Source organism: Paraburkholderia kururiensis, from assembly GCF_034424375.1.
Classification (GTDB): domain Bacteria; phylum Pseudomonadota; class Gammaproteobacteria; order Burkholderiales; family Burkholderiaceae; genus Paraburkholderia; species Paraburkholderia kururiensis_A.
The window spans coordinates 4009715-4067385 of record NZ_CP139965.1 but is presented as its reverse complement, the minus strand read 5'-3'; the positions used below and the strand labels follow the sequence as shown (position 1 = coordinate 4067385).

Below are 57671 nucleotides of genomic sequence, written 5' to 3'. Positions count from 1 at the left end.
TCCCACATCGGGCTACAAATAATCATTTAAGCCAAACGTTGGCGAAGATCATGATGAGATCGTTGGGACTGGTCCACTACAAAGTTCAGGAAACTGAGTTCTTCCGCTCTCTCGTTCGAGCGATAGCTTGCGGTCCCAAAAAGGTTATTCGGGCTGATCGTGCGCGAAGCGGACACGGGCATCATCCAAGATAGATTTGCTGGGGCCTTGCACCCTTTCGTTGGATGCGATGGGCTTGCCAAACACCGCGTCAAATCCCCACTCAGCGCAATTGCGAAACTCCGTCGTGCTGTCGCGTAGGGGCAGCACGACGACCACCCATCGATAGTTCTGATATGGCGCGACGTAGCAATCGATTCCTCCGTTCCCCGGTTTCCTGTCGAGCTTAAGGCACCGGGTCCACGTTCCCTGTTTCTTTTTGTCCTTCGTCTTCACGTACCGAGTGTTGTCCAAATGGCTCTGGACGCGCTCGCGGACAAGATCGGCCTGCCCCCGATAGATAACGGGTAAACCTTCGATCCGGAGGCGGCAGCCGTCCCGTTTTTCCAGATTTGGCTCGAAGTCAGAGGCAATCATGTACATCCCCCTGCTCCGCCAGATAGTGTCGAAGCTATCGGCCGAGTCAATCTCGACAAATTCGTAGCCTGAGGTGTCAGCTTTCGGTGGGTGTTCCGTGAACAGGCGTTCGAACCCAAGGATCGACTTGAGCTGGATATCGCTGAGCACGAGGTCGTAGTCGTCAAACAGTTTCTTTGTGTATTGGCGAAAAGTCATTTCTTTTGTTCAGTGTACATGTGGACTGGATTCACCGCTGATTCTCGGAATCATACTCTACGTCTAACCATTCGTTCTTGTTATCCGAAAACGTCATGTGGGGAGCATCTATTTTTGCTGCGGCACCGGTAAGAGTGAAAAATTTTGACCGACGAATCGGTATCCGCCTTGGCGGACACCAGGGTAGGCGCGAGGTCCGGAAAGAGACTGCAGAGCTGGGAGAGGTACAAGGGGCGCGTGGTTGTTAAGCGTGCGTGATACGATCGACAGGCAAAGAGACGCACAGGCCCTGACCATGCCCCAACTAAACCGCTGGTTCGACATTCCAAACCTCCGCACGCCGTTCCTTGCGATCAATCTCAGCAACCCGAAGCCGGAAAGCAGGGAGACGAACGACAAGTTGTTTCCCAAGAGACAGACCGGTCACTGGCCTGTCACAAAGGCCGTTTTGGCGCATGGCATTGAAGGGCAGACGATCGTGCTGTTCTATTCTGACAAAGGCACAGCAACCATCTACGTGGGCACCTGCATTTCCAAATGCAAGACAGGGCAGACCAAGGACCGAAAGCCTCGCTATACCTTCACAGTGGCGCGGCCTTGGAAAGATGAGGGACACGCGGAGGTTTCATTCTCCAGGTTCTTCGAAGGCTTTCGGATGAGTGCCAACCCAACGGTGGTATGGGCAGATATGAACGGCTATGCGTCACCCACAGGCGAGGAGTTCTACCGAGAGGAGAATGATTCTCGGGAGGGTGAAGGTGGGGGATATAACGTCTTGGGGATATCCTCGCAGCGCATTGGCCACGGTGTCTTTGTTCAGCGCGTGGTCGACGTTTGGGGAAGACGATGTGCCCTCACCAACATAGAAACGCCGCGATTGGTCCAAGCGTGCCACATTGTCCCGTGGAGCGAAGCTACGCCGGAGGAGCGTACGAGCGCTCATAACGGCCTTATGTTATGCGCCCACCTTCACGCTCTATTCGACTCTCATCTGATTAGCTTCGATGCGGACGGACATCTGCTTCTCGCTGATGGTATCGATGCTAGTGTGCGCGCATTGACGCTGGCAGGAGGTCAAGTGCGGCTGCGTGAGATTCCCTCGGCGCGGCAGATCGAATTCTTACGGCGCCACCACGAAACCGCACATAAGGCCGGCCGTCGACTTGTTCGTGTATAGGTTAGGAGAGGGCAGATGGCGTTCACGACGGGGCACGTGCATGCAATCATGGCCTTAGGCGGCCAAAACCCTAGTCAGCATTGGGCGACGTTCGACGTGTCCATGGCCCAAGCGCACAAAGGACAGGCGACGCGCTTTATTACGACAATCTGGAATTATCATAGCGTCAAAAACGAGCAAAATAAGCGCGTACCGACGGTGGTGGCGATCTGCAAAGACGTATCGAGCGGCAGCTTTTGGTGTTGCATGAGTAGGCCGACACCCAGCACGACGCGCACAATATGGGTGACGCACTGGAACCGGCCCGAGCTTGCGTGCGGCAACCGCATACCCGTTATCGGCGTTTTGAAAGACGTTTATACGGGACGTTGTTCGTTGGAGCACGTGTTCGAAGTCGGCCGTATGCTGTTTTCCGCGAGCGGCGATGCACTCTGGATGGAACTCATCCCGACGAGGGAGTCGCCGCAGCAAACGCGGCCGATCGATATTCGTGCCCTGGTAGTCGATGACGAATCCGTCCGTTTCCTGTTTAACGTCGAAGCGGACCTGCAGCAGGCCGTCCAGCAATCCAGCCGGCTTTCTCGGGCAGAGCGCCTGGAGCGTTTGACGGCGGCACCAAGATTTCCTGCTCGGTTATCCTCGTCAACCTGATCCCCGTACGAGCCGCTTACTCAGATGTAGTAAGCCGTCCGCATGGTCCCCTCAAGCTATCGGTCTATTGGCGGACTACTGCGCTCGTCGATATCGCTGCACGGCCGGCGCGCAGCGTCCACGACCGGGTTCCCCTTATTTCCAGCGTCCACGACCGGATTCCCCTTATTTCCCCTTGAATCATCGGCAAGCGCAACGGAATCGCGAAATCAAGCATCCCTTTGATTTCATGAGGTTTATTTGAGTCAGGCTGTGCAAGCCTGCCCGCAGCAGTCCCCTTTTATCACTGTTCCTTATTTGCCGTGGTCTGCCGTCGTCGGTTGCGATGGAATTCGGATCGGCGGTCAACATCAGCCGCCATTTCCAACATCGCTAGGAGCATTGATGAACATGCGACATCTCACATCTTCGCTTTCGAAGGACGCGTCCCACGCAGACGGAGTCGACCCGACGCCAGCGCGGACCAAGCGGCAACCCGTAAGGCATTGGGTCGGGCCGACGTTGAACGTGATGACCGGAGAGGTCATCCATCCTGGCCAGTCACGTCCGCGCGCTCTCGTGCCGCAGTTCGGCGACAGACAGGCCGAAGGTGGCAAATCCGGGGTTGATCACTCAGCCGAGGCTCCGGCAACCTGCCCACCGAGCGCGTCGGCGGTGGAAACCTCGCCCAGCGAGAAGGAACCACGCAAGCGTCGCTACGGCACGCCGAAGGCCGAGCCGGCACTGACGCCGCTAGAAGACCGCCGCTGGCTCACGATCAAGCAAACCGCACAACGCTATCCGTATTCGGAGGGTGCCATACGGCATCTTGTCTTTCAGGCCGAGCAGTATGCGAAGCACCCCAAAAGCGGGCTTAAATCCAACGGGTTCCTGGCGTGCGTTGTTCGCCCCCACGGCACGCGTCGCGTATTGATTGACGCGGCGCAATTCGAGCATTGGCTGCAAGGTCAATAACGCGATCGGCCCGACAGCTGACTAGGTGCATGGCGATCCAGTCCATGCTCATTACTAACGTTTTGAGACCGCGACCTGTCAATCCAAGTGGCAGGTCGACGGTTCGCAAGAACTGACATACAGGATTAAGCATGGCGCGCGACGAAAAGAAACTGATTCAGTCGCAGAAAGCAGTTCAGTCTCAAAAAAACGCACAGAAAAATCGGGTGACTGGACAACTGCGTCTTTTCTCTGACGACCCACGTGTTCCATTTTCGTTCCATCACGATGCCGCCGCAGCTTGGCAAGGAGGGGCGGCGATCTTTGTCGTTGCAGGAACGCAATATCGACTGAAGCCGATTCCGACGATGCCAGAGCCAGCTCTTGTGCGCGTCATGAAGATTATGGTTCAACTGCATCACGAACGCGACTCGTGGCGCCCGAGGTTACAGAGAGTAGGCAGTGCAGCCGAGCACACGCTGAAAGACGGCACTCAGTGCGTCATCGCTTTGTGGGAGGCGACCGAAAACCCTTTTGTCGGCGTCGCAAGCCAGGAGGGGGTGCTGCACTTTCACTTCCCGCCTCCTGACCGATGGGCGGATATTGGCCTCGACTGGCTCCTCGCCGAACGTTGCGGTTGCGGGCGCTTCAACTGCGATCCCGCGCCGTTCCGACGGCTTCCTTGCCCCGAGGCTGATTGGTGAACCGCGGTCGACACGTACGTGGATGCGGTTAAAGCAACCACGTGCGATTTACCAAAATACACTTACTTTTTGCAGCCATGATTGACTTACTTAGCGTCAAAGGCCCACTCGGGCCACCTCAAGACCATCACGGAAAGCGCCTTGCGCATGTTGATGTCCATCGACTTTCCTGCCAGAAAACTAAAGCAGTTACCACGTTCATCCGGTGCCCGCTCACCGGCGTGCAGATGGAAGTCCGATACTGGATAGAGCAGGTCGGAGGAATCCCGATCGCGATGGTGTCGGTAAAGATCCCGCTTGCTTCAGCGACTATCGGCCAAAACTATGCACATGCGGGCCTAGGCGATATTCGTCTTGAAATGCGCTGTGCGGCCCTGCTTGTGAAGATTGCCTTGACTGCCTGTGGTTTCTCAGAGGGCGAGATCAGTCATTTCATTAAGCGCACTAGTACCGAACTGCTGGAATTGACGTGGCACATCGAGACGAAGAGCCGCAACGCTCAGGTGAATCTGATGAGGCGCACCCGAGAGGCATTCGATGGGCTGCGTTCGGTCAGTAGTCGCCACGATATTTCTGTTCGCCACGTAGAGTCCCGTCAGAAAGACAATGCCCGCAGCCTGCTCGTTACGCTGAAGAGCGGCGACGAATTCCGTCAGTATCAGAAGTACGACCAGGTTTTGGCAAAAACGAACAAGGGGAAAAGCAAGTATGCGGTTGTGTCGTCTATGCGACCGCGTGCGAAGGAACTCCTCGATACGATCGATACCCACGTTCGCAACGAGATTATCCTCGGCCGCGATACGCTGGAGAAGCTCAAGCTATCCCATCCGAACGCGTGGACCCCGGAATCGTTGCGCGGCGCTATCGACTGGTTCTGGCATAACGCGAGCCTGAACGTCGAGGGTTCTTTCGATCGTGCTTCGCTCGGAGAGGCGGCACGAAAGACGTTGGTTCGATATGAAGCTGGAGAAGCTGTCGAACTGTCGTTGTCTGACGTGACTTTCACGCGCCACCGCCGAAAAATCCTCGCTGCGGGCGGCCCAGATATCGACCCTCGCGCTGCGGGCCTCATGGGGAAGCTAAAGTCAGTGGGGCGTCAACTCGCGTATGACAAACGCTGGCGGGTTCCGGCCGAGTTTCGGAACCTGGTGCTTTGCGATGCCACCGCACCAGCAATCATTGAGGAACTGAAGTGGGGACTCGAATACGTCCGCAATGGCGTGCTGCCGGATATTGCTGATCAGGCGGCCCGGGATACGTGGGTGGCCCGCTGGCATAAGTTCGTCCAAAGCGAGCGGTTGTGGGACCGGCAGTTCGGTATCCAGGCAATTGATGGGTAGCGACCGTGATCTCGTCGAGGGATTGTTGGCCGATGCCGCGAAATCAGATCAATGAGTCGTCGCCGACAAGATCGATCGGTGCTGCGCCGATCAGGAATGTGTACTGGTGCATGGCAAGGTCGATGCCGGTTCGCAGCGCTTTCTTGAGTTTCTCGGACTCTGGCGCAGGCTGTTTAGGGCACGCTTTCCATCCGCTCTCTCCCCAAATGGTTTTGTGATACGGATCGGTCTGGTCATAGATTGCGTTCGCAATGCGGTCCGCACCTGTCGGCGAGTTGGCGCGTTTGGGGAGCCCAAGTTGCAATTCAAGCATGCAGAGTGCACGCTTTAACCAGAATTCTTGATGGTTCGTTGTGCCGGCTCTTTGCCGTATTGGATTTGCAAGTCGCTTCGACGATCCAAGTCGCTGCTGAATGGCCTGTAGTTGTTTTTCGACTGCCTTGAACTGTTGGGGCAGAGAATAAGCAACGTCAATCAATGCAACGTGCCAGTTCTGCCACGCGCTCGCTGGGTCACGAGCCAACGCGGAGAGGTCCGTCCGTATTGCACTAAACGGAATTGCTGCGGGTCGATCCGGCCGGAATGGAAGCACCTGCGGTTCAGGATCGGTGGACGCATAGTTTGCGAGAGGCTGCGAAGACACCCGACACATCAATTCCTGATAGTGCAGTGCAGCCTTCTGATTCGCGCGCAGCTGCGGTTTGATGTGACCATCGAGACTAACCGCGAATGCCATCTCGGATTCACGCACAAACCCGGTAAATAGGAATGGCGTGATAGTTGGTACGTCGACGCGAATGAGTGTGCCGTCCTTGTAAAGTACTTCAAATGCACGCTTCCGCGGAAGATTTTCGATCCTGCCAAAACTGACTACCTGCTCACCTCGATCATTGTAGCTTTCGATCCGCCCGTACACGACGGGAGGTTCAACGAACTTTGCGTTGCCCGCGTATCCGACAGAAATTTTCTTAAGCGTTGGGCCGGCTTTCCAAACGCTATCGCGCCCCGCGAAAAAAAATGGTTTGCCGACCGAGAAAATCGGCTCAGTGAGGTTAAAAAACCATGACTGCTCTTCGTCCAACTTGGGAAGGTCCTGCGAGGATGGATCGAACCAGTCGCCAATGCCATAGAGACGCACACTGTCGAAATCCCGCACTCGAAGCCTTCTTGGGTCGATATCGGGATTAGCGTCGAGAAACTCTTTGAGGGTGAGAGGGGCAGCATGCGGCCACTTGCACTGAGGCCCTAGAACTTTGCCGTTCAAGCTGAAATACCGGACATCTAATTCTTTGGCTCTCTCAAACCATTCACTACCCGGCCGTCCATTGCGAAGGTGTCTTCGGAGTGTTGTCAGTAGGCCTGGTTGACTTTGAAGCAGCTCGTAGTCACGGCGGTAGCCGGGGTTGAGGCGAAGGAATTTCCACGCCCAGTCGTCACCAGTCATCTTCAGTTGTGTTCTATCAAGGGCAAACGGGTATTTGCCTTGGTCGAGCGGAACGCTCAGAAGGGAACCTAGTTGATTAGTCATGGCAGATGTTCCAGTGTTACGTCGGGTCCGGCGTCGCTTGGTCGTCCTTCGAACTATCCGAACCGCCGAGGCGGGCGGCGTTTACGCGTGCGAGCACGCTAGCAATGTGATCTTTGCCGAAGTGAGCGTACCGCTTCACCATGTTCAATGTTCTGTGACCGAGGATTTCCGCGATTTCCGGCGCGGTAGCACCGCCCATCGCGAGATAGCTGGCTGTCGTATGCCTCAGGTCGTGAAACCGAAAATCTTCAATGCCTGCATGTCGACGTGCACTGTCCCACGCAGGATGGATGTTTATTGGCTGGTCGGGCACTCTGTCGCTCGGAAAGAGCAATGCGTCCGGGTCGGCGCGGCCCGTATGCTTATCCGCGTGTATAGCGTTCAGACGTTCGACTTCCTGTAGCGCTACGCCAGTCAGTGGTACGCCGCGCCGCTCACCATTCTTGGTCCGGTTAAGCAGGATTAGCCCGTAGCTGCCCTTCTGCTTTGGTAGGGAGATGTCGCGCCAGCGCAGACTGAGGATTTCGCTGCGCCGCATGCCGGTCGAGATCGCGGTAACAACGATGACATAGAGATAGCGGTTGGCGGATCGAGCCGCGGCAGCGAGGAGCCGATCACGCTCATCGTCGCTCAAATGGCGCACGCGTTCGTTGTTGACGCGCGGCTTGGCGACCTTGGACATCGGCGACGTTTCGAGCCATTGCCACTCCTTCACCGCTACGCTCAGCACGTGCGAAAATGTCGCGAGGGAGCGAACGACCGTGGCGGCGGCGCGGAGCCCGCCGCTGGGAGTCGGGATACTGGCGAACTCGTCGCGGCAGGTGCCGATTAACGCTGGCGTTAGCTCGGCAAGGCTGTACGCGCCGAGCCGTGACGACCACCAGTCAAGAACTCGGCCTTGATCCGCTTCGCGTTGCGGCTTGCGCGTAAGCAGGATCTCCTTGCGATACCTGTCGATCATCTCGCGCACGGTATGGCGCTCGGCTTCGACACGCTGTATGTAGCGTCCCGCGCGCAAATCGGCTTCCACCTGTGCGGCCCATTGCTTGGCGAGGGTCTTACTGTCGAAGGTTCGGGTCTGCGGAGGAAAGCCTTTCAGCCGAATCTGCACGTGGTATGACTTGTTCCCCTGCGCATCCTTGCGTTCACGGATCGTTGCCATGTGTTCTTACCTCGCCGTCGTCGGGTTGTGAGCGATGCGGCGAGCGGGATCGGTTATCGCTGATTGTGGTGGCTCTTTATACCAGTTGTGCCATGCGTGTGCCAAACCGCCAAAAAAGCGCTCGAATATTCGGGTAAAATACTGATTTTTATGCATTTTGTTGTGCATAGTGGATTTCATTGTAAATGAGCGCTTCTTCCGGCACTTTCGGCTCTGCCAGCGTTGAAAACGCGTCCCGTGCGTCGGCGGCGCGCGTCGTGCTCGTGACGGGCGCGGCGCAGCGTGTGGGCCGCACGCTGGCGCTCGGCTTTGCGGAGAAAGGCTGGGACGTGGGCGTCCACTACGGCACGTCGCGCGACGAGGCCGCCGAAGTGGTCGAGCAGATTCGCAAACTGGGTCGCCGGGCCGTGGCGCTGCACGCGGACCTCGCCGTCGAGGCGCAGGTCGCGGAGCTGGTGCCCGCGTGCACCGCGGCGCTGGGTCGCCCGGTTTGCGTGGTGAACAATGCGTCGCGCTTCGACGAAGACACCGCGCGCAACGTCGGCTACGAGAGTCTGCTCAAGCACACGGCGATCAATCTGGGTGCGCCGCTCGTGCTGGCGCGTACGCTGTACGAGGCTACGCCCGAGGCTGCCGTTGCCGACGAGCGCTTGCGCACCGTGGTCATCAACGTGCTGGACCAGAAGCTGTACAACATGAATCCGGACTACCTCTCGTACACGCTGACGAAGGCCGCGCTCGAAAACGCCACGGTGGCGCTTGCGCAGGCTCTGGCGCCGAAGGTGCGCGTGGTGGGGCTCGCGCCGGGGCTCACTTTGCCCTCGGCATGGCAGACGCCGGAAGCGTTTGCCGCCGCGCATCGCGTGACGCCGCTTGGCCGTGCCTCGCGCCCCGAAGATCTCGTGGCGGCGGCGCTGTATCTGGCCGACGCGCGCGCCGTGACGGGCACGACACTTCTCGTGGACGGCGGCCAGCACCTGGTGCCGCTGCCGCGCGACGTGATGTTTCTGACGCCGGGCGCCTGACGAACCGCCGCGCCCGGACCGAGTTGAACTGAAGACTGAACCGCCGAAGCAGAGCCGCACGCCGATGTGCCCCTCCGCCACGCCCGCCTGAACTGGAACGACCATGCTAGCCGCCTCCGCCGCCTTTGCGCATCCGAAACTCGCCGCGTGCCGCAGGCTTTTCCTGCGCAATTACGAGGTGTACATCAACATCGGTGTGCACGACTTCGAAAAACGTGGCGAACAGCGCGTCGTGATCAATATCGACCTGTTCGTGCCGTTCGCGCTTTCCACGCCGAAGGAAGACAAGCTGCGCGAGGTCGTGGATTACGACTTCATGCGCGCGACCGTGGCGAAGCGCGTCTCCCAGGGGCACATCCATTTGCAGGAGACGCTGTGCGACGACCTCGCGCGCGCGATGCTCGAGCATCCGCATGTGCTGGCGGCGCGCGTGTCGACCGAAAAGCCCGACGTTTATCCGGACTGCGATGCCGTGGGCGTCGAAGTCTTTCGCATCAAAGAGGACTGATTCATGAACGCTCCCGAGATTGCCGGCCCTGTAGCCGCCGCCACGCCGGCGGATGCCGTCGCGTTGCCGAGCGGGGAAGATGGCCAGGAAGCCGGCCGTCGCGCCCTCACGCGCCGCGAGCAGAAAGAAGCGTACGAGAACAACAAGCTCTTCAAGCGGCTCGCGCGCCTCGTGGGCCAGGCCATTGGCGACTACAACATGATCGAGGACGGCGACAAGGTGATGGTCTGCCTGTCGGGCGGCAAAGACAGCTACGCGCTGCTCGACGTGCTGCTGCGCCTGCGCGAGCGCGCGCCTATCGACTTCGACATTGTGGCCGTGAACCTGGACCAGAAGCAGCCGGGCTTCCCCGAGCACGTGCTGCCCGAGTACCTCACGCAACGCGGTGTGCCGTTCCATATCGAGAACCAGGACACGTACAGCATCGTCAAGCGGCTCGTGCCCGAGGGCAAGACCACGTGCTCACTGTGCTCGCGGCTGCGTCGCGGCATTCTGTACCGCGTGGCCGGTGAACTGGGCGCGACGAAGATCGCGCTGGGCCACCATCGCGACGACATCCTGCAAACGCTGCTGCTGAATCTGTTCTACGGCGGCAAGCTGAAGGGCATGCCGCCCAAGCTGCAGTCCGACGACGGCAAGAACGTCGTGATCCGTCCGCTCGCCTACGTGAAGGAAACGGATCTCGAAAAGTACGCCGAGCTGCGCGAGTTTCCGATCATTCCGTGCAACCTCTGCGGTAGCCAGCCGAACCTGAAGCGCGCCGAAATGAAGGCGCTGATTCGCGAGTGGGACAAGCGCTTCCCGGGCCGCGTCGACAACATGTTCAATGCGCTCGCGAACGTCGTGCCGTCGCACCTGATGGACACGAAGCTGTTCCCGTTCGCCGGATTGCGCGCCACGGGCCAGGCCGACCCGCAAGGCGACATCGCCTTCGACGACGATCCGTGCGCGACCACGGGCGGCGACGACACGCTCGCGAACGGCGCGACGAAGCCCATTTCGATCGTGCAGTTCGACGACCTTTGAGCGGACGGGGCGCGGCCGCGACGCGCTGTGACCCGCGCGGCCACGGGCTTCGGCAAGCTCGGCGCGGGCGCCGCGCCGGCAAATCGGTACATATGCCCATGCTAGAATGCCCGGCTTCCAATCCCGTCTTCTCGCCGACGCCATGAATATCGTCATTTTGGCGGCAGGCACCGGCAAGCGCATGCGGTCCGCGCTGCCCAAGGTGCTTCATCCTCTGGCCGGCCGGCCGCTTCTCTCACACGTCATCGATACTGCCCGCACGCTCGATCCCGCGCGGCTCGTGGTGGTGATCGGCCATGGCGCCGAGGCCGTTCGCAGCGCCGTTGCCGCGCCGGACGTGCAGTTCGCCGTGCAGGAGCAGCAGCTGGGCACCGGGCACGCCGTGCAACAGGCGCTGCCGCTGCTCGACCCCGCGCATCCCACGCTCGTGCTTTACGGCGACGTGCCGCTCACGCGGGCCAGCACGCTGCGGCGCCTCACCGACGCCGCGGGCCAGAACGGCTACGGCGTGCTGACCGTGACGCTCGACGACCCCACCGGGTACGGGCGCATCGTGCGCGATTCCGATGGCGAGGTGCTGCGCATCGTGGAGCAGAAAGACGCGTCGGAAGAGCAACGCCGCATTCGCGAAATCAACACCGGCATCATCGTGACGCCGACGGCGCCGCTTGCCGGCTGGCTCGCGTCGCTCAAGAACGACAACGTGCAGGGCGAGTTCTACCTCACCGACGTGGTGGAGCTTGCCATCGAGGCGGGGCTCGACATCGTCACCACGCAGCCCGACGAGGAGTGGGAAACGCTGGGCGTGAACAGCAAGCAGCAGCTGGCGGAACTGGAGCGCATTCACCAGCGCAACGTGGCCGACACGCTGCTCGTTGAAGGCGTGACGCTGGCCGACCCCGCGCGTATCGACGTGCGCGGCACGCTGGAATGCGGGCGCGACGTATCGATCGACGTGAACTGCGTGTTCGAAGGACGCGTGACGCTCGCGGACAACGTCTCCATCGGCCCGAACTGCGTGATTCGCAATGCGACGATCGGCGCAGGTACGCGCGTGGACGCGTTCACGCATATCGAAGGCGCGCAGGTGGGCGCGCAGGTGGTGCTGGGTCCGTATGCGCGGCTGCGTCCGGGCGCGGCGCTCGCCGACGAGGCGCACGTGGGCAACTTCGTCGAAGTGAAGAACGCGGCCATCGGTTACGGCTCCAAGGCGAATCACCTCGCCTATATCGGCGACGCCGACGTGGGCGCGCGCGTGAATATCGGCGCGGGCACCATCACCTGCAATTACGACGGTGCGAACAAGCACCGCACCATCATCGAAGACGATGTGTTCGTGGGCTCGGACACGCAGCTCGTGGCGCCCGTGCGCATCGGGCGCGGCGTGACCATCGCGGCGGGCACGACCGTCTGGAAGGACGCCGAAGCCGGCGCCCTCGTGCTGAACGACAAGACGCAAACGGCGAAGTCCGGCTACGTGCGTCCCGTCAAGAAGAAGACCTGAAGCTACGGCGAAGGCGGTTGCGCAACGCGAGGGCATGACCACCGCGCGGCTGTCTTCGAATTCAACCTGCAAGGACCGGAATAAGGACCGAAATCCATGTGCGGCATTGTCGGCGCGGTTGCGCAACGTAACATCGTCCCCGTACTGATTGAAGGACTGCGTCGCCTCGAATATCGCGGCTACGATTCGTGCGGCGTGGCCGTGGTGTCGAGCGAAGGGCCGCGCCGCGCGCGCAGCGTCGCGCGTGTGGCCGACCTCGACGAGCAGGTGCGCGAGACGCACCTCGATGGCGTAACGGGCATCGCGCACACGCGCTGGGCCACGCACGGCGCGCCTGTCACCGACAACGCGCACCCCATCTTCTCGCGTGACGAACTCGCGCTCGTGCACAACGGCATCATCGAAAACTACGAGACGTTGCGCGAGACGCTGCGCGGCAAGGGCTACGAATTCGTTTCGCAGACAGACACCGAAGTCATCGCGCACCTGATCCACAGCCTCTATCGCGGCGACCTGTTCGTCGCGGTGCGCGAGGCCGTGCAGCAACTGCACGGCGCCTATGCGATTGCGGTTCTACACAAGGCCCAGCCGCATACGGTGGTGGGCGCGCGCGCAGGTTCGCCGCTCGTGGTGGGCGTGGGTGAGCACGAAAACTTCCTCGCCTCCGACGCGCTCGCGCTGGTCGGCAGCACCGACCGCTTCATGTTCCTCGAAGAAGGCGACGTGTGCGAAATCACGCTGGAAGGCGTGCGCATCGCAGACCGCGACGGCAACGAGGCAAAGCGCGACGTGCGCCAGGTGCAGGCGTACGGCGGCGCAGTTGAACTCGGTCCGTATCGGCATTTCATGCAGAAGGAAATCTTCGAGCAGCCGCGCGCGATTGCCGACACCATTCCGGCCGGCGAAACGTTCGACGCCGCGTTGTTCGGCGACGCCGCCGGCAAAGCGTTCGCGGGTATCGACAGCGTGTTGATTCTGGCGTGCGGCACGAGCTACTACTCGGGACTCACGGCGAAGTACTGGCTCGAGTCTGTGGCCAAGATTCCGACGCAGGTGGAAATTGCGAGCGAGTACCGCTATCGCGAGTCGGTGCCGAATCCGCGCTCGCTCGTCGTGGTGATTTCTCAGTCGGGCGAAACCGCGGACACGTTGGCCGCGCTCAAGCATGCGCAGTCGCTGGGCCACGAGCACACGCTCGCCATCTGCAACGTGGCGACAAGCGCGATGGTGCGGCTCACCGAACTCGCTTTCCTGACGCACGCAGGCCGCGAGATCGGCGTGGCATCGACGAAGGCGTTCACCACGCAACTGGTGGCGCTCTTCATTCTGGCGGTGACGCTCGGCAAGCTGCGCGGCTACGTATCGGCAGCCGACGAGCAGAACTACGTGAAGCTGCTGCGCCACCTGCCCGCCGCGCTCAACAGCGTGCTGGCGCTGGAACCGCAGATCATCGCGTGGTCGGAAGAGTTCTCGCGCAAAGAGAACGCGCTGTTCCTGGGCCGAGGACTGCATTACCCCATCGCGCTGGAAGGCGCGCTGAAGCTCAAGGAAATCTCGTACATTCATGCCGAAGCGTACCCGGCAGGCGAACTGAAGCACGGACCGCTCGCGCTCGTGACGGAGGCGATGCCGGTGGTGACGGTGGCGCCGAACGACGCGCTGCTGGAGAAGCTGAAGTCGAACATCCAGGAAGTACGCGCGCGCGGCGGCCAACTCTACGTGTTCGCGGATGCGGACACGCGCATCGTCAACGACGAAGGCATTCATGTCATTCGGATGCCTGAACACTACGGACTACTGTCGCCGATCCTGCACGTCGTGCCGCTTCAATTGCTCGCGTATCACACGGCGTGTGCGCGGGGCACGGATGTGGACAAGCCGCGGAATCTGGCTAAATCCGTGACTGTGGAGTGAGTGTGGAGCGGCGCGAACTGCGTAGATGTTCGCGCCGGCCGCCGATCGTTAGCTCGAAAGCGTTCCGCTGGTCTGCGATGCAACGAGGCGCGGCAGCGGTTCGCAGTTGCATTGGCACAGGTCGCCTTCCAGCGCGACCACTTTCCCTCCCACCGACATCGTATGAGGCGAACCATCGGTGACGATGGTGCCGTCGGCATTGCACGTGCGGCAATGCACCGGCGCGCCGAGATACGCCAGTGGCCGACCATCGAACGATGATTCCGCAATGCCGTCGAGCACGATTCCGTTGTGGTCTGTCGTGTCGTCTTTCAGGATGAATTTTCTGGGCATGGGGGGCGTCCGTTTAGGCGTTTGAAGTCGGGCGATCAGGCCACTGTGGCGACCGTCGGCTGGGCGTTACTGCAGGCGGCTTCGATATAGGGGCGGCCAGATCGGTTCGCGGCTTGTCAGTTGCGCGATGTAGTGCAGTATCGCCATGACGAACAATGGGCCGCTTAATACGAGTGTGAAGAGACGCGCGCTGTAACCAATGCCGCCGATGTTGTTCAGCCCGAAAAACCACGCGCTAAGAGAGGCGCAGGGATGGCCCTTGAGGCAGATATGGCCGAATAGAGGGAATCGAGGCCGCGCCCCCTGTTGCGAATAGGCTCTATCGCAGACTTCGAGCACCGTATCGTTCATGGAAAAAACGGTGTGAGCATCGGTGATATCTGTCGCGACGGGCCTATGCACGTCGATCCGCCGAGACCTTTCCCTTTCCGTTAGAGGGCGCTTCAGGCTTACCCATGTGAGGTAGTCGTATGCCATGCATGGCGTCTTTCAGCGTTAGTGGATTACGTTGTCGCCGCGACGGTGTCTCCTGCCGCTTTCACCAAACGCCAGGTGACCCAATGAACTCGACGCTCGCCTGAACCTGGCGAAGGAGCAAGAACATCGGGCATCACCTGTCCCCTCGCTACTTCGATTGACTTTACGTCGAATCCTTTCGCTTCCCACGTGCCCGATACAGGGCAGACGTCCCCGGTTCGTACCTCGAGTCCCTTAACTGATTGGGTCGCAGTCGCGGAGTCGATGTGCATGGGTTCAAGGAAGTATTCCGATTCGTCAGGAATCACGCCATCGTTGTAGCGGGTGTCTTCCCACAGCAGGCGCCAATGGGTGGTTGTGCGCATCGTACGAGAGTCGACTTCGCTCCATTGACCCATGATGTTGGGGGCCTTCGTATCGCTTACCAGATAATTGAAGCATCCGTTGTTCTCGATACTTCTTATGCCCAAAGGCAGGACGCCCAGCGCCTTTTCTCGCTCGATGCTGACCGGCTCCCAGATTCCATCCACCGGTACGCGCTGCCCGGAACGGATGATGATGTCCGTACCGCCGGGCACTTCCGGAATCTCGGCGGGAAAGACTGGATAGGCCAATTGATAGAACCGGTATGTGTAACGTTCAGGGTCGAGCAAGGCACCAGGGCTGGAATATCGCGCTGACTTCTGTGGCCCGAAGGGAACCTCGATGGGGGCGTAGTCCCCCTCGTATGTGCTGGCAAGCAGCAGCCTGTTGAGCGCTTCGACTTTATCCGGGTAAGGCGCCGTCTGGGCGCCGCGCTCCCAGTAGTCGGGATGCGTGTACAGAAAGTTATGGACGGTCCCGCTCGTGTCGAGCGCAGCTTCAAGAGCCTCACCCGTGCGCCACACAAATCGGTGCCCGTTTCCCAGTTCTTCCACCCCTTTGGTGTACAGGCTCAGCGTTTCGTAGATGCGAGGTAGCAAATCGGCGTCCACGCGTTCCGCGGCATTTTTCGGCCAGGTCCGGACGGCATTTTCATATGCCCGGGTGAACACCTCCCAGGCGTCTCTTTTCTTTGCCCACAGCGAAAAGCTGGTCAGGCGCTTCAATAGCCAAAACACGCGGCGCCGGGTGGCGGGATCGTGCATGTCGTATTCTTTTGCGGCGTGGTCCATCAAATCTACTCCTGACCGCTTGCTGCAGTACGTGACGCAGCAACGGCTTTGCTGTTCGCCACCTTGGTTTGTATTTCATCGCTAGCAAGCCGGCGCGTGCCAGGCGGTACGCCCGCATCATCACGCTGCAGTCGAAGATCGACACCCGCTGCGAGCAAGCGCCATCTTGCCCAATGAACACGACGTTCTCCCGACCCGGGACAGGGGAGAAGGACGTCTGGCATTATCTGCCCCTTAAGGACCCGGATTGGCGCTACGCCAAGTCCGATGGCCTCCCAGGTGCCCGATATGGGACATATCTCGCCGGTTTGCACTTCCGTACCGGCGGGCAGATCGGTAGAGATCGTTGATTCGACTGCCTGCGGCTCGAGAAAGTACTCTGGCTCGTCTGGAATGACGCCGTTGTTGTACCGCGTGTCTTCCCAAAGCAGACGCCAATGCGTGCTTGTGGGCGAGGCACTGAATGTTTGTGGGTCGAATGGGCCATCGAGGGACGGTGCCCTTGTTCCCTGGACGAGATAGTTGAAACAGCCGTTGTTCTCGAATGTCTTGTCGCCCACAGGGACGATTCCCAGAAGCTTGGTTTGGGTCGACGTAACCGGCTCCCATATGCCATCGAAAGGAACGGTCTGGCCAGATCTGATGACAACGTCAGGCGGATCTGGCGGTTCGGGAAGCGACGCCGGGAACACCGGATATTCGAGTTCGTAGAATTGATGCCTGTAATTCTCCGGGGCAAGAAGAAATGCGGCTGATTGACGGTTCGCCACATCGCCGCTCGAGTCGACGACCTCGCAGGGTGCGTAGTCTCCATGGAACTCCGACATGTGCATCAACCGGGCCAGGGCGCTTACTTTGGGCGGGTACGCTTTTATCTGCGCGCCCCGCTCCCAGTACTCCGGATCGGTGTAGAAGTATTGGCAGAGGTGACTGTAACGATCCATCGCGGCGTCAAAGGGCTCACCGCTTCGCCAGACATGACGATGCCCTTGTGCCAGTTCCCTCAACCCTTTGTCGTACAAGCCAAGAATCTCATAAATGATCGGCAGGTTATCCGCCGGAACACGGTCTGTAGTGGTCAACTGATTCCGGACACTGCGTTAAGTTTTTCTTCCGCGACAGCCGGCGCCAGTCCGTCGTTGAACTGATGCGGCCGTATCCAGTTGTACCGATGCATCAGGTAGTGACTGATATCCCGGTGTGCTTCCTGCGCCGACATGTAACCCACTGACGGCAGCCATTCCGTCTTGAAGCTGCGGAACAGCCGCTCCATCGGGGAATTGTCCCAGCAATTTCCACGACGGCTCATGCTCTGCTTTACCCGGTAGCGCCACAGACGCTGACGGAACTTCCGGCTTGCGTATTGGCCGCCCTGGTCCGAGTGAAACAACAACCCTTGCGGTCGGCCTCGTTGCTCGTAGGCCATCTCCAACGCCCGCACGACCAAATCGGCGTCCGGGCGTGTCGAGAAAGCCCAACCGACAACTCGCCGCGTGAACAGGTCGAGCACGACCGCCAGATAATGCCAACGGCCTTGTGCCCAGACATACGTGATGTCGCCGCACCAGACCTGATTCGGCGCACCAACCTCAAACTGACGGTTGAGATGGTTCGGAATATCGATCCGCTCAACCGTCGCCTGTTTGTACGCATGACTGCCGGGTTGCTTGCAAATCAACCCCAGCTCTTCCATCAAGCGGCTGACCTTGAAGCGGCCAATCGCCGTACCTTCCTCGCGCATCATGCCCATGATGCTGCGACTGCCGGCTGAGCTTCGACTCTCGATGAACAGCTCGTGTACCCGGCTACGCAGTGCCATTCGCTCGGCATCAACACGTCGGGCTCGCCCTCGGTGGGCATACAGGCAGGACCGCGACACGTCGAATACCGCGCAGATCAGCTCGACCGATTCGCTTGCGCCAATCTGATCAATTACTTCGTACGTTCGATGCCTTCCGACATCAAGAGCGCGGTAGCCTTTTTTAAAATGGCCTTCTCACGCTCGAGGCGTTCGATACGCGCCTCGAGTTCCTGAATACGCTGTTGATCCGGCGTGATTGCCTTGCCCTTCGGCGTGACGCCCTGGCGTTCCATCTGAAGTTGCTGCACCCAGCGGCGCAGCACCGTCTCGCCGACGCCGACCGAACGGCTCGCCTCTGAAAAGTTATAGCCCTGGTCAAGCACCAGGCTGGCTGCTTGCTGTTTGAACTCGGGGGAAAACGAACGACGTTGCTTCGGCATCAGACACCTCTCCATGGCGAGCATTCTCGCCTAAATCAGTGTCCGGGTTCATTAGGCCACTACAGTACATCTTGCGCAGTCGCGCGTTCTCCGTTAATTCTACTTCTGATCCCGCTTACTGAACGGGAGGATCACCCTTCCTTTTCGGTTATAGGGCGCTTTAGGTGTATCCATGTGAGGTAGTCGTATGCCATGCATGGCGTCCTTCAACACAGCCTGTCACTCACCGCGACCACGGTCCCTCGGTTAGGATCTGGCGCTGCGAACTGCGCGAACTCCTGCCGCTAAAAGACAACCGCTCCCACCCGCGGCTTCGGCTGACAACTTATCAGGTTTGAGCTAGCGACTGCGGGGCGGTATTCCCGCATGCGGTTTCGACGTCGGCCGGCCACACCGGCTCGCGGCTCGTTCGCATCCCGATGTAGTGGAGCACGACAGTAAGGTAGACAAAAGGCCGGAGCACCCAGACCAATGTCGTGGCCAGCACGCTACGCTCTTTAAGCAGCGCCTCATCGTCGCGTGTCCATATGCGGCGGCTGTTGGCAAAGGACGGCCCCTTCGGAACCCATTCGGGCGTGGGGGCCGCTGAGGGACCGCCTTCCATGTAACGGCGGATATATTCGAACTGGTCATTCAGTCCGCGCACGATTGAGCGACCGTTCTCGGTCGATTCATCGTCGATCGTGGTCACCCGCGAGCCTATCGAGAAAGATTGTGTGATGCACCCGTGCTCGTCGAGCACATGGCAGCGGAGATTAAACACGAGCGCACGCGAAATGGGGTCCTTCGAGCGGGGTTCGATAAAGAAGAAAGCCTTGTCCCACGGCACCGAAATAACACCCTTCGCCCCCGCACCCCTGAACGCGTGGACCATACGTGTTTTCCGGTTAAACCGGACGGGGAAGCGCGTCCACGTGAAGTTCTCCTGATGCATGCCCCAGAGTGCGATGAAGATAATGCCAAAGCCGACTACCGAAAAGCCTGCCATGCATATCAATGCCACCATGCGCTCCGCACCGACGACATTCGCCGGAGGGTTCGTTATGGCCCAGAGTGTGAGCACCACAAGCATCAAGCCCATGGCGAAAATGAAAATGCAGCCATACGTAAGCAGTCCTCGTTGCGCGAAGGAGGCGTTAGTGGTTTCCAGATAGACGTCGTTCATTTCGAACACCGAGAAGTCGTCCAGCGCTGTGCTGCTTGCAGCTAGCTCCACTTTGAGTTGCCGGGCCTGTTCTTCATCGGTGAGCCGACGGTTCAGTTTCACCCAGGCGGTACCGTCCCAAGCCATGGTCATGCTCCCAAGCTGGTGTCGTCATTTGCGCCGCGTCCGTCCATGAAGGTACATCGGCCCGTCTCCTGTTTGCCTTCAAACCTTCACGGTTTCAGGGCCAGCAAATGCGCATTCGCGCTCGATGTCCTCCGGCCACACAGGCTCACGGCAGCTAAGCTGACCGATGTAGTGCAGCAACCCCGTCAAGGCAGCAAAGGGGCTAAAAGCCAGCACAAGCATTGCAAGTGGATTGCCACTCCGAAGCAGGCGCTTGTCGGAGCGCATCCAGATCTTCATCGAGTTGGACAGCGAAACCTCGGTCGGTATGTACTCAGGCGAAGGGACGTCGTACGGGCCGTTCTCCATATAACGTCGGATGTACTCGAATTCGGCAGACAGGATGTCGGCAATTTCTGCGCCTTGAGTGGTTGAGTCATCGCGAAACGATGCAACGCTCTTGCCCACGGAAAAGGACTGTACGACGTATTGCCTTTCGTCCAGCACGTGGCATCGGATGTTGTAGGAGTTCGTGCGCGAGACGACTTCCTTTCCGCGAGGCTCCACGAAAAAGAATGCCTTGTCCCAAGGAACCGAGATAACGCCTTTGGCGCCAGCGCCTCGGAACGCATGAACCATGCGAGTACGTCGATTGAAGCGAACAGGCAAGCGGGTCCACGTGAACCACTCTGTGTGCAATCCCCATAGAACGGCGCCGAGCAAAAGAACTACGCACAGGCCAATAACCCCTAATCCGATGAGACCTGCGGCCATCTCTCCGTTTTTCCGGATCGCATCTGGTACGTTCAACATCATGTGCGTGATGGTAGCTATGCCGAACAGGCACAGTGGGACTGCGAATATACCGCCGTAAGTCAGCATGCCCCGTTCATGGTATTGGGCGTTCGAAGTTTCCAGGAAAACGTCATTCCTCTCAAAGACTGAAAAATTGTCGTTTGGTGTAGCGGAAGCGGCGACACCAACCTTTAACTGGCGCGACTTCTCGTCATCCGTCAGGGGGCGACTGAGTTTGATCCGAATGATGCCGTCCCATGCCATGGCTTATGCTCCGAGACCGGAATAGGCCTTCTGCTCTTCGTCAAATGACAGGAAGCGGCCGGCTTTCTTGTTCGTTCCAAAATAGCTGCGGCCCAAGAACTCCTTGAGTTCGCGCTCCTTGAAGATCATGATCAGAACCCCCACGGCCAGGAGCAGCAATGTCAGTGGCAGAATTATCGCACTCGAACTTGCCGCCAAGACCAATATGCCCAATGCTAAACCCCCGGCGAACGAAATCGTGTAGAGCAGTGCCAGCCCGGCGTGTCCCGACTCCCAGGATTCTTTCGCATTTTTCAAATCATAGAATGCACCTACGAACGCCGCAGGTGCTGCGAGCCATCGAGCGGCAAACTTCAATCCACTTGCGACGTCCTCGGACAGTACTGGTGGAAGCTTTATGTGAATATGATGCGCAGCTTCAAGACTGCTTCCCGAGACCGAGGAAACCCCTCCGATCAAGGCGCCTATTGAACCATAGAATTTCAGCTTGGTTTCTTCGCTGTTAAAGTGAGTTGATTTTTCAAGTTCCTTTGATGCATAGTGGAAATTGATAAGAGCGAACACAGTACCTATTCCCGCGGACGCCACTTCGCCGCCAGTCAGTTTGCGAAAGGCCGGGACGAACGTCTTTTCGATTGATTCATCCGTCAACATAATCTTGTTTGCCGACGAAGCAATGTAGGCGGCTTTGTCCTTATTTAAGGCTCCCGGCATTTCAAAGGAACTGAGTTTGTCTTTGTCGACGATGATGAATTGGGGTACCGTTGTAACTTGACCTTCAGGCGTCTTTGTCGTGAACTGCTTTCGGATTGACGCTTTCAGAGAACTAAGTGAAGGCCTGCTCGTTGCGGGTGTCATTTCCCACATCTGCCTCGCGAAGTAGTTGATCCATTGCGACTGCGACCCCTGTACCGGCCGAACGATGACTTGCTTGCCACTCCGTGCGCACATGACCAGTACAGCCGTTTTCGCCGCGGCGGAATCCAGACTTGTCGCTATGATTTTTGCGATTGGAGCTCCTGTTTCATAAATAAGAGAAGCACCCTGCCTATAGAAGGCTGGCAAGGTCGCGATGCCCTTGCTTTCGAGTGCTTCGGCAGATTTAAAAAACGATTCCACCGTCTTTGCTGCTGTTTCACGCAATTCCGGGTATGGGTAATTGCCGGCTTCGGCAATGCGCTCTTCGTTAACCTTTTGATTAAGAATGAGCGCACGGAGAAGGAGATTTGTGGGGTCTTCAATTCGACCTTGTGCCCATTGATTCAACTGGTCAAAAGCCTCGCGCCGAGCAGAAGCGCCCTCTATACACGCCAGGAACGCACTTTCATAGAAAAATCCGCTCACCGGGTCTTGCGTATCGTAATCGTACTGAAACACGTGATGTAAGTTTGCGGAGGAGAGCCAACTGAGGTGGTCAAACGAAAGCGGCGTCCAGGTGTTGTGCTGCTCATTCTGGAAATCCTGCTTCGCTTTGGCCTTGTATTCTTCCGCCGCCGTAACGCTGACGGCGGTCGAGTAATCTTCCCAGGCGTTTTCTCTCACCTTTGGGGCCTCGGCCGCGGTTCTCGCCCGCAGGTCGGAAATGTCTTTATCCAGATGCTTGCCGCCATCGAAAAGCGAGCTGAGCGCCTGGGCTTGCATCATCTGGCCCTCCAGCATTTGTTCCGCAACCTGGTCGTCTTTGACTGCGCCATCCTCGATCGCTTCCTTGACGCCCTTAACCATGTCGGCGGACCAGCTTCCCCATTGGTATTTTGCCAATACAACACCAAATGCAAACCTGTTCTCCACATTCAATTCCTGCGTGATCCCAATCGGATCCCACAGTGCAAACACGGCGCCTTTGTGCGGAGCAAGGTGATCCATCGCGGCGTTGAGTGCGGCTCCTTCCGCGCTTCGGTCGCGGAACGGAAACGGGGATGTCAGGAAGGACTGAGTTGCTCCCCCCTTGTACTCGGAAACCAGCTGCTGCACATTCGATGCCGACGCAGCATGCGGCGCGTTGCCAGGGTTTGCATACCAGGCTGAAGCATTGAATGCCTGCATGCGTTTCGTACGACAGCCGTCTTTATCTGCTGCATAAGCGTCGCGTACTGCTTTCGTCCACTGGACCTCGCTGAATGCCATGAACACAGTGCCGATCTTGTCGGCGTTCTCGATGGTGATGCACTGCGCCAGTTCGGGGTGGCCCGTTTGTGTACACGAGAACGGTTTCTCAGTGGAGCGGTCGAGCATTACGTCGAGCGCGCATTCGTAGCAGTTTCCTTCCTTCGTTACGGCGTAACACTTCCACGCGGACGTCTTCGGATAGAAGACATACACATAACCGTATCGCAGGGACCGCAACGTGTATTTAGCCTTGCGCGACGCAACGTCCAGCACATGCGCACCGAAGCTGCCATTTACCAGCGGTATGCCGTCGATTCCGTGGGCCCGTGTGGCCGCTACCGCGGAATACCGCACGGGAAGAATGGGTAGTCCCTTCTTCTGGCACATCTTGCACTGGGTCGCCGGTGCGCCCGCGGATATCGCAGCCTTCGTAATCTGGCTGATACTTTGAAAACCGGTGTCGTCCAGCAGCATATAAGTCCTTCCTGAAAGACGGGTTGCGCTTGTCTAATCGAGCGGGTACTGCGCGCTTTCCTGTTTGATGCGTTGCCAGTCCTCGTCGCTCCATTGATCGATCGCCTCCGCGTAGGACGTTTCTTGCGACCGAGAAAGAACGGCCTGCACCTTTGGATGCCGGTCGAAGTTTGGCGCGACGAGTACGCCATGCAAGGCGAACGGAATCTGGTCTTCCACCGTAAGGCCATACCGTTCCGCCTTGTGCAGTTGTCTGTCAAGAAGGCGGGGCAGATCTTGAGGAATACCTATGCCTGCGGCGCGAAGTGGTTCAAGGGCACCTCTGACGAGCGCGATACGAGCAATCTGTCGATACTGTTCGCTAGTAACGGTGAGCTTTTCGTGCCCGACAACGTCGAAACGCGCCTCCTGCCATGAACCCGTCTCGTCCGGATAGCTCCAGCGCGTCACGGGGCCCATCAACGCTGCCATTTGTGACGATTCCAATATCCAGCGAAGATGGCTGTAGACACGAGGGTCGTAGTAGCGGAACACGCCGCTGCCGCCGCCCGGCTTGTCGAGCAACAAAGACGACGCAAGATGCTCGCGAACTTCATCCGTCGCGGCTTCGGTTTCGAAGATGCAGCAAACAACCGGCGGACGGCCGTCGTACCAATGGCCGATGGCAAGTTGCTGGACATGGGCAAGCTGACGCTCCACGTGCTCAAGGCGATAAAGAACTGGAGCCACGCCTTCAAGATCGGGGCGCTCGGTCGGCACGAGTTCGCCTATCTCGTAGGCATTTGGCGCGGGACGCATATCCAGGTCGCCGTTGCTCGGTTCTACAACCATATAGGTGGCGGTCATAGCTATCTCGTTCTGCTCGAAAGCTATTCCACCAAGGCAGCACCACTCTGCGCTGCCGAGGCAAATTGCGAGGCGCATGCGCCGGACGTCGGCGCGCTGTTTGATACGTTTTCTCCTTGCGGTCCCGCAAATGAGTGGCTTGCGCCTTTGAAGTCGAGTTTGCCTGGCGCATGCACCTGGACATCGCCGTTTGCTATGCGGATGACCGCGCCGCCCGCCGACAAGGTGATTTCCTTCTGGGCGCTAACGGTGACGGCGTCCGATGTGGAGATCACCTTCAAGGTCTTGTCAGCAGTGAGTTCCAGGTTGTCCGACAGAGCCATAACTTGCACCTTGCCCTTGCCGGCAAAGAGTTTCATGCCAGCGCCTTGGGCGAAGAGACTTATCTTCTGGCCGACACTCGTAATGAAAGACTTCGTGGCTGCGATGTACGTGCTGGAGCCACTGACGAGGTTGATATGGTCGGTCGCGGCTGCGTGTACCGACTTCATCGTGGTCAGACCAATGCCATTGGGGCTCCCCAACACCATGACGGGCTCGGAAAAGCCGTTAGCGGGGCTTGCATTACCGCCTGCCGCTCCACTACCGGCCTGGCTACTCTGAGTCGCGTTCGCAAATGCTTCGAGTTCACTATGCCCTTCCGTCAGGGCTTCCGCCTGTACGGCCGACGCCGAGTCGGACCGCGTTTGCATGACGTTTGCAGAATCGGAGAGATGGCTGTTTGCCTCCTTCACATCAAGAGGCTGGCTAGACGTGCCGCCGCGCGAGAAGGTAGACAGATAAAGTCCCTGTGCGGCGCGGACGGCCCCGTAGGCCTCGGTCTTCAAATCAAACCCCGTCCCCAGGTACGCCCCCCGGTTATTGTCCTGCTGGTCGATGAGATAACCGAGGTGCAGAAACGACGACGCCGTGGAACTGAACAGCTGTGCGCGGTTTTGCCCCGTCGTGTCGTCGAAGACGAGCTGGTTGAATCCCTGGCCCTTGTACTCCTTCGACTTGTAGCCCGACATCACGCCCTGCGTGTGCCACTGCGGGGTCTGCGCGCCGTTGAACACTGCGCCGGTCACGAGCGGCCGGTCGCAGTCCCCATCCAGAAACGTGACGACGACCTCCTGGCCGACCCGCGGCACGTACACGCCGCCGAAGTTGCTGCCCGCGTGCGAACTCATCACGCGCATCCAGCACGAGGCGTTCTGGTCTCCCGCATTGAGCCGGTCCCAATGCATGCGGACCTTGATGCGGTTCAGGCTGTCGGTATAGACCTCCTCGTTCGACGGTCCCACGACGGTGGCCGTCTGCATGTGCATCTGCGGCTTGCTGTGCTCGAACGGGCTGCGAAAGGGCACGGAGCGACGCTGCGCTTCCACTTCCGCCAGATAGAAGCCTTCGCTGCCGTCCAGGTTCTTGATGACGAACGCGGGGTCGGCGCCTTCGTGGGCGTCTCTTACCTCGGCCAACTGGCTGTGCAGGCTGTGGGGGAACGGTCGGCTGTTGCCGATGGGCAGGTTGTTCTCGATGTACCAGGTGACTGCGATGGCAGCGAATTCACGGTCCTGACTCGCATCGCGTTCGTGCTCGGGATGGCCCTGGAGCTGGAACAGTTTGCCGGCGTCGATGCGCCGGACGCTGCCGACGCCATGAAAGCGCTTCGCGCGCGACTCCCATTCTTCGAGCCTCAGCTTGGTGAGGTGGTCGCCGCGCTCGCTCTCGAGGTACGCGTACGCCCCGGTGTACTCGTAGACTTCGTTCTGATCGGGGAGCGCACCCTGATCGCCAACCGTTGGAAACGATTTCGCCTTGTGTGCGAGAGGCGACTTGTAATCAAACGTCGCCGTCGCATACGCCGCGCTTTGCAACGTCCGTGTGCCCGACCACTGCACGAATGCATCCGTTTCGCTGTTCACGCCGGACCGGTAAAACTGCACCTGCTCCGGCTCCACGGGCTTGCACATATAAAGGTCGTCGGTGACCACCAGCGTGTGCGACTTGCCGTCCGCCGCCTGTTCGAAGAAGCCGAACAGGCCCTCGGACTCCATCAGCCGATGCGCGAAATTCCAGTCGTCCTCGTATTGCACGCAGAACGAGCGGTTCGGTGTGGGGTTTCGCAACGCAAACCGGTACGCGCCGCGCGCCTGCGGGTGGTTGTCGAATACGGCTTCCAGAATGGATTCCACCGTCATTTCCTGAAAGATGCGTGCGTCCTTGCGGAACTTCAGGAAATGCAGCCAGGACGAGAACGCGAGCTGATAGCTGGTCAGCCTGCCGTCCGAGCCCAGTCGCCGCACGGTATGCACATAGCCGTGATGCGGCAGATACGACCGGTCGGATTGCTGAATCCACAGCGTGACCGGTTGCGCAATCAGGCTTTTCAACTCGACCGAATCTTTCAACGACACAACGTCGACGGTGAATTCGAAATTGCGACCCATGCGTGAGTGCCCGACGGCGCGCTGAGGCAATAGCACGTCGGGGCCGAGCGGCGAATCGAGTTTGAGTAACCGGTCTTGCTGGCTAATGCCCGCATTGATTATCGAAATGAGGTCTTGTGCACCCATAGTCGCTGCCCCGCCTGGTTTTTTACTTCTGGTTTGCGATGCGAATAGTAAATGGAAAGAAAGCGTCACACAATGCGGGAATGTAATCGGTATTTATTTCGCTTTACCGATATGTGTCAGGAAATAATTACGTTATCTCGAGCTTTGTTTTGGTCACGCAAAGGCATGATATTGGGGGAAAGACGACGCGATTGTTAAACAATGCAATCCCTGCGAATTTCATTCGTTTAGTGCTTAACATCTCGCCGTGGCGATAAGAGCGGCCACTCCTATCGAAAGAAACGCGGGGCTAAATCCAAGATGAATAAGCGGGGTAAATCCGGCAAAGCGTCGACGCGCGCCATGTTGTTGCCGCCCACAGCAGATTCGGTGCGCGAGCTCTCGCTGCGCTACCACCTGGCGTTGGCCGCGCTGCGTTCGGGTGAGGGAAACGGGTATCTGCTCAGCGAGTTGATTCGCGTGCTGTACGTTGCCTGGTATCTGCACGAGGACGGGTATGGTCGACCGGCCGCCGGGCTTTTCGCCGACGCCGAAGAGGCGCTCGACCGGAGCGCGTCCCGGGCCACACGCGACGATGCCTGGTATCTCGAGCCACGAGAGTGCGCCGCCGTGGAGAAACTGCTCGCCCTGCACGACGAGCAACTTCAGCAGGCGTCCATCAAGGCGATGCTGGCGGTCCAGAAGCGGCTTGCCCACTTTGCCCGCAGCGATAAGCGTGCGCCCTGGCAGAAGGGCGGGCGGGCCGCGGCATCGGCGTGACGGCCATCCTGTGACGAGTCCGGCGCGTCGCGCGTCGAGGCACCCGCGTCCAGCCATGAGGGCCGCTGATCTCGGGCATCATGACGGCCCATGGAACACCTCTTCCTCCACCTTTGGGCTCACCTTGCCAGTCATCCCGGCTGGACGCTCACCATCGTCTTTCTGGCCGCGTTTCTCGAGGCGGTCGCCGTGGTCGGCACCTTTGTACCCGGCAGCACGGTGATCTTCCTCGCGGGCGCGCTCGCCGGCGCGGGTTCGCTCAACCTGGCTGCGGTGCTGGCGTGTGCGGTGGTAGGAGCAGTCGCAGGCGACGGCCTCAGCTACTGGCTCGGCGCCCGCTTTCGCGAACAGATGCCGATGGTGTGGCCGTTTCGCCGTCATCCTCAACTGCTCGAGAAGGGTCAGGACTTTCTCTCGCGGCACGGGGCGAAGAGCATTCTGCTGGCGCGCTTCGTTGGGCCGATCCGCGCGGTCGTGCCGGTGGTTGCTGGCATGCTCGGCATGTCCGCAGGCCGCTTCTACCTGCTGAACGTCGTTTCCGCGCTGCTTTGGGCGCCCGCGCACATCGTGCCCGGCGCGGTGTTCGGGGCGTCGGTGCAGCTTGCGGGCGCTGTGTCGTTTCGGCTCGTGGTCGTCATCGTCTTGCTGGTGGGCATCAGCTGGCTTGGGTATCGCCTCGCGCGTTTGCTTTTTTTGCACGCGGGGAGTCTCGTGGACGAAGCAGGCGAATCGCTCACGCGTTGGGCGAGCCGGCATCCGGGCCGCGCCGGTCGCCTCGCGCGCCGGATACTCGACCCCGCCGAACCCGGTGCGCGCATCACTGTGGCGATGTCGGCGGTGGTCCTCGGCGCGGGGGGGGTGTTTCTCGCCGTGATGCAGGACGTGCTGCAAGGCGACCCACTCGTTCATGTCGATGGGGCGGTCTACCGTTTCCTGGCATCGGTGCGCACGCCGTGGAGCGATGCGGCCTTCGCCGGGATCGCGATGCTCGGTAGCGTCGTGACGCTCGGCGCGTTGGTCGCGGTCGTTGCCTTGCTGCTCGCCTGGGAGACGCGCTGGCGCGCGCTCGGGTACTGGCTCGCCGCGGCGGCGTTTTCGCAGGCGGTCATTCTCGTGGTGCGGCTCGCCATTCACCGCGCGGCGCCCGCCGCGGCCGGGGCGCAGGCGTACGCGTTTCCGAGCGATCACGTCGCGGCGTCCGTCATCGTCTATGGCTTTCTCGCGTTCCTGTTTGCGCGCCGGGCGCGCGGCGCAACGCGGGCCGTCGCCGTGACGGCGAGCATCGTCATCGTCGTGTTGATTGCGTTGGCGGGCTTGTACCTGGGCCGGTTCTGGTTCTCGGACGCCATTGCGGGCGCAGCGCTCGCTTGCGCCTGGCTCGTGGCGCTGGCGCTCGAATTGACCTGGCGAAACCCCATGCCGCCGAAACTGCCGCCGCTCTATCCGGTGGCGGTGTTCGGCGCGATGGCCGGCGCCGTTGGGCTGCAATTCGCGGCGGGCGGCGGAAGTCCGGGCAAGCCCGCGCTGCCCGCAACGGAGGGCCTCGCCCGGCCGACCATCGTCATTTCGCAGCGGACGTGGACGGACACCGCGTGGCGCCGGTTGCCTTGCTGGCGTACCGACCTGGAAGGCGACCGGAAGGAGCCGTTGTCGTTGCAGTGGTCCGCGAGCGCCGCCGGGATCGAGACCGCGCTGCGCGCTCAGGGCTGGTTGCCGGGCGTGCAGTTGTCGGCGCGCACGATTTTCTCGCTCGTGGCGCCCAACGTATCGGCCATGGCGCTTCCGGTTTTGCCCAAGCTCGACAACGGCGCGCCTTCGCCACTCGTGTTCGCGCGCGCGGGCGACGTGTCGGCGGAGCGCTTTGTGCTGCGGCTCTGGCCTGCGGGATATGCCGTCGCCGATCCGAAGAGCGGCGCGCCCGTGCCGCTTTGGACCGGCATGGTGGTGCGCGAGCGGCTGCTTCGCCCGGCGTGGCCGGTCAACGTGTTGCGCGTGGAACGGCACGGCGCGACCGTGGACGCGAACAGTGCCCCGGCAGGCACGCCCGCTGCAGCGCCGGATGTTGCGGTGATCGGCCGCCGTTCATGCGATGGCGTTACGGTGACGCTCCTCGCCTCTGTCTCCAGATAGATAGTGCGTCAGTACGTTTGACCTTCCTGCGGTGGGAAGCCCCACGATGGCGGGCACGCGGTTCGCACAGAAAGCGCGTCTGCCGCAACAAGGTTCTCGATGTTCCCATCCAAAGGAAAGGAGATTCGCTATGCGCAAGTTCTTCGGTGTTTGTACCTCTGTCGTTTGCCTTGGCGTGGCGCTCGGTCTGCCGGCCGCGCCCGCGCTGGCTCAGAGCAGCGCCTCGATGCCGGGTATGAGCATGTCGCCCTCGTCCGGCGCCGCCGGTATGTCGGGCATGCAGGCGGATGGAGGCGCATCGACGCAGGCCTTCAAGGGCGCCGACCAGAAAATGATGAAGAACATGGACGCCCCCTACACGGGCGACGCCGACAAGGATTTCGTGGCCCACATGATTCCGCACCACCAGGGCGCCATCGATATGGCGAAAGTCGAACTCAAGTACGGTAAAGATCCGGAGTTGAAGCGGCTGGCGAACAACATCGTGAAGGCGCAGCGCGACGAGATCGCATTCATGAAGCGCTGGCAGTCGAAGCACGCTGCGCAGTGAGCGTGCGGGGCGCCTTGATGGCGCCGCCTCGCGTGCCGGCCCGCGTGCACCAATTCAAATGTGCAATTTATGCAGTCGGGCCGGCTCAGTGAACTCAATGGTCGTGATGCCAATCGGGGCCACGCCGGTCGTCGCCGCGATGCCATTCGTCGGGACGGTGGTGATCGCCGGCGTCGCGCCATTCGCGGTGCCGCTCTTCCCACTCGCGACGTTCCCAGTAGCGATGTCCGTCGTAATAGCGGTCGCCGTACCAGCCAGGGGCAACGACGACGGCGGCGGGCGGCGGCTCATACACAGCCGGCGGAGGCGGCGGCGCATAGACCGGCGCGGGCGTGCCGATGTTCACGCCGATATCGACGCCCGCCACGGCCGCGGTCGATAGTCCGACGCCCGCGCCTGCAACGAGCGTGGCAGCAATCAGTCGTTTGTATGTCGCGTTCATGTTGTCTCTCCCTTCTTTCATGCGAAGCCATGCGTCGTTCCGCTCGCTTCAATGCGTGTGCACGCGAGCGGAAGCTTCGCGTCAGTAGCGGTCGTAGTAGTCGTGGTGATGGTGGTAGTAGTAGCCGTCGCCCGCAGGCACGACGATGCAGCCGCCCAGCATGCTGCCGAGCGTGAGCGCGAGTAGCGCGAGTGCGATGATTTTCTTCATGACACACCTCTTTGTGGTTCTGAGTGGTTGGTCGTGAGCGCACTTTATTGAGAGGCGACATTACTCGTGTGTTTGTGTGTAACCAAACGTGTTGCATAAACGGCGCAGTGCAAGCACCGAGGCGCGTGTGCGGTTACGCGGTGTTACCTATCTCATAGGGCTGTTTCACCTGCCGCTTAGCGGCGCTCCTACACTTCGAGCCGTGTTCCCCACGGTCATGGTCCGCTCGAACGCGGACACATCAATCGATCAACAAGAGGCACGAGCGGGCAAGAGTGGGAAACAGCAGGCAACAGCGGGCGGCTTCGGCCGCGGCTGTGGCCACCACAAGCAGCTACGGAGAAGATCATGAACAGCAAATTCGTTGTGGGCGCGGCGTTGGGCGTAGCGGCGCTGGTGGCATCGTCAGTGGCGTCGGCTCACGTCGATCTGGCTATCGGACTTGGCGTGCCCGCCTACGTGCCGGCGGAACCGGTGTATGTGGCACCGCCGCCGGTGGCGTATGCGCCGCCGCCCGTTGTCTACGGCGGCCCGCCCGTGGCGGTGATGTACGGCGACGATTGGCGCGAACGCGAATGGCGCCGTCACGAATGGCGGGAGCATCAGTGGCGCGAGCGTGAATGGCGCGAACGCCGCGGGTGGGGCGGATGGGGCGGAGACTGATACTGATACGCAGCGGCCTGTGATCGTTCGGAATCCTTCGTGATCCTTTTCAACCCGTCAGGATCGCAGGCCGAAGAAGCCGCGCCACAGCGCATTGAAGAGGCGACTGTGACGTTCTTCGTGTGGCTCCGCTGAGGTCGTGTCGTGGGGTGGCGTGGCGGCGGGGTCTTCGTTATTTTTGTCGTCGTTGCCGTCGTTTTCTTTCTCGTGCGGCACCGTGTCGTCTGGTTCGCTCGCTTGTTCCTCCGTCGACGTTTCTGCGCGACGCGCCTGCTGCCACGCGTGAACGCTGTCGGCCACGCGGCAGGCGAGTTCTTCGTCGCAGTCTCGACCCAGCAGCACGCCTAGCAGGACGTCGCGGTTGTACCCGGCGTCGGCGAAACGCATGGCGAGCGCGACGTTTTCCCTGTAGTTCTCCTGATACCGCGCCTCGGCCGCTGCCTGTTCGGCGGCTTCACGCTCCGCGCGCTCGCGCTCCCGTTTCTCCTGCGCGCTTTGCCAACGGCGCATCTCCTCGGCGAACACGGCATCGTAGACCGCGCGTTGATGCGCGTCCGAGAGAATCGCGTACGCGTCCTTGATCTCCTGGAACGCGGCGCGCGCAGCGTCCTCCCGACCGGCGTTGCGGTCGGGATGCCACTTCATCGCGGCCTTTCGGTACGCGCGCTTGATCTCGTCCTCGGAGGCGTTGTCGGCAACGCCCAGCAGTTCGTATAAGGTCGCCATCCTGCTTCCCTTCCGTGCCGGTTCGAGCACTATCCTGGCACAGGAAGACGACAGCAGTTCGTCGGCGCACTGACGCGCCTGTTGCGGTTGCGGCTCGCGACCGATGCGATGCGAGGCGAACTTATTCCGGCGACGCTGGAGCCTGTTCCGGCATGCCGCGTGACGCCGGCAGGTGCGGCGCCCGGTTCAATGCGACGAGATCTTCGTTCAGACTCGTATGGAGCGTCGCGATCGCCTGATCGACGTTGTCCGGCTTCAACTGGATGCGGGCGAGCGAATCGTAGACGTAGTGGCGCAGCATCGGATCCTGAGTCCGGTTCAACACCTCGTGGTAGACGGCCACGATCTGGCTTTCACGTCCCGACATCGCGTAAAGGCGATGCAGTTGCTCGAGGTCGTTGACCACCGCGAAGTCGGGGCCGGCAGGGTGGGGCGGCAAATGCTGGGGCAAATCCGGCACGCTCTGCGCGCCCGCGTCCGCGTGTTGAGCGGCATCAGGCATGTTGCCGTCGGCGAAGGCGGTCGGCATGGCGAGCACAAGTGTCGCCATCGCGGCCGCGGAAATCAGGCGCTTCTTCATCATCATCGTGTTCTCCCGTCGTTCGACACCGGCGCGTGGCCGGCCAGCTTTGGGACACACGATAGACGAACGCCCGCACACGATGGATTACCTCATCTCCCCGTTTCTTACACGTTGTGGCGGCTACGGGCGCGTGTCAGCGCAGCACGTTGTTGCGCCCATTCAACCGCGCTCGAATCCGCTGCCGGGTCGGCGTCGGCCTTCGCGTTGCGCGAACGATCGCGGCCATCGCGCGGGCATCACCTGGCAGACGATCAACCCCGCGAGCATCAGCGCGCAGCCCGTGAGTGCACGGGCGCTGAGCGTCTCGCCCAGCACGACCCAGCCCGCCAGTGCGGCGAACACGCCTTCCATGCTGAAGATCACGGCGGCGTGCGCGGGCGCGGCATCTTTTTGTGCGATCACCTGGATCGTGTACGCAATGCCGACCGAAAGCGCGCCGCCATACACGATGGTGGGCGCGGCGCGCGCGATATCGGCCCAACGCACGGGCTCGCACGCCAGCGCCACCGCGAGACACAGCGCGCCGCACGTCACGAACTGCACGAGCGCGAGCATGAGCGGGTCGTGTCGTCGCGCGAAGCGGCCCACCAGCATCACCTGCACGGAGATAGCGAGCGCACCGCCCAACTGATACCAGTCGCCCGTCATCACCTTGAACGCTTCGTTGATGCTGAGCAAATAAAGGCCCACGGCGGCCAGCATCGCGCCCAGCCAGGTGCCCATGCCTGTGCGGTGACGAAACAGCACACCCAGCATCGGCACGATCACCACATAGAGCGAACTGATGAAACCGGCGTTGGCGACCTTCGTGTAGCGCAGGCCGATCTGCTGCAGCGAGATCGCCACCGCAAGCGTGAGGCCGAGCAACGCGCCGTCGCGCAAGAGCGCCGGGCGATCGGCGCTCCATGTGGCGCGCGGACCGGCCGGCGACAGGTGCAGCATGCACACGAGCGCAAGCACCACGCTCGCGCCGAGCAGGAAACGCAACCCCGTGAAGAGGAAGGGACCGACGGCATCGAGACTCAGTCGCTGGGCGACGAACGCCGAGCCCCAGATCATTGCGGCACCGAGCATCAGCAGGTTCGCACGCAGATGTTTGCGGGCAGGAGAATTCACTGAAAAATTTCTCTTTTAAGTACAGGCTTTTATGTAAGACAAAAGAAAGGCGTGGTGTGGACGGAAAAATACATCATGCCTGTTGCCGGATGACAAACGCCCTACGCTGCGTGATACTGCCCCGCGGGAAGCGAGCGCCGCAATACCGCGTGTCGCTTTGCCGGTTGTGCAGTTGTCCAATTGAAGCAGTTATTCTTTTTACGTCGATTTATCAAATCATTTCTGGTTTGGGGAACACTAATATGAAGAAGATCATTGCCTCGCTCGTTACCGCCTCCGTCGCGCTCATCTCCGTTCAGGCTTTTGCTCAGGACGCTTCGGGCGCCGCGCCGGCCACGGCTGCCAGCGCACCGGCGAAGAAGCACCACAAGGTGCTGAAGCACCACGGCAAGCGTGCCAAGGTCCAGGAAGCCGCATCGGCTGCCGGCACGAACGACAAGGGCACGCAGCAGTAAGCTGCCCGTGCCGATGCGGGCGCACGCAGCGCCTGCAGCAGCGCAGGAAGGCCGGAGCGGCGACGCTCTGGCCTTTTCTTTTGCCCGCGCCATCGGTTCGGGCCCCGCTGGCATCCCAGCCGGCATTCAATCCGCCGTAAGACCGCTGTGCGCCGATGGGTGCGTCACGCTGTCCATGAGCGCGCGCATGCGTTGCCAGTGCGTGCCTTCCCAGAACACGCGCCGGCAAACATCGCAGGTCACGAACTGCGTGTGACGTGCAAGGACGCCCGGCGGCGCGCGTTCGCCCACCTCGTTTTTGGCGATGCGTCGCAACGGAGCGTTGCACGTGAGACACAGCCGGAACGGGCGCGCACTCGCCGCGAGGTCGAGCCGATCGAACACTTCGCGCAACTGGTCCTTCGGCTTGAGCGCGCGGACGTAGCAGCCGTGCGTGATGGTGCGTCGCTTCAGCAACTCGCGGTCGCGCGTGAGCACGATGCGGTTTTCGCTTGCGGCGAGCGCTTCGATTTCGTCGTCTGGAAAGCCGTTGTCGTAGAGCGTGTCGAAGCCCGCGAGCCGTAACAGCTGGGCAAGGCCGCCCAGGTGCGCGTCCGCGATGAAGCGTGTCACGCGAAGCGGCGCCGCGCGCACGCGCAGCAACGGCTGGATGTCGACGGACTCGAACTTCGGATAGACCGCCACGCGGTCGCCCTCGGCGAGCAGGTGATCGAAGCCTACAGACTCGCCGTTCACCAGAATCAGCTCGACTTCCGTGTGCGGCACGCCCAGTGCCTCGATCATGTGCTTGGCCGTGGCGGCTCGCGCGCACGCACAGCTGAACTCGTGCCGCCGCAGCGACGGCGCGAGAAAGTCGTTCAGCTCTTCATAGAAGCGGAATGTCGCCGTGACCATGCGGCAAGTATGGCACCGGCGCTGCGGGCATGCCTGCGCCTGTCACGCGGCTGTGCTTTACTGCCGGTTTGGCTGCACGAGGAGAGCGAGGATGGACATCGGTTTTATCGGTCTCGGCGAAATGGGCGCCGCGATGGTTGCAAACATTCTGAAAGCGGGGCACAGCGTGCGCGTGTGGAACCGAACCCGCGAGCGCGCGTTGCCGCTTGCCGAGGCCGGCGCGCGCATCGTCGAAACGCCTGCCGAGGCCATGACGGGCGACGCCGTGTTTTCCATGCTCGCCGACGACGCCGCGGTGACCGAAGTCTTCGATGCCGCGTTGATCGAGCGTGCGCCGCGCGGCCTCGTGCACGTCAACATGGCCACCATTTCCGTGGCGCTCGCGCAGAACGTGGCGCGCATGCATGAAGAGCGCGGCCTGCATTACGTGGCCGCGCCGGTGCTGGGCCGTCCCGATGTGGCGGCTGCCGGCAAGCTCACGATCATGGCGGCCGGTGCGGCGGAGGCGGTGGACCGCGTGCAGCCGGTGCTCGATGCGGTGGGCCAGAAGACATGGCGCATCGGCTCGCTGCCGCAGCAGGCGAACGTGATGAAGCTCGCGGCAAACTTCATGCTGGCTTCGGCGGTGGAGGCGCTGGGCGAGGCGTCGGCGCTGCTGGGCGGCCATGGCGTATCGATGCAGGACTTCCTCGACGTCGTGACGAGCGGGCCGTTTCCCGGCCCGGTGTATCAGGGCTATGGCCGGATGATTGCGGAGCAGCGTTACGAGCCGGCGCTCTTCAAGGCACGGCTCGGTCTGAAGGACGTGCGGCTCGCGCTGGCGGCGGCGGACGCCACGTCCACCCCGCTGCCGATGGCGAGCGTGGTGCGCGACAGCCTGATGGAAGCCATTGCTCACGGCGACGGCGAGCGCGACTTCGCCGTGCTCGGTAAGGTGGCGGCGCGTCGCGTCGCGCAGGGCGTTGATCCTGGCGAATGCCGTCGCTCGCGATAGGTGAGCGCGGGCGGGCATAATGGCGTCCTTTTCCGGCGCCGGTTATGTGCCGGTTATGCGCTGGTTTTGCGTTCGTGGCTGGCGCCCGCCCCTGAGGAAGTTCGAATGAGCCTGCACACCTGGTGGCTGCTGGTCGCCACTGTCTTCGTCGTCTCCGCCATTCCTGGCCCGAACATGCTGCTCGTGATGACTCACGGCGCACGTTACGGGCTGCGTCGCTCAAGTGCGACGATGGCCGGGTGCCTCACCGGCATCATGTTGATGGCGTCGATATCGGCCGCCGGGCTCGGCGTGTTCCTGCAAGCCTGGCCGACGATGTTCAACGCGCTGCGGCTCGCGGGCGCTGCCTACCTGGTGTGGCTCGGCATCAAGGCGTGGCGCGCGCCGGCGGCCGAAATGCGCGAAACGGCCGCGGCGGACGCCGAGGCTTCGTCCGCGCCGCTGCGTCGCTCGGCGTTTTCGCTGTTTCGCAACGGCTTTCTGGTGGCGAGCAGCAATCCGAAGGCGATTCTGTTTGCGGCGGCGCTGCTGCCGCAATTCATCGACGCGAGTCGGCCCGCGCTGCCGCAGTTCGTCGTTCTGGTCGCGACGATCGCCGTGATCGAGGTGGGCTGGTATCTGATCTATGCCGGCTTCGGCACGCATATCGGCGAGCGCTTGCGCAGCAAGAGCGTGGCGAAGGCGTTCAACCGGTTGACGGGCGGCGTGTTCGTCGGATTCGGCGCGATGATGGCGCTCGTGCGGCATTGACGGCCACGGCGGCGTGAGGCGCATGGTGCGTGCCGGCATGCGCCGTGCCATCGTGCGCGTACCGCGCTGCGCCGTGCCGCGCGTGAGGCTCAGTCCGCGCCTTTCATCACGCCGAGCAGAAATGTCGCGCCCGTGAACCCGAAGCACACCGCGCAGACGCCGTTCCAGCCAGCCACACTCCAGGCTACGCCTGAGAGCATCGCGCCCAGCGCCCCGCCCACGAAGAACATGCCCACGAAGATTCCGTTCAGACGTCCGCGCGCGGCCGGGTTCATGAGATTGATCGAGCGCCGGCCCAACGTCTGATCGACGACGACGCCTGCGTCCAGCGCTGCGGCGCTCGCCACCAGCAAGGTCATGGCGAGCCCGGCGTGCGCGGCCGGCGCGAAGCCGAACCAGCCGGCGCCGGCCACGCCCATGGCCAGAATCGCCGCGAGCATGGCCAGGTGGCCGAGCCGCAGCGTGGCATTGCCGATGCCGCGATCGCCGGCGCGACCCGCGAGTGGCGTGACGATCGCGCCCGTCGCGCCTGCCAGCGCGAAGAGCGCGATGCCGTGCAGGTCGAGGCCGAAGGGCGGCTGCGCAAGCCGCAGGCCGATCGCTGTCCAGAACGCGCTGAACGCGCCCATCACGAGCGCCGCGGAGAACGAGCGCCGTTGCAACACTGGCTCCGTGCGCAGCAGCGTCCAGAGCGACGCCAGCAGATCGGGATAGCGCGTGGCGGCCTGCGGACGGCGCATCGGCAGCCGCAGGCCGAGCGCGACGGCCAGGAGCGCGTCGGCGGTCGCCGCGACGCCGTAGAAGCCGCGCCAGCTCACCGAACCGGCAATTACGCTGGCGAGCGGCCGCGACAGCAGGATGCCCACCATCAATCCGCTCATCACATTGCCCACCGCCCGGCCGCGTCGATGCTCGGGCGCCATCGACGCGGCCATCGGCACGAGCATCTGGATCACGCTGGATGCCGCGCCGGCAAAGAAGATGGCAACGAGAAAGAGCAGACCGGACCGCGTGAACACGGGCACGGCGAGGAACACGGCGCAGGCCGCGAGCGTGCGCACGATCAGGCGCCGGTTTTCCATGAGGTCGCACAGCGGCACGAGCAGCACGAGCCCGGCCGCGTACCCGAGCTGCGGCAGCATGGCGACGAGTCCGGCGAGCGACGGCGGCAGCCGCAGCGACTCGCTGATCGTGCCGGTGAGCGGCTGCGCTGCGAACAGATCCACCACGACGATGCCGACTGCCGCGGAGAAGAACAGCATGAGCGGCGTGGAGAGGTCCGTGGGCGCGGCGGCGGTGCCGCGGACGTCGACATTCGCATCGGCATTGGCCTGAGCGTCGGCGGAAGAACTCATCGTGGTGGCTCCGGAGGCGATGTCTGCCCATCCTACGAATCGCTGCTCTATGCGACAATTGAAATATGTTGATAATCTTTATGCGAGATTGTTTTGAACACTCGGGATCTTCAGGCTTTCGTCGCCGTGGTGGATAGCGGCTCGATGGTGCGGGCCGCGCAGACGTTGCATCTGACACAGCCCGGCCTGACGCGTCGGGTGCAGAACCTCGAGACCACCCTGGGCATGCCGTTGCTGGACCGTCAGGCCAAGCCGCTCAAGCCGACGGCCGCCGGGCGCGAGGTGTATGCGCTTGCGCGCAACGTGTTGGGCGCGGTCGATGACCTGTTAGCGCTCACTTCGCCTGACAGCGAGCCGACCGGGGAGTTGAGGCTCGGTGTGCCGCCGTTTCTCTCGGAATTTGCGCTGGAAGAGCCCGTGGATCGGCTGCGCAGCGCGTTCCCGAAGCTCACGTTGCGCGTCACGGCGGCGTGGTCGCCGGGGCTGTTGCAGAGCGTGGAACGGGCGTCGGCCGACGTGGCCGTCGTGCTGATGCCACCCAATGTGGTGTTGCCGGACACGGTGGTGTCCACGAGGCTTGCGTGCCTGTCCACGGTGATCGTGGCGCCGCGGTCGCTGGACGTGCCGGATACGCCGGTGTCGCTGGCCGAGCTGTCGCGTTACGCGTGGGTGCTGAATCAGGAGGGTTGCGGCATGCGGTCCGCTCTTTCGCGGGCGCTGGCGGCGCGCGGACTGCCGTTCAACGTGGCCGTCGAGGCGTTCGGCTCCGACCTGCAGCTTTCGCTGGTGGCGCGTGGTTTGGGCATCGGCGTCGTGCCGCCGGACCGGCTCGCGCGCTCGCCGCACCGCGACCGGCTAAGAACCGTAGAGACCACCGACTTCCAGGCGGACGTCAACGTATGGTTCGTGCATGGCGCATTGCCGGGGCGCCTCGTGCGGGCCGTCGGTCTGTTGCGCGAGGCGCTGGTCGAGACGCTCGTGGCGCACGGTATTGCTGCCGCGGAATAGGCGAGGCCGCCGGAGATCCGCGTGACATAGGCGGCAGGTTGCCATGGGACGCCGGGCGAACAAGGCAGAGCGGAAGGAGGCAACCGCCACTCAAAGCGCCTAGACCATCCGACCTGCCGTTGCGCGAAGACAACAATTGGGGATTGCCCGCACTTTCATGTTGCGTCGCACCACGCGCTTTGCTATAGTCGGAATTGTCTCCTCCATGTCTCCTCTGATATGGATTCAGCCCGCCAAACAAGGCGGGCTTTTTTTTGCCTGGACAATCCCGGCGCGCTTTAGACACATCCGGCTCCCAGCGCTTCAGCGTCTCCTCGCGCTCATCACTCACGGACTCAGAACCGGTACGACAGCGCTAGATACGTGATGATCGGGTCGGCCTTCAGCTCCGATTGCGTCACGGCCAGTTGCGTGCCGTCCGCCGCCTTGATGATCACCGACGACGTCGTCTTCAACGGGATGTAAGTCACCGAAGCCGTCACGCCCCAGTGTTCGTTGATGTTGTACACGGCGCCCGCGTTGAACACCGGCGCCCACGACGACGACGCCTTCGCCTCCACTCGCGTCTGCCCCGGCTTGCCCGCGCCCGCGGCGAGAATGGCGCCCAGATTCTGCTGCGTCGACTGCACGAAGTTCGGATTCAGCTCGAGGTTGGTGAAGAAGTTGTACGACACGCCCACGCCGATGAACGGCCGGAACTTCGACGTCGACGACGCGAAGTAGTACTGGAACAGCAGCGCCGGGCTCCACTGCCGCACGCTCTTCACGATCGGATTGACGCCCGCCTGCCCGATGTCCTGACTGCCGAGTGCGCCCGCCGGCCCCGGCGGCTTGATGGTGCCGTGGCCGTAGATCTTGAACGTCGGCGGCACGCCCGCCACGCTCGTGATCGCGATGTTGTCCGTGAGGAAGTGGCTGAAGACGAGCCCGAGGGTATCCGCCTTGTTCGAGGCGAGCCCTGTGCCCGACGACGTGAACGACGACGGCAGCCGCAACGGCGTGTTGATCGGCGTGGGCGCCACGTGCGTGGTGAGCGGCTGGCTCGACTGCTGCGGCATGATGTGGAACCAGCCGAGCGACACGACGTCGTCGCCGGCCTTCTGTGCGTGGGCGCTGGCGCACGCGCAGAGCGCGAGCGCCGCCAACGCGGGTCTCAAGGTGCTGTGCATGTTTTCTCTCCCTGCTTCCCTTCAGCGGGCAAGCCTGCTTCACGCGACGGCGCGACGGGCGTGGCTGCCCGCTGCGTCGGGCGTCGCGCCTTCACCCGTCGCCGCGTGAACGGTGCATGCGGCGGTCGAGGGGCGAAGGCGGAAGCGGCCGCCTCGTTCCGTTGTGTCGGTGTGCGTCCCGTCCATTACTGGACGAAGGCGCCGATGGTGAAGTACGGCGACGACGCGTTCGTCATGTCGAGGAAGCCGAACACGCCGCCCGAGAAGATGAACTTGCCGGTGGGCGCGCTACCCGCCGCGGCATCCGTATGCACCGAGGTCACGACGCCCGGCACCGCCTCTGCGTAGCTCAGATTGAGCGCGGTGGCGAGCGACGCCTGCGACGGCTGGAACGGATCGAGCAGCGTGGCCTGCGCGCCGGCGATCGCCGTGGTGCGGTAGTTGAACGCGCTATCCACGCCGATGTACTCGCCGTCCTGCGAGCCCTGCGCCACGGCCGTTTGCGGCGCGAGAATCGAGATGCCCGATTCGTCGTCGGCAACAGGACCGGAGATGCCGTTCTGCGGATTCGGCGTGAGCGTGGAGTTGGCCACGCCCGTGCGCACGAGAATCGGCACCAGCTGGTTGCGCAGCTTGCCGACGATCATGAAGCCCTTGGCGTACGGCGTCGTGGCGAGCGTCGGCTTGGCCTGCCCCTGGAACTTGTCGGTTTCGAACGCGCCGCTGCCGTCCGATGACTGCACGAAGTTCGTTCCCGGCTGCTGGCACGTGCCGGCGTTGACGCCGGTGTTGTCGCACTCGGTCCACGTACCGTCCGCGTTGATGGTGATCTTCGAATCGACGGCCACCGGCAGGAAGTTTTGCGACGGCACCTGGTGATAGCCCAACTGGTTATAGGTGCCGGCCACGTTCGCGATGTTCGTCTCGAGCGACGAGAAGCCGATGAACGGGTAGTACGGGAACGTCGTGTCGGGCACGGCCCCTTCGCCGAGGATGCCGCCGAACTGGATCTCCTTGCCCGGAATCGTGCCGCCCGCCACGCCGAAGCCGACGAAGATGCGCGCCGGACGGTTCGGGTCGAGACTCGCGCCGTTCAGGCGGAACGCGCACTGGTTGAGCTTCTGCGTGGGCAGCAGCGTCTCCTGCGTGATCGTGCCGCTTTGCGACGTGCCGGCGCGCGTGGGCGAAACGGTGCCCGTAGTCTGCGGGATCGGCGACTCGACGTAGGTGATCTGCCAGGTCATCTTCGTCGTGTCGAGTTGCAGCTTGACGAGTTCGCCGTCGCCGCCGCCGCCCGTGTAGACCGTGTTGTAGTCGAGCGATGCGGGACACAGCCGCACTTCAGGCGGAGGCGCCGACGTGCCGCCACCGCCGCCGCATGCGGCAAGTATCGGCGCCGCGATGACGGCCGCCGCAAAGGTCTTCCAGTTCATACCGCCCCTCCATGATCTTTTCGTTGTGAGCGGCCAGCTCCCTGTCCAGCCGCGCTTCGTCTCGTTCTCTAACGGTGTTGCCGGTGCTGCGTTTGTGTGCTGCTTTTATGGTTCTGCTGCCGTGGTGCGACGTGCGTCTCGCGGGGCGCGAGGTGTGTGCTTTTTTCGATGCTGCCGTTCCTCCTCAACTCACTTGCTGATCTGCGCGCCGATGCCGAAGTACGGATTGCTCGACCACGTGCCGCCTGAGGCGAGGCCGCCGTTCATGGTGTCGTTGATCAGGACGGCGTACAAACCGCCCGACGCGATCGCGAATCCGCTCTTGCCCCGCGTGTCCGTCACGCCGATGAGACCGGGCGTCGAGAGACCGTAGTTGAGCGCGAAACCGTCTTCGTTGCCGGCCGTGGTGGGATTGATGAACGTGCCCACGCCGCCCTGGATAAGAGTGGCCGTGTACTTGAAGTTCGAGTCGGCGCCGACGTAGCCGCCGTCGAAGCCGCCCGATGCAATCGCCGTGTTCTTCGCGAGCAGCGCGATGCCCGATTCGTCGTCGGCCTGCAGGGCGCTGAGATTCACGTTGCCGGTACGCACGACGAGCGGCACGGTAGCGCCGTTGAGCTGGCCGAGCACCATGTGCGCGCTCGCTGAAATGCCGAGCGGCAGCGTCTGCGCGCTGATCTGCGGAGCCTGCGTGCTGGTGAAGTAGCCGTTGCTGCCCGCGGTCCACGCGTTGCCCGTGGTGAGGCAGCGCGTTGCCGACGTGCACGCGCCGTTGGCGTCGAACGTTTCGGTCGAGTTCGCGCCGGCCGTGAGGTAATTGCCCGACGGCGTGATGTGATAGAGCAGCGCGTTGTACGTACCGGGCAGCTTCGAGATGTCCGTCGTGGTGCTCGCGAAGCCGAGGAACGGATAGAAGTCGAACTGCCGGTTCGGCACCTGGCCGACACCCGTGCCGAGCCCGAGGATACTCACGCCGCTGAACTGCACCGTCGCGCCCGGAATGCCGCCGCCCGCGACGCCAAGGCCCACCAGCACCATCGGCGGATTGCTCGTGTTGAAGCTTGCCGCGGTGCTGTAGGTGCCGCCGCCGGGTGCCGTGCCGCTGCCGGGCTCGAGAACGAAGGCGCAACGCGTCTGTTCGGCGGTAGGCAAGGTGCCGGTGGGCGGATGCGCCACGTTGCCGGTGATCGTCACGCCTGCTCGCGTGGGTGACACGGTGCCCGTGGTGAGCGGAATGGGCGACTCCCACCACTTCAGCGTGTACGTCATCGCCGTGGCGTTGATGTTGAGACTCACGATCTCGCCGCTGCCGGCGCCGCCCAGATAAGTCGTGCTGCCGATGTCGGCCGTGGCCGGACACAGCGCTCCTGCACCGGCGCCTTGCGCGGGCGGGCCCTGCACGCCGCAACTGGCGCCCGAGCATTGAGGAACGTTGACGGCGCCTGGTGCATCAGCCTTTCCGCCGCCGCAAGCAATGAGCAAGGGTGCAGTGGCGATGGCCAACGCCAGTCCCACCGAAACGGTGTGCGACATTGTTGTCTCCCTGATCTCGTGTAATTGTGCGGTGTAATTTGGCCGGGCTCTTTATGGCTGTCAATTGAAAGAACCGTCTAAAAAAGTCGATTCAAACAGCGTTTTATTCGCCGATGCCGCGTTGTGGCGAGGCGCGCCGCCCTTTTAAACGGAACGCGGGTTTACGGCAGGACACAGATTATGTTGCGCGTGCGGCGCAACATCGCCCGCGCCTTGCCGTGCGGGGCCGCCGGGCAAATCGCGTCATCGTGCCGGAACGGTCGTTTGCGGAAAAATACGTGAATTCCCTATGCGGAAATCAATGCCGCTTTAGCAATAAAAGCAAGAAAAATTTCCCGTTCATCTGGAATATCCCAATAGCTGCGCGCTTTTCTCGTTATTCGAGCGGCTTTTAAAGGGAGGCGCAAGGCGCGTGGAGGCTCGCGCTCGTGACGGGATGCTGACGGCGTAATGGCGCGCACAGGCGTTTGAAAAAAAGAAGCCGGCTGGATGAAAGCCGGCTTCGGGGGATGGCGCGCTTGCGCTATCAGCGTTTCAATCCGGTGTCTTCCGGCGCGCCGATGGCGAGGTTCATGCACTGGATGGCGGCGCCCGACGCCCCCTTGCCCAGGTTGTCGAGCCGCGCGACGGTCACGAAGCGCTCTTCGGTGCCGAAGACGAACAGGTCGACGCGATTGGTGTCGTTGGTGGCCTGCACGTCGAAGAAGCCGGCGTCCAGGTTTTCTTCCGCGTTGAACGGCGCCACGCGCACGAACGCTTCGCCCGCGTAGAACTCGGCGAAGAGCGCCTGCACGTCCTGCGGAGTCGCGCGCTTCGCCAGATGCTGCGGCGAGAAGTACGTCGTGACGGCGAGGCCCTTGAGGAAGTTGCCCACGATCGGCGTGAATACCGGTGCCGATTTCAGGCCGGTATGCACCGCCATCTCCGGCAGATGCTTGTGGCCGAGGCCGAGCGCGTAGGGCCGCGGGCTGTTCAGCTTCGCGTTGTTGCCTGCTTCGTACTCCGCAATCATCTTCTTGCCGCCGCCGCTGTAGCCCGTGATGGAGTAGCTGTGCGCTGCGAACTCGGGCGCGACCACGCCGGCTTCGATGAGCGGCCGCATGGCCAGCACGAATGCGGACGCATGGCAGCCCGGCACCGCAATGCGCTTCGCGTTGCGCACGCGTTCGCGCTGACCGCGCGTGAGTTCGGGCACGCCGTACACCCAGTCGGGGCTCGTGCGGAACGCGGTACTCGCGTCGATCACGACGGTGCGGCTGTTGTCCACGAGCGTGACCGACTCGCGCGAGGCCACGTCGGGCAGACACAGGAACGTGACGTCCGAGGCGTTGATGAGACGACGTCGCTCTTCGATGTCCTTGCGCTTCGCTTCTTCGATGCGCAGGACTTCCACGTCGCTACGTTGCGACAGGTATTCGAAGATCTTCAGGCCGGTGGTGCCTTCCTGTCCGTCGACAAAAACTTTCGTGCTCATCGCTGTCTCGCTGAAACGGGTGATTCGGTGCAGTGGAGCCGGGCCGCGAGCCGAAGGCGCCGGTTCGGTGCGGCGCCGGTTTCGCGCCGGAACGCCATTTTAAGACCTCATGGCGGCAAACGTGCGACGTTGCGGGAGAAAACGCCGCATTTTCTGCACCTTGCGCGACGATAGTGACGCGCGGATGACGCGAAGAGGGGGCGAAGAGCGGCGCGCGAAGCGGGCAAAGCGGAGTAGGCAAGGCGTCGGTGGCCCGCCCTGGGGCACCCGACGCCTTGCTCACCGCTTCGGCGCGAGAGAAATGCGAGACGAAGCGGAAAAACCTTACGCGGACCCTTCGCGCCCCGCGTTCCAGCGTGCCGTCACGGCCGCCACGCGCGCGCCAAACACCTTGGCGGTTTCCAGATCGCCCTGGGGCGGCGCCTCTTCGGGCGACGCGTCCGCGGGTGACTGTCCGAGCAGGCCGGTGAAGCCGCCCACGTAGTTCAGGTCGTTGCGCGTGGCGGCCTTCGTGTTCGACGGCATGATGCCCGTGCCCGTCCAGATCATGCTGTGCTGCATGGCGAGCGTGACGAAATACTGGATGGTCGAGAACTTGTCGCCGTTCATCGTGGCGGAGTTGGTGAAGCCGGCAGCGATCTTGTCCTTCCACTTCTGCGTGAACCACGGCTTGGACGTGGCGTCCGCGAACTTCTTGAAGTCTGCCGAGGGTCCGCCCATGTACGTGGGTGCGCCGAAGACGATGGCATCGGCGGCGTCCAGTTCGCCCCATGCCGCGTCGTCCAGTTCGCCGACCGCAAACAGCTTCGCGTCGGCGCCCGCGTCGGTCATGCCGGCCAGAACCGCTTCGGCGAGCTTCTTCGTGTGGCCGTAGCCGCTGTGATAAACGATGACAATCTTCGACATGGAGCGCTCCATTTCTCAAGGGGAAAACGGGGGGAATCCGGCTGTCCGGATGAAGGCCGCCGCGTGGACCGCGCATGGCGGCACCGCCGACATTTAAGCACTTTCTCGTGTAGCGGCCGTGCATCGTGCACGGCGCGCGCGGGAACGACAGAATTTCCGGGTAGCGGGTAATGGAGCGCGGGCGGGCCGCACGTCCTGCTCCGTCTGGCCCGCAGCCCTGAACCCGTGCCGGGAGCGGCGCGCCTTACCGTCCGTAGGTCACGGTCATCTTCGCCACGCCCAGCGTCGCCGTGCCGATCTCGTGGTCGAACATGATGGCGGGGCGGCCTGTCGCGAGCCGCAGGTTCGTGGTGTCGAGTGCGTAGACCGACACCACGTAGTGGTGCGGCTTGCCGGGCGGCGGGCAGGGGCCGCCATAGCCGTCCGTGTCGTAGTCGTTGCGCGCCTCGACAGCGCCGAGCTTGCGCAGATAGCCCGACGCGCTGGCGTTCGCCGGCAGGTGATCGATGTCGGCTGGAACGCCCGCCACGGCCCAATGCCACCAGCCGCGGCCCGGCGCGTCGGGATCGAACATCGTGATGGCGAAGCTGCGCGTGCCCGGCGGCACGTTGCGCCACGACAGCTGCGGCGAACGGTTCGCGCCTTTGCAGTCGTCCTGATCGTAGACCTGCTGATTGCTCACCTTGCCGCCGTCCTGCAGATCCGTGCTCGTCACGGTGAAGGCGTCCGCGGCGTGGAGCGGCGGTGCGGCGGCGCCCATGAGCGCGAGGCCGGCGGCAAGCAGCGTATGCCGTGCGATCCGCACAGGGAACGAAGCCATCGACACGTCTGGGCAACGCATGAGCCGATTCTCCTTTTGACAGGCGAGGGGGACTGCTCCGCTATTTCCCTATTTTGTGCCCGATTGTGCTGGATTGCGCTCGAAGCGGGAATCCGTTCGACAGGATCGGACAAAGAAAAAGCCATCTGTCCGCCGGACAGATGGCTTTTTTTAACGCTGCGGGACGTGGCGAGGGGCTCAGGCGTCCGGTATCGCCGGCATTACTGCGGAGCCGCAGTCGCGCCACCGTGCGCCGCCGACCACTCGGCCGGCGCGTGCAGGAATTTCTCCACTTCGTCGAGCGTCTTCGTTTCGAAGTAGCCGGACTCCTTCGCGACGCGCAGCACGTCCCACCAGGTGGCGAGCGCGTGCAGGTCGACGTCGATGTCCTTCAGCACCGAAACGCTTTCCTTGAAGATGTTGTAGTGGAACAGCACGAAGCAGTGGTTCACCTTCGCGCCCGCCGTGCGCAGCGCGTTGATGAAGTTGATCTTGCTGCGGCTGTCGGTGGTCAGGTCTTCCACCAGCAGCACGCGCGAACCTTCTTCCAGGAAGCCTTCGATCTGCGCGTTGCGCCCGAAGCCCTTCGGCTTCTTGCGTACGTACTGCATGGGCAGCATCAGGCGGTCGGCAATCCATGCGGCGAACGGGATGCCGGCGGTTTCGCCGCCGGCCACGGCGTCGATCTGCTCGAAGCCAACGTCGCGCAGGATGGTGGTTTCGGCCATCTCCATGAGGGCACGGCGCACGCGCGGATACGAGATCAGCTTGCGGCAGTCGATGTACACCGGGCTCGCCCAGCCGGACGTGAAGATGAACGGCTTCTCGGCGTTGAAGTGCACGGCTTGCACTTCGAGCAGTATTTTCGCGGTCGTGTCGGAGATCGTCTGACGATCGTAGCCTGTCATGGGGCGAATCCTTGGGTGTGAGCGGGAGGTGATGCGCGTGGCCCGGCGACGGTCGGCGGAACCCGGGCGGCGGAGCTTCGCCCGGCGGCTTCGGCGTCCCTGACGTTGCCATCCAGGACAGGTCCGCCGGGACCACGGCGGAGCGCACAGTGGGGCCGCGAGCGACCGGCCAGCCTGCTGCGCGCGTAGGCCGGCATTTTACCCGACTTGGGTGGCGCCGACGAGCCGGCCCGTTGTAGCCCTCGCCCCGCGCCCTTACACTCACGCGAATTTCGGGATTGCCGGGGCCGAACGCTGCCGACCCCTGCGAACTCCCGCCAAGCCCTCTAACGAACGCCGCAAGCGCTTCAACATGAACGCTGTTTCCTCTCCTCCCGAAACCGCGCAAGGGCGCGGCTACGCGGGCCGCGCGCTGCTTGCGTCGGTACTCGGCTATGCCATGGACGGCTTCGACCTGCTGATCCTCGGCTTCATGCTGCCCGCCATCGCCGCGGATCTGCACCTCAGTTCGACCCAGGCCGGCTCGCTCGTCACGTGGACGCTCGTGGGCGCGGTGGCGGGCGGCGTGATCTTCGGCATGCTGGGCGACTACTTTGGCCGCGTGCGCGTGCTCGCGTGGACGATCCTCGTGTTCGCTGTTTTCACGGGGCTGTGCGCGCTCGCCCAAGGCTACGCGGACCTGCTCGTCTACCGGACGATGGCCGGCATTGGCCTTGGCGGCGAGTTCGGCATCGGCATGACGCTGGTCGCGGAAGCCTGGCCCGCCGCACAGCGGGCGCGCGTGTCGTCGTATGTCGGGCTGGGCTGGCAGCTTGGCGTGCTGGCCGCGGCACTGCTCACGCCGCTTCTCTTGCCCGTGATCGGCTGGCGCGGGATGTTTGCCGTCGGTCTGTTGCCGGCGGTCGTGTCGTTCTTCGTGCGCCGGCGCGTGGAGGAACCGCTGCTCTTCACCGAGCGCGCCAAACGCGCGGGACATGACGCTGCGCTGGCGCCGCGCGCCCCCATCAAACGCCTCATAGCCGACGCCCGCACCGCCCGCACGAGCCTCGGCGTGGTGATCCTCTGCTCGGTGCAGAACTTCGGCTATTACGGGCTGATGATCTGGCTGCCCGGCTATCTCTCGAAAGCGTTCGGCTATTCGCTCACGAAGTCCGGCCTTTGGACCGCGGCGACGGTGGCCGGCATGGCCGCCGGCATCTGGCTCTTCGGCGTGGCCGCGGACCGCTTCGGCCGCAAGCCCGCGTTCCTGTTCTACCAGGCCGGCGCCGTGGTGACGGTGTTCGTCTACTCGCAGCTCGCGACGCCGTTCGCATTGCTGGTCGGCGGCATGGTGATGGGCGCGTTCGTGAACGGGATGATCGGCGGCTATGGGGCGCTGATTTCCGAGCTGTATCCCACCGAGGCGCGCGCCACCGCGCAGAACGTGCTCTTCAACATCGGTCGCGCGGTGGGTGGCTTCGGTCCCGTGACGGTGGGCGCGCTCGCAGCGCGCTACTCGTTCACCGCTGCGCTCGGCATGCTCGCGTCAATCTACGTGCTCGACATTCTCGCCACGCTTTTCCTCATTCCCGAGCGCCGCGGCGCCGCCCTCGAGTAACCCGAACGAGTGCGCAGATGCTCGCGCTGCAGCATGCGCGAAGGCTGCGGCGCTTCGTCCGCGGGGCCTGGGCGGGGGCTCGTCGCTCAACGTGCGGGGTGTACACTAACTGCCCCGTTGAAATCCGCGGTGCCTTGTCTTGCGTCGAGGTTCATTGTCCCGCCTAACCGGCGCAGGCAAGAACCGCCGCCATCGATCTACCCTTCGATCGCCCACGAAGACGCACGCGCCGTGCGACGCCGGTTCCAATTCAAAACGCCTGTCAGGTCAAACATGGACGAACAACTGAAGCAAAGCGCTCTCGCATACCACCAGAATCCGAAGCCCGGCAAGATCTCCGTCACGCCGACGAAGCCGCTGTCCAACCAGCTGGACCTCTCGCTCGCGTACTCGCCGGGCGTCGCGGCCGCGTGCGAGGCGATTCACGCCGACCCGCTCGACGCGCAGAAGTACACCTCGCGCGGCAACCTGGTGGGCGTCATCACGAACGGCACGGCGGTGCTGGGTCTCGGCAACATCGGGCCGCTCGCCGCGAAGCCGGTGATGGAAGGCAAGGGCTGCCTCTTCAAGAAGTTCGCCGGCATCGACGTGTTCGACATCGAGCTTTCCGAATCCGACCCGGACAAGCTGGTCGAGGCCATCGCGATGCTGGAGCCGACGCTCGGCGGCATCAACCTCGAAGACATCAAGGCGCCCGAGTGCTTCTACATCGAGCAGAAGCTGCGCGAGCGCATGAAGATTCCCGTCTTCCACGACGACCAGCACGGCACGGCCATCATCGCGTCCGCCGCGATCCTGAACGGGCTCAAGGTGGTGGGCAAGAAGCTCGACGAAGTGAAGCTGGTGTGCTCGGGCGCGGGCGCTGCGGCCATCGCGTGCCTGGACCTGCTCGTGAAGCTCGGTCTTTCGAAGAAGAACGTGCTGGTGGCGGACTCGAAGGGCGTGATCTACGAAGGGCGCGGCAACCTGGACCCGTCGAAGGCGCGCTACGCGGCCACCACCGACGCGCGCACGCTGGCCGACGCCATCAAGTCGGCCGACGTGTTCCTCGGCTGTTCGAGCGCCGGCGTGCTCAAGCCGGAGATGGTCAAGGACATGGCCAACCAGCCGCTGATTCTCGCGCTCGCAAACCCGGAGCCGGAAATCCGCCCGGAAGAAGCGAAGAAGGTGCGCCCGGACGCGATCATCGCGACGGGCCGTTCGGACTATCCGAACCAGGTCAACAACGTGCTGTGCTTCCCGTTCATCTTTCGCGGCGCGCTGGACGTGGGTGCCACGACCATCACCGAAGAGATGAAGCTCGCGTGCGTGCGCGCCATCGCGGAACTCGCCGAAGAGACCGATCAGGGCGACGAAGTGGCAAAGGCCTACGAAGGCCACTCGCTGGAATTCGGCCCGGAATACCTGATTCCGAAGCCCTTCGACCCGCGCCTCATCATCAAGATCGCGCCGGCTGTGGCGCAGGCAGCGATGGATTCGGGCGTGGCGACGCGTCCCATCGCCGACATGGACGCCTACCGCGAGGAACTGGGCACCACCGTCTATCGCACGGGCATGGTGATGCGCCCCGTGTTCGCCGCTGCGAAGGCGAGCCAGGCGCGCATCGTGTTCGCCGAGGGCGAGGACGAGCGCGTGCTGCGCGCCGCGCAATTCGCGCTGACCGAGAAGATTGCGAAGCCGATCATCGTCGGCCGCCCGGCGGTGGTGGAGATGCGGCTGCAGAAGATGGGCTCGAAGCTCAAGGCCGGCCAGGACTTCGAGATCGTGAATCCGGAAGACGATCCGCGCTATCAGCAGTGCTGGCAGGCGTACCACGAGATCGGCGCGCGCGACGGCGTGACGCCCGAAGGCGCCAAGGCCGCGCTGCGCAAGTTCAACACGCTGATCGGCGCGATGCTGGTGCGCCTCGGCGACGCGGACGGCATGATCTGCGGCCTGATCGACAGCTTCGACAGCCATCTCAAGTACATCGACCAGGTGCTGGGCAAGGCGACGGACGCCGAGAACTTCGCCGCGATGAACCTGCTGATGCTGCCGGGCCGCAACCTCTTCATCTGCGACACCTACGTGAACGAAGTGCCGAGCGCGGAGCAGCTCGCCGACATGACGATCCTCGCTGCGCGCGAGATCGAAAAGTTCGGCATCGTGCCGAAGGTCGCGCTGCTCTCGAACTCGAACTTCGGCAGCATTCCGTCGGCGTCGTCGCAGCGTATGGCGAAGGCGCGTCAGCTGATCGCCGCGCGGGCGCCGCAACTGGAGGTGGACGGCGAAATGCACGGTGACGCGGCGCTCTCCGAAGTCATCCGCAAGCAGGCGTTCCCGGGCACGACGCTCACCGGCGAGGCGAACCTGCTCATCATGCCGAACGTGGAAGCCGCGAACATCACGTACAACCTGCTGAAGATGATCGGCGGCGAAGGCGTGACGGTGGGGCCGTTCCTGCTGGGCGCGAACCGGCCTGTGCACATCCTGACGCCGGCCGCTACCGTGCGCCGGATCATCAACATGACCGCGGTGGCCTCGGCCAAGGCGGCTGTGGGCAAGGCTCAGTCGGCGGCGCGGTAACGGCTGGCGTGCGTCGTTGTCGGCGCGGGGCTCGCGACGTTCGCGAGCCTTGATGAAACAATGCAGCACGACTGAAAGAAGCAAAGAAAAAAGGGCGCCCCGTTTGTGCGGGGCGCCCTTTCTCGTTGATGCGCCGTAAAAGCGCGACGCTTACAGTGCCACTACGGTGCGACTGTGGCGCGGCTGCGGTGTGCCGTGCCGTTTATGCGGCGTGCCGCGCGTCACCGCCCTGCGGCGCGCGCCACTTCGCGAGCAGCGTCGCCCACTTCGTGCGCACGGCCTTGAGGTTGTGCTCCTTCACGTGGCCGTAGCCGCGAATGCCGTCGGGTAAGCTGGCCAGTTCTACCGCGAGCGGGCGGTTCTGCGCATTGAGCCCACGCAGCAGTTCGCAGATGAGCGCCTCGTATTCGCCGACCAACGCGCGCTCCGTGCGCCGTTCCTCGGTGCGGCCGAACGGGTCCAGCGCCGTGCCGCGCAGCACGCGCAGCTTCGCGAGCATGCGCATGGCGGGCAGCACCCACGGTCCGTACTGCTTCTTCACGAGATGACCCGAAGCGTCCTTCTTCGAGAACGACGGCGGCGCGAGGTAGAAGTTGAGCTTCCAGTCGCCCTCGAAGTTCTGCTTCAGCTTCTCGACGAACGCGGGGTCGGCATAGAGCCGTGCGACCTCGTACTCGTCCTTGTAGGCCATCAGCTTGTGCAGGTTCTTCGCGACGGACTCGGTGAGCGGCATCTGGCCGTCGCCGGCTTCGAGCGTGGTTTCCGCGGCACGCACTTCGTCCACCAGCCGCCGATAGCGCGCGGCGTAAGCGGCATTCTGATAAGCCGTGAGGAATGCGGTGCGGCGTTCGATCAGCGTGTCGAGCGACTTCGGCGTGTGCAGCGTGACAACCTTCGCCGCCGATGCATCCGCCGTGGCGTCGCCCGCGAGCTTGCGCACCGTCGCCAGATCGTGCGCGGCGAGGCGGCCCCATTCGAAGGCGGCGCGGTTCTTCTCCACCTGCACGCCGTTCAGTTCGATGGCGCGAATCAGCGACTCGTGCGTGAGCGGCAGCCAGCCGCGCTGCCACGCAAAGCCCAGCATGAACGGATTCGTGTAGATGGCATCGCCCAGCAGTGCCACCGCATAGTGGTTCGCATCGACCACGGCGACGCCGTCTTCGCCCGCGGCGGCCCGTACGTCGGCCTCCGTACTCGAGCCCGGAAAGCGCCAGTTCGGGTTCTTGATGAACTCGGCAGTCGGCGTGGCCGCGCTGTTGAGCACCACGCGCGTGCCGCCGTTTTGCATGCGCGAGATGCACTCGTCGCTTGCCGTCACGATCTCGTCGCAGCCGATCACGAGGCTCGCTTCGCCCATCGCGATGCGCGTGGCGTGGATGTCGTCCGGACGGTTGGCGATCTGCACGTGGCTCATCACGGCGCCGCCCTTCTGCGCGAGACCGGTGACGTCGAGCACCGTCACGCCCTTGTTCTCGAGGTGCGCGGCCATGCCGAGCAGCGCGCCGATCGTCACCACGCCGGTGCCGCCCACGCCCGTGACGAGGACGCCGTAGGGCTGCGCGATGTCCGGCGTTTGCGGCAGCGGCACGGGCGGCATGGCGTCGTTCTTCACGCCGGCGACGGCCGGCTTGCGCACCTGCCCGCCTTCCACGGAAACGAAGCTCGGGCAGAAGCCCTTCAGACACGAGAAGTCCTTGTTGCAGGTGGACTGGTTGATCTGGCGCTTCGTGCCGAACTCGGTTTCGAGCGGCTCGACGGAAAGGCAGTTCGACTGCACCGAACAGTCGCCGCAGCCTTCGCACACGGCCTCGTTGATGACGACGCGGCGCGCCGGATCGGGATACGCGCCGCGCTTGCGGCGGCGGCGCTTTTCGGTGGCGCAGGTCTGGTCGTAGATCAGGATCGTCGTGCCGGCGATCTCGCGCAGCTCGCGTTGAATGGCGTCCAGCTGATCGCGATGATGGATGGTCACGCCGGGCGCGAGCAGCGTGCCGGGGTGGCCGTCGTATTTCTGCGGCTCGTCGGTGACGATCACGATCTTCTTCGCGCCTTCAGCGGCGAGCTGATGCGTGATCTGCGGCACGGTGAGCACGCCATCAACGGGCTGGCCGCCCGTCATCGCGACTGCGTCGTTGTAGAGAATCTTGTAGGTGATGTTCGCCTTCGACGCGATCGCCTGGCGAATCGCGATGAGGCCGGAGTGGAAGTAGGTGCCGTCGCCCAGATTGGCGAACACATGCTGGTCGTTCGTGAACGGCGCCTGGCCGACCCAGGCTACGCCTTCGCCGCCCATCTGGCTGAAGGTGCTCGTGCTGCGGTCCATCCACACGGTCATGTAGTGGCAGCCGATGCCGGCCATGGCGCGCGAGCCTTCGGGCACGTTGGTCGACGTGTTGTGCGGACAGCCCGAGCAGAACCACGGCTTGCGCTCCACCTGCACGCGCGGCTTGGCGAGCGCCTTCTCCTTCGCTTCGATTACCGCGATGCGGGCGGCGATGCGCGCCCGCACCTCGGCGGGCAGGTCGAACTTGTCGAGCCGCGTGGCGATGGCCTTGGCGATGATGGCGGGCGATAGCTCGTAGTGCGCGGGCAGGAGCCAATTGCCCATCGGCACCGACCATTCGCCGCCGGCGCCGTCCTTCTCGTCGAACTTGCCGTAGACGCGCGGACGCTGGGCGTCGGGCCAGTTGTACAACTCTTCCTTGATGGCGTATTCGAGAATCTGGCGCTTCTCTTCCACCACCAGAATCTCTTCCAGACCGCGCGCGAACGCCTGCGCGCCTTGCGCTTCGAGCGGCCACACGCAGCCTACCTTGTAGAGGCGGATGCCGATGCGCGCGCAGGTGGCGTCGTCGAGACCCAGGTCGGTGAGCGCCTGGCGCACGTCGAGGTACGCCTTGCCGCCGGTGATGATGCCGAAGCGCGCGTTGGGCGAATCGATCTCGACGCGGTCCAGCTTGTTGGCGCGCACGTAGGCGAGCGCCGCATACCACTTGTAGTCGAGCAGCCGCGCTTCCTGCACGAGCGGCGGGTCGGGCCAGCGGATGTTGAGGCCGCCTTCGGGCATCGCGAAGTCGCCGGGCAGCACGATGTTCACGCGATGCGGATCGATCTCCACCGACGCCGACGACTCCACCACGTCGGTCACGCACTTCATCGCGACCCACAGGCCCGAGTAGCGGCTCATGGCCCAGCCATGCAGACCGAAGTCGAGATATTCCTGGACGTTCGAGGGGAACAGCACGGGCAGACCGCAGGCCTTGAAGATGTGCTCCGATTGATGCGCGAGCGTGGAGGACTTGGCGGCGTGGTCGTCGCCGGCCAGCACGAGCACGCCGCCGTGACGCGACGAGCCGGCCGAATTGCCGTGCTTGAAGACGTCGCCGCAGCGGTCCACGCCGGGGCCTTTGCCGTACCACATGGAAAACACGCCGTCGTACTTCGCGCTGGGGTACAGGTTGACCTGTTGCGAGCCCCACACCGCGGTGGCGGCGAGGTCTTCGTTGACCCCGGGCTGGAAGACGATCTGGTGCCCGGCGAGGTGCGGTTTGGCTTTCCAGAGCGACTGGTCGAGGCCGCCGAGCGGAGAGCCGCGATATCCGGAGATGAACCCTGCTGTGTTGAGACCGGCGGCCTTGTCGCGCTCCTGCTGGAGCATGGGCAGGCGAACCAGCGCCTGGATGCCGCTCATGTACGCGCGGCCGCGTTCGAGGGTGTATTTGTCGTCAAGGGTGACGGACGTTAGCGCGGCTTCGAGCGACGCTCGCTGACCTGCGTCTAGCGGGGCATTCATTATGTGTACTCCTCCATCTACCAATCCGTTTGGATCGCCAGAACTGCTGTGCCTCGGCATCTTGTGAATGCTTCGGCCGGGGTCGCCATATTGGCGTCTTTTTCGCGATGGTAGCACTGGTAAAAACCCGCCGCAGGAAGCCAGAAACCCGGATTGCAGCGGCGTTTGCGCTGTGATTGCGGCGCGCATGGTCGCGCTGATTGTGGCCAGCGTATGACACGCGACGTGTCCGAATGAATCGTGGTGTAACGGGCTGTAAAAGCCTGCGCCCGATGGGAACCGCTCTTGAAAACCCGGTCTAATCCCCCACCTGTGCGGACCGCGTCTTGTTCCCCCGCACGTTGTGGGGCACCTCCCGCGCAGGTAGTTCAGAAAAAGGAGTACGCATGAACCATCGAAACATCCAGACCTTCCTGATGGTCTCGGCCGCATTTTTCGCCATGAGCGCGCCGCTGCGTTCGAACGCCGCCAGCAACGAGGGCGGCAACAATGCGTTTGCCAACGCAACCGCCCGTATGGCCGCCCGCTGTGCGCCGGCTCAGGTCGGTACGCGCCGCTCTGGTGCATCCGCTCAGTCTCGCAAGGACAGCGAGCAATCGTGATGTGGCGTTGCGCAGGCTCGCGGCCTCCAGGTGAAGGCCGGTAGCGGGTAGCGCGATACGACATCGTCCGTTTTAGTGCCGTGGCCTGTGAGGACGCGGCTGTTCCAAAGGAGTAAAGGGCGAAGATCTACGGATCTTCGCCCTTTTTTTGCGCGCATCGCCTTTATGCAGCCGCGCGGCGGCGCGTGCGTCCCCGACCTGCGCGGCGCGCCGCTTATGCCTTGTCTTGCACCACGCCGCGGCGAATCTGGTCGAGTTCGATCGATTCGAACAGCGCCTTGAAGTTGCCTTCGCCGAAGCCCTGATTACCCTTGCGCTGGATGATCTCGAAGAAGATCGGGCCGATCTGGTTTTCGGTGAAGATTTGCAGCAACAGATCGTTCGGTGCGCCGTCCACGAGAATCTTGCGCTTCTTGAGTTCGTCGAGCGGTTCGCCGTGGCCGGGAATGCGGCGATCCACCAGTTCGTAATACGTGGCCGGCGTGTCGAGCAGCGCGATGTTCGAGGCACGCAGGCCGTCGACGGTGCGATAGATGTCGCTGGTACCGAGCGCAATGTGCTGAATGCCTTCGCCGTGGTAGGCGTCCAGGTACTCCTGGATCTGGCCGGCGGTCTCGGAGCCTTCCTCGTTGATCGGAATGCGGATTTTGCCGCACGGCGACGTCATGGCCTTCGACTTCACGCCCGTCACCTTGCCCTCGATGTCGAAGTAGCGGATCTCGCGGAAGTTGAAGAGACGCTCGTAGAACTCGGCCCATTCGCGCATGCGTCCGCGGTGCACGTTGTGGGTCAGGTGGTCGATGTAGGTGAGTCCGTGGCCAGCCGGGTTCGGGTTTGCATCTGCGATGGGCTCGAAGTCGACGTCGTAGATGCTGATGTCGCCGATGCTGCCCGGCGCCGCGCCGTTCTTGCCGCGCCAGCGGTCGACGAAGTAGATGAGCGAGTCGCCGATGCCCTTGATGGCCGGGATGTTGAGCTCCATCGGACCGGTCTTGTTGTCGAAACCCCAGGCGCCGCGTTCCAGCGCGTGACGGTAAGCCTTCGCGGCGTCCTGCACGCGGAAGGCGATGGCGCAGATGGACGGTCCGTGCAGGCGCGCGAAACGTTGCGCGAACGAATCCGGCTCGGCGTTGACGATGAAGTTGATGTCGCCCTGGCGGTAGAGCGTGACGTCTTTGTGGCGATGGCGCGCCACGGCGGTGAAGCCCATGCGCTCGAACAGCTGGCCGAGCGCTTTCGGGTCGGGTGCGGTGTATTCGATGAACTCGAAGCCGTCGGTGCCGACGGGGTTCTCCCAGACGGGAACCTGCATGTCTCTCTCCTGATGGCGGGTGCTTGTTTGGCCGGTAGGCCAGCGTGAGCGAAAGTTTATCCGCGGGGGCGAGACGGAAACTTGCGATTTCAGTTGTGGTTGAATACGATTGAGCTATTTATTGCCGTCTGCATCGGCTTATATGGCAGAAAATGACCAA

General features: G+C 62.6%; 51 protein-coding genes (1 of these 51 cut by a window edge). 22 read left to right on the top strand and 29 right to left on the bottom strand.

The window, feature by feature from the left end; translation table 11 throughout:
• Window positions 1–144: 144 nt before the first annotated feature.
• Window positions 145–774 carry a hypothetical protein gene (locus tag U0042_RS18260; RefSeq protein WP_114815417.1) on the bottom strand — a complete coding sequence of 210 codons (630 nt, stop codon included), beginning with the start codon at window positions 772–774 and terminating at the stop codon, window positions 145–147.
• A gap of 295 nt (window positions 775–1069) precedes the next feature.
• On the opposite strand from U0042_RS18260, the gene U0042_RS18255 reads away from it, so the two are divergent.
• The 5 genes from U0042_RS18255 to U0042_RS18235 all read left to right on the top strand — a co-directional run bounded on the left by U0042_RS18255 (window position 1070) and on the right by U0042_RS18235 (window position 5579).
• The gene (locus tag U0042_RS18255) at window positions 1070–1951 is read left to right on the top strand and encodes an HNH endonuclease (protein WP_114815416.1); all 882 of its coding nucleotides are present in this window, start codon (window positions 1070–1072) and stop codon (window positions 1949–1951) included.
• A 15-nt stretch (window positions 1952–1966) separates the two neighbouring features.
• Window positions 1967–2602, top strand: coding sequence for a hypothetical protein (locus U0042_RS18250; RefSeq protein WP_114815415.1), 636 nt, complete (start codon window positions 1967–1969; stop codon window positions 2600–2602).
• A gap of 501 nt (window positions 2603–3103) precedes the next feature.
• Window positions 3104–3556, top strand: a complete 453-nt coding sequence (locus tag U0042_RS18245; protein WP_157977944.1) for a hypothetical protein — start codon at window positions 3104–3106, stop codon at window positions 3554–3556.
• 131 nt (window positions 3557–3687) lie between these two features.
• Window positions 3688–4239 (top strand): hypothetical protein, encoded by a 552-nt coding sequence (locus U0042_RS18240; protein ID WP_157977943.1) that lies wholly within the window; start codon window positions 3688–3690, stop codon window positions 4237–4239.
• A 41-nt stretch (window positions 4240–4280) separates the two neighbouring features.
• The gene (locus U0042_RS18235; protein ID WP_157977942.1) at window positions 4281–5579 is read left to right on the top strand and encodes a hypothetical protein; all 1299 of its coding nucleotides are present in this window, start codon (window positions 4281–4283) and stop codon (window positions 5577–5579) included.
• A gap of 43 nt (window positions 5580–5622) precedes the next feature.
• Here the strand turns inward: U0042_RS18235 and U0042_RS18230 are convergent, their stop codons facing one another.
• Together U0042_RS18230 and U0042_RS18225 are read right to left on the bottom strand one after the other, a co-directional pair.
• A complete protein-coding gene (locus U0042_RS18230; RefSeq protein ID WP_157977941.1) occupies window positions 5623–7107 on the bottom strand; it encodes a hypothetical protein in 1485 nt (494 codons plus the stop codon).
• A gap of 16 nt (window positions 7108–7123) precedes the next feature.
• On the bottom strand, window positions 7124–8269 hold the full coding sequence (locus tag U0042_RS18225) for a tyrosine-type recombinase/integrase (RefSeq protein ID WP_114815410.1): 1146 nt from the start codon (window positions 8267–8269) through the stop codon (window positions 7124–7126).
• Window positions 8270–8454: 185 nt separating this feature from the next.
• Here U0042_RS18225 and U0042_RS18220 point away from each other — a divergent pair, with 185 nt between their 5' ends.
• The 5 genes from U0042_RS18220 (at window position 8455) to glmS (ending at window position 14246) form a co-directional block, all read left to right on the top strand.
• The gene (locus U0042_RS18220; protein WP_114815409.1) at window positions 8455–9294 is read left to right on the top strand and encodes an SDR family oxidoreductase; all 840 of its coding nucleotides are present in this window, start codon (window positions 8455–8457) and stop codon (window positions 9292–9294) included.
• A 103-nt stretch (window positions 9295–9397) separates the two neighbouring features.
• Window positions 9398–9802, top strand: coding sequence for a dihydroneopterin aldolase (locus U0042_RS18215; protein ID WP_114815408.1), 405 nt, complete (start codon window positions 9398–9400; stop codon window positions 9800–9802).
• A gap of 3 nt (window positions 9803–9805) precedes the next feature.
• The gene (gene ttcA / locus U0042_RS18210; protein WP_232833662.1) at window positions 9806–10828 is read left to right on the top strand and encodes a tRNA 2-thiocytidine(32) synthetase TtcA; all 1023 of its coding nucleotides are present in this window, start codon (window positions 9806–9808) and stop codon (window positions 10826–10828) included.
• 142 nt (window positions 10829–10970) lie between these two features.
• Window positions 10971–12332, top strand: a complete 1362-nt coding sequence (gene glmU / locus U0042_RS18205) for a bifunctional UDP-N-acetylglucosamine diphosphorylase/glucosamine-1-phosphate N-acetyltransferase GlmU (RefSeq protein WP_114815419.1) — start codon at window positions 10971–10973, stop codon at window positions 12330–12332.
• Between the two features lie 96 nt (window positions 12333–12428).
• Window positions 12429–14246, top strand: a complete 1818-nt coding sequence (glmS, locus tag U0042_RS18200) for a glutamine--fructose-6-phosphate transaminase (isomerizing) (RefSeq protein ID WP_114815407.1) — start codon at window positions 12429–12431, stop codon at window positions 14244–14246.
• A 48-nt stretch (window positions 14247–14294) separates the two neighbouring features.
• Here the strand turns inward: glmS and U0042_RS18195 are convergent, their stop codons facing one another.
• The 10 genes from U0042_RS18195 to U0042_RS18150 form a co-directional block, all read right to left on the bottom strand.
• Window positions 14295–14579, bottom strand: coding sequence for a PAAR domain-containing protein (locus U0042_RS18195; RefSeq protein WP_114815406.1), 285 nt, complete (start codon window positions 14577–14579; stop codon window positions 14295–14297).
• Between the two features lie 66 nt (window positions 14580–14645).
• Window positions 14646–15056: a hypothetical protein gene (locus tag U0042_RS18190; protein ID WP_232833661.1), complete on the bottom strand. Its 411-nt coding sequence runs from the start codon at window positions 15054–15056 to the stop codon at window positions 14646–14648.
• A gap of 26 nt (window positions 15057–15082) precedes the next feature.
• Window positions 15083–16210 (bottom strand): Imm72 family immunity protein, encoded by a 1128-nt coding sequence (locus U0042_RS18185; RefSeq protein WP_114815418.1) that lies wholly within the window; start codon window positions 16208–16210, stop codon window positions 15083–15085.
• Window positions 16211–16215: 5 nt separating this feature from the next.
• Complete coding sequence (locus U0042_RS18180; protein WP_232833660.1) at window positions 16216–17292, bottom strand: Imm72 family immunity protein; 1077 nt, start codon at window positions 17290–17292, stop codon at window positions 16216–16218.
• Window positions 17289–18451, bottom strand: a protein-coding gene (locus U0042_RS18175; RefSeq protein ID WP_327204982.1) for an IS3 family transposase whose coding sequence is annotated in 2 segments (ribosomal slippage) — window positions 17289–18196 and window positions 18196–18451 — 1164 coding nt in all. Because the reading frame shifts where the segments join, the coding sequence is not laid out codon by codon here. The genes U0042_RS18180 and U0042_RS18175 overlap by 4 nt, the downstream gene beginning before the upstream one ends.
• A gap of 328 nt (window positions 18452–18779) precedes the next feature.
• Window positions 18780–19748, bottom strand: coding sequence for a DUF6708 domain-containing protein (locus U0042_RS18170; protein WP_114814967.1), 969 nt, complete (start codon window positions 19746–19748; stop codon window positions 18780–18782).
• Window positions 19749–19820: 72 nt separating this feature from the next.
• Window positions 19821–20780 carry a DUF6708 domain-containing protein gene (locus U0042_RS18165; protein WP_114814968.1) on the bottom strand — a complete coding sequence of 320 codons (960 nt, stop codon included), beginning with the start codon at window positions 20778–20780 and terminating at the stop codon, window positions 19821–19823.
• A gap of 3 nt (window positions 20781–20783) precedes the next feature.
• On the bottom strand, window positions 20784–23363 hold the full coding sequence (locus U0042_RS18160) for a T6SS effector BTH_I2691 family protein (protein ID WP_114814969.1): 2580 nt from the start codon (window positions 23361–23363) through the stop codon (window positions 20784–20786).
• A 33-nt stretch (window positions 23364–23396) separates the two neighbouring features.
• A complete protein-coding gene (locus tag U0042_RS18155) occupies window positions 23397–24209 on the bottom strand; it encodes a DUF4123 domain-containing protein (protein ID WP_198665427.1) in 813 nt (270 codons plus the stop codon).
• Window positions 24210–24232: 23 nt separating this feature from the next.
• Window positions 24233–26764, bottom strand: coding sequence for a type VI secretion system Vgr family protein (locus U0042_RS18150; RefSeq protein WP_114814971.1), 2532 nt, complete (start codon window positions 26762–26764; stop codon window positions 24233–24235).
• A gap of 300 nt (window positions 26765–27064) precedes the next feature.
• Here U0042_RS18150 and U0042_RS18145 point away from each other — a divergent pair, with 300 nt between their 5' ends.
• From U0042_RS18145 to U0042_RS18135, 3 genes are all read left to right on the top strand, one after another.
• Window positions 27065–27523, top strand: a complete 459-nt coding sequence (locus tag U0042_RS18145) for a hypothetical protein (protein WP_114814972.1) — start codon at window positions 27065–27067, stop codon at window positions 27521–27523.
• Window positions 27524–27613: 90 nt separating this feature from the next.
• A complete protein-coding gene (locus tag U0042_RS18140) occupies window positions 27614–29653 on the top strand; it encodes a VTT domain-containing protein (protein WP_114814973.1) in 2040 nt (679 codons plus the stop codon).
• Between the two features lie 130 nt (window positions 29654–29783).
• Window positions 29784–30203 carry a DUF305 domain-containing protein gene (locus tag U0042_RS18135; protein ID WP_114814974.1) on the top strand — a complete coding sequence of 140 codons (420 nt, stop codon included), beginning with the start codon at window positions 29784–29786 and terminating at the stop codon, window positions 30201–30203.
• A gap of 94 nt (window positions 30204–30297) precedes the next feature.
• Here U0042_RS18135 and U0042_RS18130 read toward each other — a convergent pair whose 3' ends face one another.
• Together U0042_RS18130 and U0042_RS18125 are read right to left on the bottom strand one after the other, a co-directional pair.
• Window positions 30298–30645, bottom strand: coding sequence for a hypothetical protein (locus U0042_RS18130; RefSeq protein ID WP_114814975.1), 348 nt, complete (start codon window positions 30643–30645; stop codon window positions 30298–30300).
• Between the two features lie 81 nt (window positions 30646–30726).
• Window positions 30727–30855 carry a hypothetical protein gene (locus tag U0042_RS18125; protein WP_269814070.1) on the bottom strand — a complete coding sequence of 43 codons (129 nt, stop codon included), beginning with the start codon at window positions 30853–30855 and terminating at the stop codon, window positions 30727–30729.
• Between the two features lie 348 nt (window positions 30856–31203).
• Between U0042_RS18125 and U0042_RS18120 the strand changes: the two genes are divergently transcribed.
• A complete protein-coding gene (locus U0042_RS18120) occupies window positions 31204–31518 on the top strand; it encodes a hypothetical protein (RefSeq protein WP_114814976.1) in 315 nt (104 codons plus the stop codon).
• A gap of 57 nt (window positions 31519–31575) precedes the next feature.
• Here U0042_RS18120 and U0042_RS18115 read toward each other — a convergent pair whose 3' ends face one another.
• From U0042_RS18115 to U0042_RS18105, 3 genes are all read right to left on the bottom strand, one after another.
• Window positions 31576–32244 (bottom strand): J domain-containing protein, encoded by a 669-nt coding sequence (locus tag U0042_RS18115; RefSeq protein WP_114814977.1) that lies wholly within the window; start codon window positions 32242–32244, stop codon window positions 31576–31578.
• Window positions 32245–32365: 121 nt separating this feature from the next.
• Window positions 32366–32830: a hypothetical protein gene (locus tag U0042_RS18110; RefSeq protein WP_419150440.1), complete on the bottom strand. Its 465-nt coding sequence runs from the start codon at window positions 32828–32830 to the stop codon at window positions 32366–32368.
• 156 nt (window positions 32831–32986) lie between these two features.
• Window positions 32987–33943 carry a DMT family transporter gene (locus U0042_RS18105; RefSeq protein ID WP_232833608.1) on the bottom strand — a complete coding sequence of 319 codons (957 nt, stop codon included), beginning with the start codon at window positions 33941–33943 and terminating at the stop codon, window positions 32987–32989.
• Window positions 33944–34185: 242 nt separating this feature from the next.
• Here U0042_RS18105 and U0042_RS18100 point away from each other — a divergent pair, with 242 nt between their 5' ends.
• On the top strand, window positions 34186–34398 hold the full coding sequence (locus tag U0042_RS18100; protein WP_114814979.1) for a hypothetical protein: 213 nt from the start codon (window positions 34186–34188) through the stop codon (window positions 34396–34398).
• A gap of 126 nt (window positions 34399–34524) precedes the next feature.
• Here U0042_RS18100 and U0042_RS18095 read toward each other — a convergent pair whose 3' ends face one another.
• Entirely contained in the window at window positions 34525–35292 is a 768-nt protein-coding gene (locus U0042_RS18095; RefSeq protein ID WP_114814980.1) for a Mut7-C RNAse domain-containing protein, read from the bottom strand.
• A 91-nt stretch (window positions 35293–35383) separates the two neighbouring features.
• On the opposite strand from U0042_RS18095, the gene U0042_RS18090 reads away from it, so the two are divergent.
• Together U0042_RS18090 and U0042_RS18085 are read left to right on the top strand one after the other, a co-directional pair.
• Window positions 35384–36286, top strand: coding sequence for an NAD(P)-dependent oxidoreductase (locus U0042_RS18090; RefSeq protein ID WP_114814981.1), 903 nt, complete (start codon window positions 35384–35386; stop codon window positions 36284–36286).
• Between the two features lie 105 nt (window positions 36287–36391).
• A complete protein-coding gene (locus U0042_RS18085) occupies window positions 36392–37036 on the top strand; it encodes a LysE family translocator (protein WP_114814982.1) in 645 nt (214 codons plus the stop codon).
• 89 nt (window positions 37037–37125) lie between these two features.
• Here U0042_RS18085 and U0042_RS18080 read toward each other — a convergent pair whose 3' ends face one another.
• On the bottom strand, window positions 37126–38391 hold the full coding sequence (locus U0042_RS18080; RefSeq protein ID WP_114814983.1) for an MFS transporter: 1266 nt from the start codon (window positions 38389–38391) through the stop codon (window positions 37126–37128).
• A 93-nt stretch (window positions 38392–38484) separates the two neighbouring features.
• Here U0042_RS18080 and U0042_RS18075 point away from each other — a divergent pair, with 93 nt between their 5' ends.
• Window positions 38485–39399, top strand: a complete 915-nt coding sequence (locus tag U0042_RS18075) for a LysR family transcriptional regulator (RefSeq protein ID WP_114814984.1) — start codon at window positions 38485–38487, stop codon at window positions 39397–39399.
• 335 nt (window positions 39400–39734) lie between these two features.
• On the opposite strand, the gene U0042_RS18070 is transcribed toward U0042_RS18075, so the two are convergent.
• From U0042_RS18070 to U0042_RS18040, 7 genes are all read right to left on the bottom strand, one after another.
• Window positions 39735–40568, bottom strand: a complete 834-nt coding sequence (locus U0042_RS18070) for an OmpW/AlkL family protein (protein WP_114814985.1) — start codon at window positions 40566–40568, stop codon at window positions 39735–39737.
• A 185-nt stretch (window positions 40569–40753) separates the two neighbouring features.
• Entirely contained in the window at window positions 40754–42001 is a 1248-nt protein-coding gene (locus tag U0042_RS18065) for a DUF2957 domain-containing protein (protein WP_114814986.1), read from the bottom strand.
• A gap of 189 nt (window positions 42002–42190) precedes the next feature.
• Window positions 42191–43504 carry a DUF2957 domain-containing protein gene (locus tag U0042_RS18060; protein ID WP_198665428.1) on the bottom strand — a complete coding sequence of 438 codons (1314 nt, stop codon included), beginning with the start codon at window positions 43502–43504 and terminating at the stop codon, window positions 42191–42193.
• A 556-nt stretch (window positions 43505–44060) separates the two neighbouring features.
• Window positions 44061–45008, bottom strand: coding sequence for an N-acetyl-gamma-glutamyl-phosphate reductase (gene argC / locus U0042_RS18055; RefSeq protein WP_114814988.1), 948 nt, complete (start codon window positions 45006–45008; stop codon window positions 44061–44063).
• A 324-nt stretch (window positions 45009–45332) separates the two neighbouring features.
• Window positions 45333–45914 carry a flavodoxin family protein gene (locus U0042_RS18050; protein ID WP_017772047.1) on the bottom strand — a complete coding sequence of 194 codons (582 nt, stop codon included), beginning with the start codon at window positions 45912–45914 and terminating at the stop codon, window positions 45333–45335.
• 244 nt (window positions 45915–46158) lie between these two features.
• Window positions 46159–46755, bottom strand: a complete 597-nt coding sequence (locus U0042_RS18045) for a YbhB/YbcL family Raf kinase inhibitor-like protein (RefSeq protein ID WP_114814989.1) — start codon at window positions 46753–46755, stop codon at window positions 46159–46161.
• Between the two features lie 200 nt (window positions 46756–46955).
• Window positions 46956–47642, bottom strand: a complete 687-nt coding sequence (locus U0042_RS18040; RefSeq protein WP_017772045.1) for an orotate phosphoribosyltransferase — start codon at window positions 47640–47642, stop codon at window positions 46956–46958.
• 352 nt (window positions 47643–47994) lie between these two features.
• Here U0042_RS18040 and U0042_RS18035 point away from each other — a divergent pair, with 352 nt between their 5' ends.
• Both U0042_RS18035 and U0042_RS18030 read left to right on the top strand, forming a co-directional pair.
• Window positions 47995–49239, top strand: a complete 1245-nt coding sequence (locus tag U0042_RS18035; protein WP_114814990.1) for an MFS transporter — start codon at window positions 47995–47997, stop codon at window positions 49237–49239.
• A gap of 273 nt (window positions 49240–49512) precedes the next feature.
• A complete protein-coding gene (locus U0042_RS18030) occupies window positions 49513–51804 on the top strand; it encodes an NADP-dependent malic enzyme (RefSeq protein ID WP_114814991.1) in 2292 nt (763 codons plus the stop codon).
• Between the two features lie 202 nt (window positions 51805–52006).
• Here U0042_RS18030 and U0042_RS18025 read toward each other — a convergent pair whose 3' ends face one another.
• The gene (locus tag U0042_RS18025; protein ID WP_114814992.1) at window positions 52007–55597 is read right to left on the bottom strand and encodes an indolepyruvate ferredoxin oxidoreductase family protein; all 3591 of its coding nucleotides are present in this window, start codon (window positions 55595–55597) and stop codon (window positions 52007–52009) included.
• A 386-nt stretch (window positions 55598–55983) separates the two neighbouring features.
• Here U0042_RS18025 and U0042_RS18020 point away from each other — a divergent pair, with 386 nt between their 5' ends.
• A complete protein-coding gene (locus tag U0042_RS18020; protein ID WP_114814993.1) occupies window positions 55984–56199 on the top strand; it encodes a hypothetical protein in 216 nt (71 codons plus the stop codon).
• A 214-nt stretch (window positions 56200–56413) separates the two neighbouring features.
• On the opposite strand, the gene hppD is transcribed toward U0042_RS18020, so the two are convergent.
• Window positions 56414–57511, bottom strand: coding sequence for a 4-hydroxyphenylpyruvate dioxygenase (gene hppD, locus U0042_RS18015; RefSeq protein ID WP_114814994.1), 1098 nt, complete (start codon window positions 57509–57511; stop codon window positions 56414–56416).
• 152 nt (window positions 57512–57663) lie between these two features.
• Here hppD and U0042_RS18010 point away from each other — a divergent pair, with 152 nt between their 5' ends.
• Window positions 57664–57671, top strand: the start of a protein-coding gene (locus U0042_RS18010) for an Lrp/AsnC family transcriptional regulator (RefSeq protein WP_114814995.1). The gene runs 520 nt beyond the window's last position; 8 of the gene's 528 nt are visible here — the first part of the coding sequence; its start codon is at window positions 57664–57666; its stop codon lies beyond the right edge, outside the window.

Bases quoted from the DNA above. Each gene is read 5' to 3' on its own strand.
- U0042_RS18260 (WP_114815417.1), bottom strand. From the start codon at position 774: ATGACTTTTCGCCAATACACAAAGAAACTGTTTGACGACTACGACCTC.
- U0042_RS18255 (WP_114815416.1), top strand. From the start codon at position 1,070: ATGCCCCAACTAAACCGCTGGTTCGACATTCCAAACCTCCGCACGCCG.
- U0042_RS18250 (WP_114815415.1), top strand. From the start codon at position 1,967: ATGGCGTTCACGACGGGGCACGTGCATGCAATCATGGCCTTAGGCGGC.
- U0042_RS18240 (WP_157977943.1), top strand. From the start codon at position 3,688: ATGGCGCGCGACGAAAAGAAACTGATTCAGTCGCAGAAAGCAGTTCAG.
- U0042_RS18230 (WP_157977941.1), bottom strand. From the start codon at position 7,107: ATGACTAATCAACTAGGTTCCCTTCTGAGCGTTCCGCTCGACCAAGGC.
- U0042_RS18225 (WP_114815410.1), bottom strand. From the start codon at position 8,269: ATGGCAACGATCCGTGAACGCAAGGATGCGCAGGGGAACAAGTCATAC.
- U0042_RS18220 (WP_114815409.1), top strand. From the start codon at position 8,455: ATGAGCGCTTCTTCCGGCACTTTCGGCTCTGCCAGCGTTGAAAACGCG.
- U0042_RS18215 (WP_114815408.1), top strand. From the start codon at position 9,398: ATGCTAGCCGCCTCCGCCGCCTTTGCGCATCCGAAACTCGCCGCGTGC.
- ttcA (WP_232833662.1), top strand. From the start codon at position 9,806: ATGAACGCTCCCGAGATTGCCGGCCCTGTAGCCGCCGCCACGCCGGCG.
- glmU (WP_114815419.1), top strand. From the start codon at position 10,971: ATGAATATCGTCATTTTGGCGGCAGGCACCGGCAAGCGCATGCGGTCC.
- glmS (WP_114815407.1), top strand. From the start codon at position 12,429: ATGTGCGGCATTGTCGGCGCGGTTGCGCAACGTAACATCGTCCCCGTA.
- U0042_RS18195 (WP_114815406.1), bottom strand. From the start codon at position 14,579: ATGCCCAGAAAATTCATCCTGAAAGACGACACGACAGACCACAACGGA.
- U0042_RS18190 (WP_232833661.1), bottom strand. From the start codon at position 15,056: ATGGCATACGACTACCTCACATGGGTAAGCCTGAAGCGCCCTCTAACG.
- U0042_RS18185 (WP_114815418.1), bottom strand. From the start codon at position 16,210: ATGGACCACGCCGCAAAAGAATACGACATGCACGATCCCGCCACCCGG.
- U0042_RS18170 (WP_114814967.1), bottom strand. From the start codon at position 19,748: ATGACCATGGCTTGGGACGGTACCGCCTGGGTGAAACTGAACCGTCGG.
- U0042_RS18165 (WP_114814968.1), bottom strand. From the start codon at position 20,780: ATGGCATGGGACGGCATCATTCGGATCAAACTCAGTCGCCCCCTGACG.
- U0042_RS18160 (WP_114814969.1), bottom strand. From the start codon at position 23,363: ATGCTGCTGGACGACACCGGTTTTCAAAGTATCAGCCAGATTACGAAG.
- U0042_RS18155 (WP_198665427.1), bottom strand. From the start codon at position 24,209: ATGACCGCCACCTATATGGTTGTAGAACCGAGCAACGGCGACCTGGAT.
- U0042_RS18150 (WP_114814971.1), bottom strand. From the start codon at position 26,764: ATGGGTGCACAAGACCTCATTTCGATAATCAATGCGGGCATTAGCCAG.
- U0042_RS18145 (WP_114814972.1), top strand. From the start codon at position 27,065: ATGAATAAGCGGGGTAAATCCGGCAAAGCGTCGACGCGCGCCATGTTG.
- U0042_RS18140 (WP_114814973.1), top strand. From the start codon at position 27,614: ATGGAACACCTCTTCCTCCACCTTTGGGCTCACCTTGCCAGTCATCCC.
- U0042_RS18135 (WP_114814974.1), top strand. From the start codon at position 29,784: ATGCGCAAGTTCTTCGGTGTTTGTACCTCTGTCGTTTGCCTTGGCGTG.
- U0042_RS18130 (WP_114814975.1), bottom strand. From the start codon at position 30,645: ATGAACGCGACATACAAACGACTGATTGCTGCCACGCTCGTTGCAGGC.
- U0042_RS18125 (WP_269814070.1), bottom strand. From the start codon at position 30,855: ATGAAGAAAATCATCGCACTCGCGCTACTCGCGCTCACGCTCGGCAGC.
- U0042_RS18120 (WP_114814976.1), top strand. From the start codon at position 31,204: ATGAACAGCAAATTCGTTGTGGGCGCGGCGTTGGGCGTAGCGGCGCTG.
- U0042_RS18115 (WP_114814977.1), bottom strand. From the start codon at position 32,244: ATGGCGACCTTATACGAACTGCTGGGCGTTGCCGACAACGCCTCCGAG.
- U0042_RS18110 (WP_419150440.1), bottom strand. From the start codon at position 32,830: ATGATGATGAAGAAGCGCCTGATTTCCGCGGCCGCGATGGCGACACTT.
- U0042_RS18100 (WP_114814979.1), top strand. From the start codon at position 34,186: ATGAAGAAGATCATTGCCTCGCTCGTTACCGCCTCCGTCGCGCTCATC.
- U0042_RS18095 (WP_114814980.1), bottom strand. From the start codon at position 35,292: ATGGTCACGGCGACATTCCGCTTCTATGAAGAGCTGAACGACTTTCTC.
- U0042_RS18090 (WP_114814981.1), top strand. From the start codon at position 35,384: ATGGACATCGGTTTTATCGGTCTCGGCGAAATGGGCGCCGCGATGGTT.
- U0042_RS18085 (WP_114814982.1), top strand. From the start codon at position 36,392: ATGAGCCTGCACACCTGGTGGCTGCTGGTCGCCACTGTCTTCGTCGTC.
- U0042_RS18080 (WP_114814983.1), bottom strand. From the start codon at position 38,391: ATGAGTTCTTCCGCCGACGCTCAGGCCAATGCCGATGCGAATGTCGAC.
- U0042_RS18070 (WP_114814985.1), bottom strand. From the start codon at position 40,568: ATGCACAGCACCTTGAGACCCGCGTTGGCGGCGCTCGCGCTCTGCGCG.
- U0042_RS18065 (WP_114814986.1), bottom strand. From the start codon at position 42,001: ATGAACTGGAAGACCTTTGCGGCGGCCGTCATCGCGGCGCCGATACTT.
- argC (WP_114814988.1), bottom strand. From the start codon at position 45,008: ATGAGCACGAAAGTTTTTGTCGACGGACAGGAAGGCACCACCGGCCTG.
- U0042_RS18050 (WP_017772047.1), bottom strand. From the start codon at position 45,914: ATGTCGAAGATTGTCATCGTTTATCACAGCGGCTACGGCCACACGAAG.
- U0042_RS18045 (WP_114814989.1), bottom strand. From the start codon at position 46,755: ATGCGTTGCCCAGACGTGTCGATGGCTTCGTTCCCTGTGCGGATCGCA.
- U0042_RS18040 (WP_017772045.1), bottom strand. From the start codon at position 47,642: ATGACAGGCTACGATCGTCAGACGATCTCCGACACGACCGCGAAAATA.
- U0042_RS18035 (WP_114814990.1), top strand. From the start codon at position 47,995: ATGAACGCTGTTTCCTCTCCTCCCGAAACCGCGCAAGGGCGCGGCTAC.
- U0042_RS18030 (WP_114814991.1), top strand. From the start codon at position 49,513: ATGGACGAACAACTGAAGCAAAGCGCTCTCGCATACCACCAGAATCCG.
- U0042_RS18025 (WP_114814992.1), bottom strand. From the start codon at position 55,597: ATGAATGCCCCGCTAGACGCAGGTCAGCGAGCGTCGCTCGAAGCCGCG.
- U0042_RS18020 (WP_114814993.1), top strand. From the start codon at position 55,984: ATGAACCATCGAAACATCCAGACCTTCCTGATGGTCTCGGCCGCATTT.
- hppD (WP_114814994.1), bottom strand. From the start codon at position 57,511: ATGCAGGTTCCCGTCTGGGAGAACCCCGTCGGCACCGACGGCTTCGAG.